Consider the following 57,671-nt stretch of genomic DNA (forward strand, 5'->3'; position numbering starts at 1 on the left):
GAAAAACTGCTATGAGTTATCCAGAGAGTTATTTAAAAGTGTCATTGCTAAGTTTGTGACTGAGTTCGCACCATCGATGGAATCGCTACTACCAAAATTCATGCCATCCATCAATGCGTAAGTCCTATATAAATAAAAATAAGTTTACCATACCCTTTTAAGACAGCAAAAATAAATATTTCAATGTTGAATCACGAATTGAATCAAAGTAAACGGTTGCCATCAAGCAAAGCAATAAATACTGTAAAATGGCTTGCAGCTGGTATACAATGCTTGACAGTTTTTAACACCTCGCTTTGTCATGTATCAAAGCGATTAATTAGGCATAAATAAACTTAACATGCAGCTTTTACGATTTGCAGATTTACATAACAATAAAAATCAAACACCAAGTATTGTCACCATTGGGAACTTTGATGGCATGCACTTGGGGCATCAGTATATTATCAATCATGTGCAGCGATTGGCTAAAACCAACAGCGCCAAAGCGACAGTGGTGACATTTGAGCCGCAACCGAAAGAGTTTTTTTTAAAAGAAGCTGCGCCTTTACGCATCACGCCTTTTCGCGACAAGATCCAAGCATTTAAGGCACTCAATATTGATCAAGTACTCTGCCTGCAGTTTAATCAAAAGCTTGCAATGCTATCAGCAGAAACCTTTGTTAAAATGATTCTTGTTGGTGGTCTTAATGCTCAACATATCATTATCGGTGATGACTTTCGTTTTGGTTATCAGCGTCAAGGTGATTTTAAGCTACTTAAAGACTTAGGGCAAAAATATGGCTTTAGCGTAGAAAGCCTCCCTTCTTATACTTTAGATGATACACGCATTAGCAGCAGCCACATCCGCCAACTACTAAATAGCGGTCAGTTCAATGATGCCGCGCATTTTTTGGGACACAGCTACTCGCTCAGTGGTCGCGTGCATCATGGTGATCAAAATGGGCGCAAGATTGGTTTTCCAACCATTAACATCCCCATGCCAACAGCCGTTGTCGTTTCAGGGGTTTATGTTGTCAACGTGCATGTTCATGGTAAAACATATCACGGCATTGCCAATATCGGTATCCGCCCAACAGTCGGTGGCAGATTACGTTTATTAGAGACACATATTTTTGATTTCACACATGACTTATATGGGCAATATGTTACGATTGAGTTTTTGCATTTTGTGCGTAGCGAGAAAAAGTTTGCAAACTTTGACGCACTCAAAGCACAAATAAATGATGATAAATTAGCAGCACTTATGTGGCTTGAAAAACATACAACAAAGATATAAAACAAATAGGAAATCGGAGTTACGTACAATTAAATAGGTAACTTTAAAAAACACCCCGTCAGCCTACGGCTGCCACCCCTCTTGCAAAGAGGGGAATTTAAAATTGGCTTCTGCTTGATTCCCCTCTTTGCAAGAGGGGTGCTAAAGCTTGCGAGGCGGGGTGTTGAAATACAATTTAAAATAACGGGTTAAAGGGTAGAATATGGCAGATTATAAAAGCACGTTAAACTTGCCGAAAACATCATTTTCAATGAAGGCAAATCTCGCGCAAAAAGAACCGATGCGCTTAAAACAATGGTATAGCGATGAAGCTTATCAACAGATTCGCGAGCATTTCGCCGGTAGAGACAAGTTTATTTTGCACGATGGTCCTCCATATGCCAATGGCGATATTCACGTCGGTCACGCGGTCAATAAGATCTTAAAAGATATGGTGATCCGCTCAAAAACACTTTCAGGTTTTGACGCACCTTATGTCCCAGGTTGGGATTGCCATGGTTTACCGATTGAGCTGCAAGTTGAGAAAAAACATGGCAAAGCAGGAGCTAAAATTAGTGCCAATGCTTTTCGTAAAGAATGTCGTAAATATGCTGCCAAACAAGTACAGCGCCAAATTACAGACTTTAAACGTTTGGGAATTTTAGGCGATTGGGATAAGCCTTACTTAACCATGAACTTTGACTACGAAGCCAATATGGTGAGAACTCTAGGTAAGATTATTGAAAATGGTCACTTAACCAAAGGCTTCAAACCAGTCCACTGGTGTCCTGAGTGTGGCTCAGCACTTGCTGAAGCCGAAGTTGAATACAAAGATAAAATCTCACCTGCTATCGATGTTAAATTTGCCATCATTGAGCCAAACACTTGGGCAGAGCGCTTTGGTTTAGATGCTTTACCTGAAAACACTTCTGCAGTTATTTGGACGACAACACCGTGGACGTTACCCGCGAATCAGGCGATTGCCGTGCATAATGAAATAAGCTATGCCGTAGTTAACTTCAATCATGATCAACATATTATTGTTGCTACAGAGCTAGCTGAATCGATTATGAAACGCGCGAGTATTGAAGAATATCATATCCTTGCCAGTGTCTCAGGTGATCAGTTGACCGACTTAAAAGCACATCACCCTTTTTATAATCGTATCGTGCCCGTGCTTCATGGTGATCATGTTACCGTTGATTCCGGAACTGGTCTTGTGCATACCGCGCCAGCTCATGGGGTTGAGGATTTCGCATTAGGTAAACTGCATGACTTACCGGTTGACAACCCTGTTAACAACAATGGCTGCTATCACAGTAACACCGAGCTTTTTGCTAATGAATTTGTCTTTAAAGCCAACGATCATGTGATTGAAGTGTTAACACAAAACAACGCCCTTCTTAATTTAAATAAACTAGAGCACAGCTATCCACACTGCTGGCGCCACAAGACACCACTTATTTTCCGCGCCACACCACAATGGTTTATCAGCATGGAAAAAAATAAATTGCGTGCACGTGCTGAAGAAACCATCAAAGAAGTGAAATGGGTGCCAAGCTGGGGACAAAGCCGCATTGAAGCGATGATGCAAGACCGCCCTGATTGGTGTATCTCACGTCAACGCACTTGGGGTGTGCCTATTCCTTTATTTATTCACAAGGAAACCGAAGAGTTACACCCACGAACTCAAGACATTATTGAAAAAGTTGCCAACGCCATTGCCAAAGGTGGCGTCGAGGCTTGGTTTGATGCTGATGACAGTCAATTCATTACTGAAACCGAAAATTATCAACGCGTCACCGATACACTTGATGTCTGGTTTGACTCAGGCTGCTCAAACGCTTGTGTGCTTGAGTATAATGAAGATTTGCAATTCCCTGCTGATTTATATCTTGAGGGTTCTGACCAGCATCGTGGATGGTTTCAAACTTCACTCTTAACAAGCTTAGCGCGTCGCGATCAAGCACCCTTTAAGCAAGTACTAACCCACGGGTTTACCGTTGATGCCCACGGCAAGAAAATGTCCAAATCTCTTGGCAACGTTGTCTCACCACAGGATGTCGTTAACACATTAGGTGCTGATATCCTAAGACTATGGGTTGCAGCAACTGATTATCGCACTGAGATGACCGTATCTGATGAAATTCTCAAGCGTAATGCCGATACCTATCGCCGTTTGCGTAATACAGCACGCTTTTTATTATCGAACCTTGAGGGCTTTAATCCACAAACTGATTTAATCGACTTTGATCAGTTGGTTGCATTGGATCAATGGGCAATTGCCAAGGCAGATGAAGTGCAACAGAAAATTATAAAAGCGTATGATGAGTATAACTTCCATGTTGTGGCACAACAGATTCATCATTTTTGCTCAATTGATATGGGTAGCTTTTATCTTGATGTCATTAAAGATCGTCAATACACCGCAAAAGCTGATGGTTTGGCACGCAAGTCTGCACAAACGGCAATGTATCATATCATTCATGCTTTAGTGCGTTGGATGTCACCGATTTTATGCTTTACGGCTGATGAAATTTATGAAGCGATTCCTGGCGAGAAATCACCTTTTGTTAGCTGTGAATGGTATCAAGGCTTATCACAAATGCCACAATCAGCTAAGCTTGATCTGCCATTTTGGCAAACGATTCAAGAGGTGCGCACCGAATGCAACAAACTACTTGAAGCCAAACGTGCTGAGGGTGTGTTAGGCGCTTCCCTTGAGGCTAATATCACGCTTTATGCTAACGATGCCTTACTAGCGCAATTAGCTAAACTTAAAGATGAGCTACGCTTTGCGTTGATTGTTTCTGATGCGCATATCAAACCATTGTCTGAAAAACCTGAGTTTGCGCATGACTCAAGTATTAAAGGCTTAAGCATTGTCGTTGAGAAATCAGTGGCACAAAAATGTGAGCGTTGCTGGCATCGACGCGAAGATGTCGGCAGTCATAGCGAATATGCTGATATTTGCGGCAGATGTGTTGAAAACATCACTACTGAACAAGGAGAGCTACGTGAGTTTGCGTAACAATCAACTGCGTTGGGTTATTTTAAGTATTATTGTCATTATTATTGACCTTGGCACAAAATACCTTGCCTCACAAAATCTAACTTATGGACAACCAGTTGAAATCCTGCCCTTTTTTAACTTAACCTTATTGCATAATTATGGTGCGGCATTTAGTTTTCTAAGTAATGCTAATACCACATGGCAAGTGATTCTCCTCTCTGGTATTGCGCTTATTGTCGCTATTGTGATCTTGATATGGTTAGCGCGTTTGCCTAAAAACAAAAATCTAACTGCCTGTGCTTTAGCACTTATCTTAGGTGGCGCCTTGGGTAATGTTTACGATCGCATAATTCACGGTTATGTCGTTGATTTCCTTGATTTTCATATCAACAATTATCATTGGCCAGCTTTCAATATCGCAGACTCTGCCATTTGTATCGGTGCCGTGATTTTGATTTTGATGAGTTTTAAATCTAAAAAATAACATTTTCCTGCTGAATAAACGTTGGCTGAGCATTAGTCGAAGCCATTTTATATACTACTGCTCCCTTCGACTTTTCTCAGGGTACGATATTAAAAATTGCAAACTCAGTTTGCAATTTTTAATGCAAATTGCAAACTCAGTTTGCAGTTTGCATACTCAATCTGATACCATTCACCTATTCTCGTCAAATGTGATTCGTCATAATGTATAAAAGATTACTTAGCATTGATACCAAGATGAAAGCAAGTGTTTTCTTATTTGGACCTCGAGGTACAGGCAAAACGCATTGGTTAAAAGACACATTTCCTTCGGCTATTTATTTAGATTTGCTAGATGATGCAACTTACACAGAGCTGCTTGGCGACCCAAAAGCATTATCGCGTAAAATTCCTAAAGCCTATAACGATTGGGTTATTATCGATGAAGTTCAGAAAATTCCAAACCTACTTAATGAAGTACATCGCCTTATTGAACATCAAGGACAGCGCTTTATATTGACGGGCTCTAGTGCTCGCGCACTTCGCAAAAAAGGAGTTAATCTTCTCGCAGGGCGCGCATTAACTTATCACATGCATCCATTAACTGCTATCGAACTTTCCAATGATTTTGATTTGGCTTTTGCGATACAGTACGGGACACTTCCCATGACGTATAACGTTAATCAACCAGAGCACTTTCTTAAAAGTTATGTGCAGACTTATTTAAAAGAGGAAGTTCAGCAAGAAGCATTAACCAGAAGCTTATCTCTTTTCACAAAGTTTTTACAAACGGCGAGCTTTTCGCAAGGTGAAACAATTAACTATAGCAATATTGCACGTGAGATTGGCAGTAACCACCAAAGTGTGCGTAATTTCTTTGATATTCTTGAGGATTTGCTCATTGCTTATCGACTGCCAATCTTCACGCGACGTGCAAAACGTGATGTTATTACACAACCAAAGTTCTATTATTTTGATACTGGAGTGTATCGCGCCATTCGCCCCAAAGGAGTGCTTGACTCTGAAGAAGAACTCTCAGGTGCCGCTTTTGAAACATTATTTTTTCAACAAGCTAAAGCATTGAATGATTATTTTTTCTGGGGATATGAGTTTTATTATTGGCGAACACGCACGCAACAAGAAGTTGATTTTGTTTTATATGGCGAAAGAGGTTTATATGCCATTGAAATTAAACGCAAAGCCAAGCTCACAGCACAAGATTTTAAAGGATTGGATCTTTTTCAAAAGGATTACCCGATGGCAAAATGTATTATGTTATATGGTGGAGATCAAACCTATTATGACAATGAAGTAAATGTTATCCCCTTTGCCGTAGCAATTCGTTCATTAGATAAAATTCTAGCGGGAGATAGTTGAGAAACAGCTATTTTGCTGCTGGCTTTAATAAAGCAGGACCAAATGCATCGGGGTTGTCTTTCGGATTTTTACCTACAATCCTAGGGTCATCAGCTTTTAAATATATAAAATTCTTATACCCTGTTTTTATAACCTCACTGCCACTGCCCCACGTTCCTATATATGGAACAAAATCACCTTCCTGATTATATGCAGTATTAGTAAGTGGAACGGCATCAGTCGAATACCAGAATGAACCATCTGTTTTATAGGCATAAATCCACAAATTTTGATCTCTAATAAGCACTCCAAATGTTGAAAACTCTGTTGCAGGCACTCCGCCATTTTCTGCCCATGTGCCTAGCTGTAATCCTTGTATAGCATTTGGATTCCATCCAGAATTACCCCCTGTTGGTAGATTAATTTGCGGTCCAGTTGGTTTCCATTTCGTCTCTAGAACATCTATTTCTCGTCCTATACCGCCTTGAGCACCACCTGATCCGTCTAAATAGTTTTGCGGTCCAGGAATCATGTTTTTACGCTCTGCTAAATAAAAAGTTTCACAAAAATCACCTGCACCATTTGAACCTACTTTTACATCAATCTGCCAAAGACCATCTTTGGCTGCACCGATGCCGTTACCAATGGTGACACCATCTTGATTTATACCAATTGGATAGGCTCTACTACCTTGCGTCCCATATTGATTAGCTTCTGTTGTTTGATATACGGCATCATTGCTCACTTGCCAACGCCCCAAATCATTAGATCCATAGTCCTGTACCCAAAAACTATCTCCGGCGACTACTTTGTCTTCTTGATTACCCATACCATTTTGCCACCCCTTATTAGTAATAATCGGTGGAGTACTATTTATAGATATTTCAAAATAGCGACGATCTTGCCAACAATCCTGATCATAATGTGACTTACTAGCATCATATTTAAATGTTAAATATCCATTATTGTCAAATAAATATTGATTGCCAGAACCATCTGTTTTAACACTTATTGAAGCCGTACCTAGATAATCACCTTGCGCGGTTTTAATATCTAAAATTAGATAATTAAATAACATATAGTTATACACAAACTCTGGAGTGAATATTGTTCCAACAGGAGCACTCAGCTTTTGATCGCCCCATGCTCCACCTTTAGTTACAGTTAATGTAAATTGAGAATCATTCTCCCAGCTACTTATAAAGGGGCACTCTTCTCCTGAGGCATAAACCCAAGGTGAATAAACAACCACTAAGAAAATACAAATAAGTTTATATTTATTAATTTTCATAACGACTCCTTCGTCTTCTTGTTGTTAAAAAAACATTAATACCTTTAAATCCCTTGCAATTATATGCATGAGTAACTCAAATTAAATATAGTTCATATGACTAAAAATGACTGATTTTTTGGCAAATTCATCAAAGAGTTGTTGATATTGCTTCTTAAATGAAAATTTACTGACATTAAAATAAATACCAATTGTTACTCATTTGAAACAGACAAAAGAATATTAAATATATATAATTCGCATCTACTTCAAACACATTAAAAAGGTCGCCTCTATGAGAGCAATACTTCTTATCACTGTCAAAATGATAGCGATGATTACGCTAACAGAAAAGGCTTATGCCATATATAACAGTGGTTATCCTGCGTATAAAGTAGAAAACATTAAGCGTGAAGATACCAACATAGATCAGAAAACTACTTATCCAGCATATGCAAGTACAGAAGATATAAAAATCTAATGGATTAGGCGTTGATGTCTTTTTTAAGCTTAATCATATCCAATGCGGCTTTCAGCGCATATTTGCCTTTATGACCTTTTTCGCCACCGACACGCGCTAACGCTTGATCCTTGTTATGCGTTGTCAACACCCCAAAAATCACCGGCAGGTCATAACTCATCATCACATCTTGTGTGCCTTGTGATACTTGCATACAGACGTAATCATAGTGATCAGTTTGTCCACGAATAACACAACCCAACAAGACAATAGCATCATATTTCTTGGTTTTAGCTAGCTGCTTTGCCGCATAAGGTAACTCGACAGCTCCTGGCACTTTGTAAACTTTCGGCGTTTTTATCGCCTGATTTTGCGCCTCTTCAAGTGCGCCTTCCAATAACTTATCGGTAATTAACGCATTAAATTCACTCACAACAATCGCAATCTTTGGCATCTTCATACTCCTTTTATGCTATGGTTTAGCCGTTGTTTTTTAGTTTGTAAATATCCTTTATTATGCTCATGTACATCTGACTCTGATACGAGCACCTGCACTGCAATATTCGCCTTTTGCAGAGCCTGCACTTTTTCAGGGTTATTTGATAATAGCTGGCATGACTTTATATCATAATATTTAAGCACTTGCAGCGCATGATCATAGCGACGATTATCTATTGGCAAATTAAGTGCTTCATTGGCTTCAATCGTATCCATGTGCTTTGCTCGCTGCAACTCATAGGCTTTAAGCTTATTCACCAAGCCAATATCGCGCCCTTCTTGCTCAAGATAAATCAAAATCCCACCACGATCAGCAATCTCATGTAATGCGTGATGCAACTGTGATTGGCAATCACACTTTAATGAACCGAATAAATCGCCCGTAATACACGATGAATGAATACGCACGAGTGGATTATCTTTAATGTCTTTGCTTATGACTTTTATTTCACTTTGGGTCACCGGATCGACAAAAACACTCATCTCAAGCTCGCCATAATCACGAAAAGGAATAAGGCTACTTGCCGCTTTTGTAATAAGCTTTTCAGTTGCCAAGCGATATAAACGAAGCTCCTCAATACTTAATATCGGCAAATCATGAGTAAGAGCAAAGCGCTCAATCTCTTCGCCTTTCATCATGCTGCCATCTTTATTCATCAGCTCACACAAGACTGCTGCCGGATGAAAGCCTGCCATTTTCACTAAGTCAACACTTGCCTCTGTATGCCCTTGACGCCCTAACACCCCATAATCATTCGCAACTAATGGGAAAATATGCCCCGGACGACTAATATCACTAGGATCAACGTCAGGGTTTGATGCCACTTGAATCGTGTGCGCGCGATCTTTCGCCGATACACCTGTTGTTACCCCTTCTTTTGCTTCTATCGTGATAGTAAAAGGCGTTGTAAATTGACTGGTGTTTAAATCTGCCGGCACCATTGGGTTTAATTGCAAGCGTTTGGCATGCGCTTTTGACATTGCCAAACAGACAATACCACTGGCATGTTGTAGCATTAAATTGACATTCTCAATATTCGCAAGCTGCCCTGGGAAGATTAAATCACCCTCATTCTCACGATCTTCATCATCGGTTACGATAATACTTTTACCTTGTTTTAGGGCATTAACTGCGGCTTCAACGCGTGTTTTAATTCTTTGAAACATATTGTATTTTCTCCATATAATGATGAATGTGTTTACCAATAGGATCCGCTTCAAGGTTGACCTTGGTGCCCACTTGATAATTCTTAACAATAGTGGCATCAATAGTATGCGGAATAAAAGTGACCGTAAAATAGTCGCCTTTTACTTCAATCACGGTAATGCTCATACCATCAATGGTGATAAATCCTTTATTAACTAAATATCTTAATATCTCTAAAGGCGCAGAAATAGCCACAAGCCAAGCCTCTGCTTCATGGGTAATCGATTTCACTTCACCGACACCATCAACATGACCTTGCACCATGTGCCCACCGATAAAATCATTTAAGCGTAACGATAGCTCAAGATTAACATGCGATCCAGCAACGAGCTGTCCCAAGGTTGTTTTACGCAATGTTTCAGGTACCGCTTCAAAGCTCACTAAGCCCTTTACTTTATCCAAAGTAACGACCGTTAAGCACACACCATTAATGGCAATGCTATCACCTATTTTACAACTGGCTAACTGCTCTGAGCGAATCACCAATGTGATTAAATCAGACCCTAAAACCGAATCAACCGTTGCCACTTCCTGTACAATACCACTAAACATAACTACCTCTTACGATCTTTTATTTCCTGTTTTTCCTGCTTTTTCTATGCGACCCATACAATAATAGTCATCACTCAAAAACCCATTATCTTCGATATTAACGCGCTTCTTGTGCTTAAAATCGGCAATGATCATAGGTGCTACATAACTTTGCACTTCATCGACTAACTGCGCCGCAAAAAAAGCATTTAGTAATGTTCTACCACCCTCAACTAAGACACTAGTAACACCTCTTTGCGCCAATATTTCTAATACTTTTGTAAGGTCAATCTCGCCCTGATTTAATGATACTTTGATACACTCAATACCTTTATGCGTTAATGCATCAAGCGTATCTTGATCCGCCAAATCACTGGTAATCACAATACTCTCAATACCATCATTAAAAAGCCTAGCATCACATGGTAACTGGCAGGTTTTTGATAACACAATACGTAATGGATGCTTAATAAACTCAGCATCTGAAACTCTCACGGTAAGACTTGGATTATCTTCAATCAGCGTCTCGCGCCCAATCATAATCGCATCAACGCTATTACGTAGATTATGCACTTGCTGTTGTGATGTTTTATTAGTAATTTGTTTATTATCTTGTGGATGAGTAACCATCTGACCATCGAGTGACATGCCCCATTTGGCAATAACATATGGGCGTTTATACTTATGATAATGAAAAAATATTTTATTCATTACAGTCGCTTCATCATGCATAAGCCCTGTCTCAACAACAATACCCGCCTGTTGTAAACGCTTAATACCCTTACCTGCCACTTGTGGGTTAGGATCAACACTCGCGACAACGACTTTAGCAACTTGTGCCGTGATCAAGCGCTCGGTACAAGCCCCCGTTCTGCCAACATGGCAACACGGCTCAAGGGTAACATAAACAGTCGCGCCTTGCGCGCTATCCCCTGCTTGATCTAAGGCATGAATCTCGGCATGTTTATCTCCAGCAAAGCGATGCCAACCTTCACCAATAATTTGACCATTTTTAACAATCACGCAGCCAACCATTGGGTTAGGTGACACACTCAAAGCGCCACGCCTTGCCAACATCAGCGCTTGAGACATATAAAAATAATCCGCTTGAAACACTTGCAATAATCACCCTTTCATTAATTTATTTAACTTCAGGGACAAGCAAAAGAAATAAACATATGCAAAATGGGCAAGAGCAGCACATTGATAATGAGTTCAACATTCAACATTCAACATTCAACATTCAACATTCAACATTCAACATTCAACATTCAACATTCAACATTCAACATTCAACATTTTAAAATATAATGCACTTGCACTTTACACATATGTTAATCATATTACTTCTTCTTTCATCCGGACTATAACCGTCGGCTCTGGAATCTCACCAGATCTGCTGACCTTTGACCTTTAAATCAAAGCGCTCGTGGGCTTTTCTAAATGCTTATAGAATTACCACCGGTGGGGAGTTTCACCCCGCCCTGAAGAACTAGAGTTGAATTCTACGTTGTTTTGAATAAAAAATCCAGAAGTGATAAGCACTTCAGCTGATAACTTATAAGAACTACAAACACGCCTTAACAAAGCCTTCAAATAAGCGATGACCATCACGCGGGGTTGAGGTAAACTCTGGATGAAACTGGCAAGCCATAAACCATGGGTGTGTTGGAATCTCAACCATCTCAACCAGTTTTTGATCCTGTGATTTGCCACTGATAACAAGTCCTGCATTTTCCAATGCTTCAACATAATTATTATTAACTTCATAACGATGGCGATGACGCTCTTTAATGCTATCAGCAGCATAGACCTTGTGCGCTAAACTATCCTTTTTCAAGTGGCATAATTGCGCACCAAGTCGCATCGTACCCCCCATATCAGATTGCAATGTACGCTTTTCTTTATCACCCGTTGCTGTTTGCCACTCGGTGATTAAGCCAATTAAAATATCTTGGGCTCTGGGGTCAAACTCCGTACTATTGGCGCCCTTTAATCCCAATACATTACGCGCATACTCAATTACGGCAACCTGCATGCCTAAACAAATCCCTAAGAATGGAATTTTATGCTCACGCGCGTATTGCACTGCTTTGATCTTGCCCTCAACCCCTCGTGATCCAAAGCCACCAGGCACTAGAATACCATCAACTTTACCGATGACTTTTTTAACATCACCTTTTTCGATATCCTCTGAGTCAATAAACTTAATATTAACCTTGGCATGATTGTGAATGCCAGCATGAAACAGTGCCTCATTTAATGACTTATAGGCTTCCGTTAGACTAACGTACTTACCAACCATGGCAATGGTAATTTCTTTTTGTGGATGATTAATCTCATAGACCACCTTATCCCATTCGGATAAATCCGCTGAGCGCACATGAAGCCCAAGTTGACTCACCACACAAATATCTAAACCTTGATCGTGATATTTGCGTGGAATCTCATAAATACTTGAGACGTCTTCCGCACTAAAAACCGCAGATTCGGCAACGTTAGTGAACAAAGCAATTTTACGCTTTTCATCATCACTAAAGCTTTTCTCACAACGACAAACCAAGATATCAGGCTGAATACCAATAGAACGCAGCTCTTTGACTGAATGCTGTGTTGGTTTGGTTTTGAGCTCGCCTGCAGCTTTAATGTAAGGCAATAATGTCAAGTGCAAAAACAAACTGCGTGACTTACCCAACTCTTGCGCTAGTTGGCGAATCGCCTCAAGAAAAGGTAATGATTCAATATCACCGACCGTGCCGCCGACTTCAACAATCGCGACATCAATCTTATCATCAACACCTTGTAAGATTTTAAGTTTAATCTCATCAGTAATATGTGGGATCACCTGAATCGTACCACCAAGATAATCACCACGGCGCTCTTTTTTTATCACATCTTGATAAACACGCCCTGTCGTGAAGTTATTACGCTTGGTCATTTTAGTACGTATAAAGCGCTCATAATGCCCTAAATCAAGATCAGTTTCAGCACCATCTTCGGTGACAAACACCTCACCATGCTGCAATGGACTCATCGTACCAGGATCAATATTAATATATGGATCAAGCTTCATTAAGGTAACATTTAAACCGCGACATTCTAATAAAGTTGCCAAGGAAGCTGCTGTGATCCCTTTGCCAAGAGATGAGACAACACCTCCAGTAACAAAGACAAACTTGGTACGTTGATTTTCAATACGAGTTGACATAAAAGATAATACATTAAGCGCTGTTAATGTTGGCAAAGAATAGCAAAAAGCCCTTTGTGAAGCTAGTTAAATTTATGATAAAGCATCGATGAATTATCCACACTCCTAATTTATTGCCAAATTTAAGCTATTGGGATAATTATTGTTTTACATAATGTTGCTTATAAACTACAATCAGGACATGAAACAGATACGCATATACAAAACACCAGATGGGAAAGAACCATTTAATCTATGGCTTGATAACATCAAAGACAAAATTACCAAAGCTAGGATACGTAGGCGAATTGATCGCTTATATTTTGGCAATGAAGGTGATCATAAACATGTTGGCAATGGTGTGTTTGAACTACGACTAGCGTTTGGCTCTGGATATCGTGTTTACTATGCTAAAGAAGCTGAAATCACATATATTTTATTGCTTGGTGGTGATAAAAAAACACAGCCTAACGATATTAATCTAGCTCAAAAATATTGGCTTGAGCTAAAGTTAGGAGACCATTTATGAACAAAAATATTGAGCAAAATACAACAGATTATCATGCACACTTAATTCAAAGTTTACATGATAAAGAAGAAGCCGTAGCCTATCTAGAAGTTGCGCTTGAGGAATATGAAAATGACGGCGATAGTCAAGCTTTTATGCTTGCACTTAAAAATATCGTTGAAGCGCAAGGCGGGGTGGGTTCTTTATCAAAAAAGACTGGGTTAGATCGAGCACACTTATATAGAGTGTTATCCAGCAAAGGAAATCCAAGATTTATAACACTTGGCAATATATTGAAAGCGTTGGGTTTTAAATTATCAGTAAATTCCGTCTAAACCCATATAAACTTAAAAACAAAAAGTACGTATTTTGAGTCAGGTTATATAGCAGCTTGCATTATTTCTTCAATCGCAGAAATCGCTTTTGCAACATTAGCAACTGCTGTACCACCCATGGCTGTTTTGCTATTAACCGCTGACTCAATGCTCAACACTTGATAAACATCGTCATCAATCATCACTGAAAAATGCTGAAATTCAGAAAGTGTTAAATCAGTTAATGATTTATTTTCACTTAAAGCATAGGCAGTAATTTCTCCAACGATATGATGCGCTTTCCTAAAGGCAATACCTTTTTTAGAGAGATAATCAGCTAGCTCCGTTGCCACACAAAAGCTGCCATCATAGTTTTTATCTTTATTTACCACTAAGCTTTCAACGGTTATCGTTGTTACTTTCAACAAGTCACTCACGGTATCAACCGCAGCAAAAAGTGCCTCTTTATCCTCTTGCAGATCTTTGTTATATCCCGATGGTAAGGCTTTAACGGTTGTTAATAATGCAACTAAATAACCATTTAAACGTCCTGCTTTGCCACGAACCAACTCCATTGCATCTGGGTTTTTCTTCTGCGGCATAAGTGATGAACCCGTCGTGACTAAATCACTCATTTCAACCAAACCAAACTCGGTCGTTGAATAGATAATCATATCCTCAGCAAAACGACTTAAATGTGTCCCAATAAGGCTAATCGCAGCTAATAGTTCAATAATATAATCGCGATCACTGACTGCATCTAGACTATTTTGGGCAATTTCATTAAACCCCAACACATTGGCCATTTTCTGGCGATCCAAATGCCACGCATTGCCAGCAATCGCCCCCATGCCTAGTGGTGAGACATTGACGCGTTTTTTAATATCTAAAAGTCTCGCATAATCGCGTTTCAACATTTCATAAAAGGATAAGAAATAATGCCCCCAAGTGATCGGTTGTGCTTGTTGCAAATGCGTATAACCCATGACAAACACGTCAACATTGGCTTTAGCTTGCGCGACAAAAGCCGCTTGCAAGGCTTTAATCAAATCACATAAATGCTCAATATGCTCAAGTACCCATAACCTTGTTGCACAAGAGACTTGTTCATTGCGAGACCTCCCCGTATTGGCCTTGTAGGCAAGATCACCTATTTTATCCACCAGTGATTGCTCAACAAAGGTATGAATATCTTCAACACCATCATTGATTGCCTGCTGAATAAGATACGGATTATCATTAACCTCATGCTCGATCTCTGCTAAGGCTTGATGCAACGCCTGTAATTCGCTATCAGATAAAACGTTGATATCGCATAGTGCTTCCGTAAACGCTTTTGTTGCTTTGATATCATAAGGGAGCAGCCGATAATCAAAACTCAATGACTCATTAAAGCGTACAAATAAGGGATTATTATCCTCACTAAAACGCCCACCCCAAAGTTTTTGTTTTTCTTTTTTTTCTTTATTAATTACTTCTGCCATGGCTTATCCTTTAATTCATTAAAAAATGTGATAAAAAATTCAATGCCCTCGTTGATTTGCTCTACATAAATAAATTCATCGGCACTGTGTGAACGCTTTGAATCCCCTGGTGAGAACTTAACACTTGGGCAATTTACCATTGCCTGATCTGACGTTGTTGGCGAGCCATAGCTATTAATACCTTTTGCTAATAATGCCTGCATTAACGGATGCTCAATTGGTGTTTTACTAGGCTTAATACGTAGTGATCTAGGTGTAATTTCTGATGCCATATACTGGCGCATAATCTGCAGTACATCCTCATTGCCATAGGCATCAGTCGATCTAACATCAACGACAAAATGACATTTTTCAGGGACAACATTGTGCTTTACGCCAGCGTTGATCATCGTCACACTCATTTTCACATCACCCAATGTCTCTGAGGTTTGTACAAATTGATAACTGTTAATCCAATTAATATCATCAACAGCTTTTAATATTGCATTATCTCCTTCATTGCGTGCAGCATGTCCTGTCTTGCCATGTGCGACACAATCACAAACCATTAAACCCTTTTCGCTAATCGCAAGCTCCATGCTCGTTGGCTCACCAACGATCGCAAAGTCAATAGCATCAAAAAAGGTTAGCGCCAACTCAGCACCATTTTTGCCTGAGATCTCCTCTTCGGCAGCCGCGCAGAATAACAGATTAAAAGGTAAATCTGCCCTTTGATAAAAATAACTAAAAGTAGCTATCATACTTACCAACGCGCCACCGGCATCATTGGATCCCAAGCCATATAACTTACCATCAATGATTTCTGCACAATAAGGATCACGGGTATAGCTCTTACTCGGTGGCACGGTATCGTGATGTGAAATCAGTAAAACGGATGGTTTATGATCATCAAAATATTTATTCTTAGCGCACACATTATTACCAACTAAAGTACTAGTAATACCGCGTTCAAATAACCATTGTTGAATAAATGCCGCACTTTGTGCCTCGTCTTTTGAAATCGATGGGATTTCAATTAAACACTTTAGTAATGCTAAGGCTTCTGCTTGTTTATATGCTATATCTTCGATCAATACAGAATGCATACTTATATCATTTATCATCTAGCGCACCTCCTCTGCCAATCTAATTGCCGTGACTTTAGATTTCTCGCCTTGCAAACTACGAGCAATATTATCCGCATTACTAATCATCACTTGATAAACGTTAGAGGCTAATGCATCAAAGCAATTCTCAAGTTTAACCAACATGCCTTGCTGGATCTTGTCCTCTGCCTTTAAACGTTGATATACATTTAAATCTAAGGTTTCAATCAATGAGTGTGGATTAGCAATATCCTCATAAACCCCTGCCAAATCCATACAGTAATATAGATTGACCTGATATTGATGCGCCAAGGCTTTTGCAATTTCATATGCTACTGTGTCGGCATTGGTATTTAAAAGCTGCCCATTACCATCATGCGTAATCGGTGCAATAACAGGTAAAAAGTCATTATTGATCAAATCAATTAATACATTACGATTAACTGCTTTAACATCACCAACAAAACCAAAGTCATGCATTTCAGTTCCGCGCTTGTTACTCAGTAGCAAATTAGCATCAGCACCACTTAGCCCCAATGCATTAACACCATAAGCTTGCAACTTAGCCACTATCTGTTTATTGATGACCCCGGCTAACACCATCGTCACAAGATCTAATGACACTTGATCAGTCACACGCCGACCATTAACAAAGGTAGATTCAACACCTAGACGCTCGGCTAACTCGCTAACTTGATCGCCACCGCCATGCACAATAATGCATGGATTACTTTGCTGCGAAATAGCATGCAATAGCATATTGAGCTTACTTTCATCATCAATCACACGCCCACCTAATTTGATGATATTAAGCGTTTTATTCAACTTCATCGGCATAGACCTTTTCATTTAATAATGGTGCTTTTGACATTTGTAATTTCAACGTTTTGACAAGTTCGGATAGCACATATTGCGCGGCATAGAGTCGATTCTCGGCTTGCTCGATAACAATTGAGCATTCAGAATCAAGCACATCATCAGCAATCACAAGATTGCGTCTCACGGGCAAGCAATGCAGCACCTTGGCATTGGGGGTGTTTTTTAGATTCTCTTGAGTGATCATCCATTTGGCATCAGTATTGATCACCTTGCCGTATTCTTTAGTACTTGACCAATTTTTGACATAGATAAAATCGGCATCTTTAAACGCCTCATCTTGGTCATATATCACTTGAGCATCACCGATAAATTCTGAATCCAATTCATAGCCTTCAGGGTGTGTTACTACAAACTCATAATCCATCAACTGCATACCCTCAGCAAACGAATTTGCTACCGCATGTGGCAAGGGATTAACATGTGGCGCCCAACTTAACACAACTTTTGGTTTTTTTAGTTTTTTTGGTTTTTTATACTCTTCAATCGTTAGAATATCAGCAAGACTCTGTAAAGGATGACGCAAAGCTGATTCCAAATTCACTATTGGGCAATCCGTGTGTTTTTTAAATGCGCTAAAGATTTGCTCTTGATAATCTTGTTCTTTGTCATTGAGCTTGGCAAAGGAGCGAATCGCAACAATGTCACAATAGCTTGCAATCACTTGTGCTGCCTCTTTGATATGTTCAGGTTTATCGGTATTCATCACCACACCTTCGCTAAACTCCAGTGCCCAACCATTATTAACATCAATTGGTAATACATTCAAACCAATATTTTGTGCCGCTTTTATCGTTGAGATTTTAGTGCGTAAACTTGGGTTTAAAAAAATAACACCTAAAGTTTTATGCGCACCTAATTTATCATTCGCATATGGATTCTGCTTAATCTCAATACATGATTGAATCGCTTCTTGGATATTGTCAATATCCTTAATACTTAAATAGTGCTGCATGTTTTTTCACTCCTAGAAACTGTGTTTCTTTTATCTTATAAACTTTCTGTTGCTGAGCATTAGTCGAAGCCATTACATTTGCGTTGGCTGAGCGTCAGTCGAAGCCACTACAAATGTGACCCCTCACCCGCGCAGCCCAAGCTGCACGAGCAATCCCGCAAGGGGAGAGGTGATAGCTGGTGAACCTTATTTTTTACATTATTTCTACTCACCCCTCGACTTTGCTCAGGGTGCGGTTAACACTTTTAGATGAGTGTTCAGCTTCAATCACCTCTTTCAATGCCAAAATAAATGCATCAATATGCGACTGCTGAATCGTCAGTGCGGGCAATAAACGCATCACTTGTCCTCCTTGAGCAACACCTGTAAAGATATGCTTTTGCTTTAAAAGCGCATCACGAATTGCTTTGCAATCTAAGCTAAATTCAACACCTAGCATAAGCCCACGCCCACGTACAACGGTTACTTCAGGGATTTGCAATAATTGCGCTTTTAAATATGTCCCTTGTTGTTTGGCATTATCAACAAGTGCTTCATCGTCAATGACTTCAAGCACAGCTAACATCGCAGCACAGGCAAGATAACTACCACCAAAAGTTGTGCCTAACATGTTTTTGAATACCGGGATATCGTCTTTGATCAACACGCCACCAACAGGAAAGCCATTACCCGCCCCCTTAGCAAAAGTAATCAAATCCGGTTTAATACCTGATTGCTGAAAACTAAAAAACTTCCCTGTGCGCCCAAAGCCAGATTGAATCTCATCAACAATCAATTTTGCCCCGTGCGCTTGAGATAACTCACTTGCCGTCTGTAGAAAATGTATATCTGGTTCATAGATGCCGGCAATGCCTTGAACACCTTCAATAATTACCGCAGCCACGTCATTATCCATCGCTTCTTTCAATGCATCGATATCATTTAACTGCACACTAATGACTTGAAAACCGTTTGAAAATGGCGATTGGATGGCAGGATTATCAGTAACCGCCAAGGCAAGATTTGTGCGCCCATGAAAGCTATTACTAATGCTAATTATCTTGCTACGTTTGGTGACAACACCGGCAAGTTTAAGGGCATTTTCTACTGCCTCCGCTCCTGAGTTGACTAAAAACAGCTGGTAATTATGACAACCACTTAATTGTGCCAGTTTATCTGCCAGATGCTGCTGCATCGGCATCTCAATACTATTGGAATAAAAGCCGATATGTTGCAATTGATGAGTGATTCTTTCAATATAATGTGGATGACTATGCCCAATCGAGATCACTGCATGTCCACCATATAAATCAAGATATTGTTGATCATTGCTATCCCAAACATATAAATCTTGAGCTTTATTTAATGCAATCGGATAACGATCATATACTTCATATAAATTCATAAAATCCCCTTAAAAAACACTGGCTTTGAGTGATAAACCTAACTCACAAGGCAAACCAAACATGAGATTCATATTTTGTAGAGCTTGCCCTGAAGCCCCTTTAATCAAATTATCAATGACACTGACAACATGCAGATACTCACCATGTTTTTTCACGGATAATAAACAAGCATTGGTATTAACAACCATTTTTAAATCTGGCTCATGATCAAGTACTTTGACAAAGGCACTTTGCTCATAAAATGCTTGCAAAATTTGTTGTGCCTTTATTTCAGTAAGATCTGACTTAAAATAAATCGAGGCAAAAATACCACGACTAAAATTCCCTCGCATTGGCACAAATAATATTTGATTGTTTGCTGATAATTTCAACGCTTGTTTAATTTCAGCTAGATGCTGGTGCGAAAATGCTTTATAGACAGACATATTATTAGTGCGCCAACTAAAATGTGAAGTCTCACAAGGCATCACACCGGCACCTGTTGAGCCGGTAATGGCATTGATATGAACATCTCCATTAACATAATTGCCAAAAGGCATTAGCGCCAGAATAATAGCCGTTGCAAAGCAACCAGGATTAGCAATATTAGATGCAACTGCAATCTTACTTTGCTTAACATCCGCCAAACCATAGACAAACTCTGGATTTGCCTCAGTATCTCGATGATCCTGACTTAAATCAATTATCTTAGTCCCCTGCTTGAATTGATGGGATTTCAGTGCTTCTTTGGCTTGCCCGTGCCCCACACATAAAAACACAACATCGACATTATAATTTATCTCTTTATCGAATACGCGTTTATTATTGATCAAATAGAAATCATGATGTGTTTTGGCGATTAACTCATCGGCTTGTGAGGTACTATGTATAAATTGAATATCCACCTGTAGGTGGTTGCTAAGTAAACGCAAAAGCTCACCAGCGGTATAACCCGCACCGCCTAAAATACCAACCTTTATTTTGTTATTATGCTCAACCATAAAACCTCACCCTGTCACCGCTGCTTTGATTGAGCTTAGTGGCGTTGTCTTGGCTGATTTATCTTTATTTTGCAATTGATAATAAGCAGCAAGTTGTGTGCTCATCACTTTGGTAAACCCTTTGACATCATCACCGGTAAAACTTGCATTCTCCTCACCATATTTGGCATTTTGCGCCTGCATTAAATCATGCTCAGACTGTATACCCAACAGTACAAAATGAAGTGGATAAAGCTTCACAAACACATCCCCTGTGACCTTTGCCTGAGTCGATAATAGCAAAGCTTCAATATCACGCGCTGCCGGATCAAGAAACTGTCCTTCATGCACCATCTCAGCATAGGTATCACTTAGACTCGTTTTAATTTTAAGCTGCGCTTTGGTTAACACATGCTTTTCTAATAAGTGATGTGCCTTTATCAGGATCAAAGGAGCAGGCGCTTCAAAGCCGACACGCCCCTTGATGTTGATAATGGTGTCACCAACATGAATATCGCGACCAACACCATATTGACTGGCAATATCGTTAAGCTTCTGAATCACTTGAATTGAGTTTGATAGCTCGTCATTTAAGGCAATTGGCTCACCATTGATAAAGGTAATCTTTAGCGTTTCTTCTCTATCTTGCGTTTTAGCTATCTTAGTTGGCCAGGCCTCATCTTTTAAATATAAATGTGAACTTAAGGTCTCAACACCACCAACAGAGGTGCCCCATAAGCCTTTATTGATCGAATAATTTTTGCTACTTTCACTGCAACTTGCACCATGCTTGATCAGATATTCTTGAGTAGCAGCACGTGACAATTTCAAATCACGAATGGGTGTGATAATTTGAGCTTCTGGAGATAATATGTGAAACATCAGATCAAAGCGCACTTGATCATTGCCAGCTCCCGTGCAGCCATGTGCAATCTTAGTGATCCCCATCATATTTGCTACCTTGGCAATCGTCATTGCCTGAAAGGCACGCTCAGCACTGACAGATAAAGGATAACAGTTATTCTTAAGTGCATTAGCAAAGATCAGAAACTTAACACACTCCTGATAAAAGTCTTTGGTGACATCAATGCTTTGATGCGTTTTCGCACCCAACTGATAAGCCCTGCGTTCAATCTGTGCTAACTCAATTTGAGTGAAACCACCCGTATTGACAGTCACTGTATGCACTTCTAGATCATGCTCCTGCTGTAAATACTTAACACAAAAACTCGTATCCAAACCTCCACTGAACGCGACAATAACCTTCATTGATTGCTCCATTTTATTATTTTGTAATACACCTTGCTCTTTTTGCTCTATTTGCTCTTTCTGCTTTTGCTTTCTTTGCGGATCGTAAAGCATTCCCGTGCATAAACAGTTCTGATATCCTTTAGCTTGTAAAATAGTGAAGTTCACGCAACTCGCACATCCTTGCCAAAATGTCTTATCCGTTGTTAAGCCAGTAAAAGCCGCCGGCTCATAACCCAACTCATAATTAATACGCATCACCTGCGGGTTGGTTGTTAACCCAAAGATCTTAGCATTAGGATAATATTCACGCGCTAACATAAACGCTTTTGACTTTAGGGCTTTGGACAAACCTAAATTGCGATATTCTGGGAAAACGATTAAGCCTGAATTAGATACATAAGCTTTATCTTGCCATGACTCAATATAACAAAAGCCTACGATTTGATTAAGCAGGCGATCAATCGCAATAACTGCATGTTTTGAGCGTATTTTTCCCTGCAAATAGTTCACACTGCGCTTGGCAATACCGGTCTTTCTTTGCTTAGCACTTTCTTCAATCTGTACGGCAATGGCACTGGCAAAATGGCAATGCGTACTATTAGCAATAACGATATCGACATGACTTAGCTTCATCTAGGTGCTTTTTTTGTTAATCCAAACGAAGCTCAACGATAGCAAAGCCTTAATGATAGATAAAATTCATTTTTTATATATTTTAATGAATTAAATTCATCAAAACATGGTTTTCCATTAGTGAATTAATTAAAGGCTTCCATTGCTTTAGCGATTTTTGCAGCAATCACTTGATGCGTTTCTGCTGTTGGGTGTACAGTGTCTTCAAATAGATGTTTTTTATTATCAGCTTGCGGTGTGCACAATAATGCAGAATTCGTCAAAGCTGCTAATGGATTATCTTGGGTGACAGGTGCTTGCTTACATGCTGGTGTTGTTGTGTCATCAAACTGATAACTCTTACCAAGCGCTGATATTTCATAATTTGCAACCATATCATTCATTAAGTTAAAGACATCTATTGGCACAATTTTAATACTTGAATCCTGCTTTTGTAATGCCCCTAACATATTATTCAATGCGGTGTTATAGGCAATAGATGCTTTTTCAAGTGCGGATTGCTGGTTAGCCACGATAGCCGACGGTGTTAAACCAATATTTGGCAAGAGTAGCACAACAAACTTCTTAGCACCATGCGCTGCAAGATATTGCACATCATAGGCAATATCGCCTGCAGCTTGAGTCATGACCTGAGCAACCTCTGCCGCGGATGGTGTTGGCTTCTTTGCAACCTCAAGGAATAGGTTATTGGCACCGCCCCATAAGATATATACTTTACTTGCATCTGCCATACCATTATTTTGATTTAGGTAACTATCAATTTGATTATAATTTTCAAGTTGATCATACACAGGCTGCAAGCTTTCATTGGGGCTTTGCGCTTTAGGACAACTATAAGCTGGTTGTCCATTCACTTGTGGAATAGGACCAATTGGTGATGGCATATATAATGGTAAATTCCCAGGTGGCATCAAAGCTGGAAAAGCAGCAAACAATGATTTATTAAGTACTAATCCAATCCCTGCACACGTTGTCGTTGCGCCACCTTGGGCATAATTATTCCCTGTCAATTTTTTACTTTCTGTATCTAGCGAGATCTTAAAAAACTGCAACAGCGGGTTAACTTGGTCATACCATTTGGCATATGCCACTTTTATCGGTTGCATATAGTGATTATTGTTAGGTAAAGCCACCGAGTCTGATGCCCCAACCAACTTAGCCAGATCAGTGACCCAAACATTACCTCCTGGCGTGGTGTAGGTTGCTGACTTCTCATTTGATGTACCAGACACTGTTGGCCATGCAGGGAATGCGCCCTGAGATAAAGTACTGAGCCCATTAACCAAAGCAGCTAGCTGATCCTGCACACCTGCATCCGACAAACTATCACCAAATACAACAAAATCTTGCCCTTTGGCGCCTGTGATATTAATGGTTTGTGTTGTGCCACCAACACTGATAGTTAAAGTATCCTGTTGATTATATTGCGTATCCGTTGTTGGCGCATAGCTTAAACTAAACTGACAACTTTGACCATTACTAATAGCTTGCGCACACGTCCCTAAATCAACAGTGAATCCGGCATTTGGATTGGATTGTGTGACACTCACCTGATATGCATTTGATTGACCGACGGCACCAATGCTTTGATCGCCAACGTGCACAGTAAAATCTTTTTGATTATTTTGATTAATATCAGCATGGATTACATTATCCGTCGGTGAGCTGACATTAACAGCGACACCAGCGCTGTCACCCCCACCTCCGCCACCACAGGCAGATAAAAGCATTGCAGCTGTCAATAGACTGATTTTTTTCCATTCTTTTTTATATTGTGAAAAATTCATCTTCATCATCTTTACCCCATAATTAGAATTTATATCTCAGCGCCAAACCGAATATATCAGCGAATCCGCGATAATTAGCAGATACCTTGTTTTGCTCAATATTTGGAATATTTGCATTTGAACCAGTATACTCAGTGACATTGATACTTTGATTGAGCATAAAAATATGCTCATAAACCGCATCAATTGAAAAATGATCATTAACATGGTACGTGCCACCCAATGTTACCCAAATGCGATTAGTATCTGGCATTCTTGCATCTCTTGTTTCTGACACGGTTGGCGTTTGATCATATGCTACACCGGTTCTTACCGACCAATGTGGAGTGATCTTATAATTGGTACCTAATGAGAATAACCAGCTATTTTTCCAACCTAACTGCATCGTTGAAGAAGTTGAATAACCTCCTGGGGTATCAATGGTAAGCTTATCTAATGTGCTCCACATTGTATACTGCACAGTGCCTCTGACTTGCCATTTTGACGTAATATCTTGAGTAATACCAAAGTTAATCACACCTGGTGTTCTAAATGAAGTCGATGCATCAGAAATATAGCTATTATACGGTGCTCCTGGTGTTATTGGTGTACTACCTGTTGGCAATAACCATTGATTGCCTGTGCCTTCAATGTTCATCTTAACTGGTGTGCGATAACTCAAACCAAAATACGTCGCTTTTGTTGGATGAAACATCACACCAAAAATTCCACCAACACCCCAGCCATTACCATTAATATTAGTCGCTTGATTTGTAGGCGTTGCCAACTCACCATCATAGTTTGAAAACTCAGCACTGGCATACTGGATTTGCAAGCCCGCGGCAATCGAGATCTCTGGAATAATATTAAAGGCAATCTCAGGCGTTAGATTAATCACTTCAATCGATGTTTTCTGTGCGGCATAGCGCACGACTGAGTTATCATCATAATTTGTTGTCATTCCCCATGGTGCGGTTAACGCCACACCCGCCGCCAATCGATCATTAATACGCCATGCACCATATAGATTGGGCACTAGCGCGCCCTCAACCACACTATTTTGTAATGATGCGCCTGACACAGGGTTATCCGCGAAAGGGATGGCGCTGTAATGCACACCATGACTGGCTTGTGCATTAGTCATTTTCACACTAGGTAAGATATAGCTGCCGCCAAGGTAAACGCTGCTATCTTTAACAAAGCCCAAGTTAGCCGGGTTGTTAAAGATACTACTAACATCATCTGGACTTGCAGCACTTCCTGCCATTGCCATCCCTTGTAAATAAACACTATTTTCATTGACTTGAAAGCCCGCTGCTTCGGCATGACATGCCATAGCAAAAGCCACTGCCACAAATGACAACTTATGTAATTTTTTCATGTTTTCCCCTCTTTCAACAAAATACGCTCACACATGTATTTAATCTACACGTAAAACAGAGCGATTGTACTGAATCTAGCTGATCAGTCAAATTTACACAGGCATAATCAGAATGAAAAGGTCTCAGGAATACAATGCGCCCTCATTATTGGGTAACTTATCTACACAATAGATTAGGGATAATACAACACATGCTGCACATGCACATACACATCAACCTTCACCTTCAAACTGCTCATTTAATTCAAGCCAAACAAGCTCTTTTTCTTCAAGCTCGACTTGCACTTGCTGATGTGCTTTGAGTAGCTCATTTAATTGCACCTTATCCTGATAAATCGCTTCATCCTGAAGTTTAAGATCAAACGCTTCTTTTTGCGCTTGCAGCTTAGCCATTTCTTTTTCAACTTTTTTAATTTTGTCCATAAGTGGCTTTAGTTTTGCTTGTAATTGCGCGCGCAGTTGGCGTGATTCTTTCTTATTTTTTGGTGTTTCTTGCGTCTCTAATATCTCTGTTTTTTCTAAATCTTTATTATCGACAGCATTAGAAGCCACTTTTTGCTTATCTTTCTTCTTTTGTTCAAGCACATATTGATAATAATCGGTTAAATCACCATCAAAAGTAGACACCTGCCCTTGATCAACTAACCAATACTCGTCAACCGTGCTTTCTAGTAAATAACGATCATGCGATATCAATACCAAAGCACCATCAAAAGATTGCAAAGCAAATGCCAAGGCTTCGCGCACTTCAATATCTAAATGGTTGGTCGGCTCATCTAGAAGTAAAAAGTTAGGCTTTTGATAAACGATTAATGCCAGCGCCAAACGTGCCTTCTCACCACCTGAGAAACCACCGACTGCCGATAACGCCATTTCATTACTAAAGTTAAATCGCCCCAAAAACTTGCGTGCCTGCTCATCGGTAATTTTTGTATCCAAACGCTTCATATGCGTCAAAGCAGAGGCATTAAAATCAAGTGCATCCAATGAATGCTGGGCAAAGTAGCCAATCTTTAGATCAGGGTGTTTTTTGCTCTCCCCTTGAGATAATGCTAGATCTCCAACTAAACCTTTAACAAAGGTTGATTTCCCAGCTCCATTTTTACCCAAAAGCCCAATACGCATCTCTGGCAAAATCATGGTATTAAGATCGTTTAAAATAACCTTATCGCCATAGCCCAACATGCCGTTTTCAAGAGTTAACAAACTACCTGTTGGCATCTTAGCATTCTCAGCAAAGCTAAAACTAAAACTTTGCTTATCATGTACCGCTTCAATGCGCTGCATTTTTTCAAGCATTTTAACGCGCGATTGCGCTTGTTTTGCTTTGGATGCCTTGGCTTTAAAGCGATTAACAAAGCTTTCTAAATGAGCAATTTTCTGCTGTTGCTTAACATGTGCTTTTTGTTGTAACAAGCGTTTTTCATGATATTGCTTTTCAAAAGATGAATAATTACCGGTGTAACTATCAATGCCTTTATTTTCAATATATAACACACGCTCAACAACATTATCGAGAAAAATTCGATCGTGAGAAATAAGGACGATCGCACCTTGGTAATTCTGTAAATAACGCTCAAGCCACATCACCGCATCTAAATCCAAATGGTTTGTTGGCTCATCCAGTAGCAGAATTTCGGCTTGTTGTAATAAAGCTTGCGCTAGATTCAAGCGAATACGCCAACCGCCTGATAAGGATTTAACAGGTTCATGTAACTGCTTTGGTTCAAAGCCTAAACCATCTAACAATTGAGCGGCTTGCGACTCTAGTTGATAGCCACCTAATGCTTCAAAATCAGCATGAAGTTGCGCATGCTCTTCATAAGCCTCCTCAGTGAGCGCTTGCTCCATTGCCACCGTTAATCGATGTAATTCAGCATTGCCTTGCATAACATAGCGCACAACCGAAGCCTCTAAATCATCGACTTCTTGTTTGACCGTCACAATACGCGTGCCCTTGGCAATCTCAAGTTCACCTTGATCTGCCTGTAAGCCCTGAGCTAAAAGCATAAATAACGAGGTCTTGCCAGCACCATTCGCACCGACAAGACCGATTTTTTGCTTATCATAGATTGCGAAGCTCACATCATCAAACAATGTCTTTAAGCCGCGCTGTAATGAGATATTTTGTAATGTAATCAAGCACGAGTCTCCATAAACTCTCGCCACGATTTAACGTGAATGGGCGCGTCATGCAATTCAGCCAATGAACGTAGCGTCAATTCAGCAATCTGCAAATTAGTAATCAGTGGAATATGGTGATCAACCGCAAGACGGCGAATCTTAAAGCCATCGGATACATTATCATCACTAACATGTTGCTGGCGGCGTGGAATATTGATAATCAAATCAACACAATGATCCGCAATTACCGTTTCAACGTTTGGCGCTTCTGATTCACTGATTTTGTGGGTTAATTTCGTTTCAATGCCTAAATCACTTAAATATTGATGTGTACCGGTTGTGGTATAAATCTCCCAGCCTTGCTCATGCAAACGCTTGATCTCAGGCATGAGTTTCACTTTTTTATCACCACCGATGGATAAAAGTATTTTCTTGCGTTTAACAAACATTTCTGTCGCCTGCCATGACTTATAAAATGCGTCTAACAAATCATAACCAATGCACCCAACCTCACCAGTCGATGACATCTCAACGTGCGCAACAGGGTTCGCACCCTTTAAGCGGTTATACGAAAACTGCGATGTTTTAACACCAACATAGTCAAGATCCAGCGTGTTATAACGCTTTTTCTTATATTTGCCGATAATCACTTCCGTCGCAATTTCAATAAAATTGTGCCCTGTGACTTTCGAGACGAACGGGAAAGATCTTGAGGCACGTAGATTACACTCGATCACCTTAAGGTTATTATCTTTAGCGATAAATTGTATATTAAACGGTCCTGAGATATTTAATGCTTTGACAATCTTCTTGGTAATGCGCTTAGCACGACGAATCGTCTCTAAATAGAGATTTTGCGGTGGCAGTACAATTGTGGCATCACCTGAGTGAACACCTGCGTTCTCAACGTGCTCAGAAATCGCATAAATGACAATTTCACCATTCTCAGCCACGCCATCCATTTCAAGCTCTTTGGCATTATTGATAAAATCTGAAATAACCACAGGATGCTCAGGTGACACAGAGGTCGCTTCTGCTAGGTATTGTTCAAGCGCATCTTCTGAATAGATCACATTCATCGCCGCCCCTGATAGCACATACGATGGACGCACCAAAATTGGATAACCAACCTTATCTGAGAACTCTTTGGCTTTTTCCAGCGTTGTCACCGATTGCCATTCTGGTTGGTCAATGCCTAAATCATTTAACATCGTTGAGAAAATCGCACGATTCTCTGCTTTGTTAATATTCTGCGGTGAAGTGCCTAAAATCGGGTAACCTGCTCTTGCCAATGGAACAACCAAGTTATTGGCAATTTGCCCACCTACAGAAACAACGATGCCCTTTAGGTTTTCAAAATCAGCAATATCCTGCACGCGTTCAAAGGTTAATTGCTCAAAGTACAAACGATCAGACTCATCATAATCGGTTGATACCGTTTCAGGGTTTGAATTAATAATAATTGGCGATTCACCGAGTTTCTTTAAAGTATGAGCAGTCGTCACACCACACCAGTCAAACTCCACTGATGAACCGATACTATAAGGACCTGAGCCAATAATTAAGCTTGCCTCAATTTCAGACGGTTTCACATCATGCTCAATCCCATGATACGTCATGTATAAGTAATTCGTTTCTGCTTCAAACTCGCCTGCTAAAGTATCGATTTGTTTAACATACGGCACAATACCTTGTGAGATACGCCAAGCACGTAAAGCCTGTACATCCATCTCACGGAAACGTGCAATGGACTTATCAGAAAATCCGAGCTTTTTGGCTTCTTTTAATAGCTCTTTAGTTAATGGGTTGTTTAAATTCTTTAAGCGGTTTTCCATCTCGGCAATCGTATGCATATGGTTTAAGAACCACTTATCAATTTTTGATAACTGATAGGCTTTCTCAATATCACCACCTTGCACAAAAAAACGATGCAGCGCGAAGATCCTGCGATCAGTCGCGCGCTCAATCTCAAGCTCAAGATCTGGAATATCAAAAGGATAGTCCGATAAATCTGCCGCACCAATATTGAGCATGCCAACGGCCTTTTGTAAGCCTTCAGGGAATGATCGACCAATCGCCATCACCTCACCTACTGACTTCATCTCAGTACCGATAAAGCGCTCGGCTTTTTTAAGCTTATGCGTATCCCAACGCGGGATCTTAACCACGATATAATCAAGGGCTGGCTCAAAATAGGCACAGGTTTTCTTAGTTACCGCATTTTGTAATTCATGCAGGTTATAACCTAAAATCAATTTCGCTGCGATAAAAGCTAGTGGATAGCCTGTGGCTTTTGACGCTAAGGCTGATGAACGTGACAGACGTGGATTGATTTCAATCACACGATAATCTGAAGTCTCAAGATTAAATGCATATTGAATATTACACTCACCGATAATCTCAAAGTGATTAGCCACATCAATCGCAATCTTACGTAAGCGATGATACTCTTCATTGTTAAGGGATTGCGATGGTGAAACAACGATACTTTCACCGGTATGGATCCCCATTGGATCAAAGTTCTCCATGTTGCACACGGTGAGCACATTGCCTGCCATATCGCGCACAATCTCGTATTCAAACTCATTCCAGCCTAACAAACACTCTTCAATCAATACTTGTGAGGTGGCATTTAATACTTCAGTAACTCGATGCTTAAGCTCGCTTTCCGTTCTAACAATCCCCGAGCCCAAGCCACCTAATGAGAAACCTGAGCGCATCATTAATGGAAAGCCTATTTCCTTAGCCGCAATAATGGCATCTTTTAATGTTGTCGCGACAACGCTCTTGGCAGTTTTAACATTAATCTCATCTAACTTATCTTTAAAAAGCCCACGATCTTCAGCTTCTTTGATCGTTTGCACTGAACTGCCTAGCACTTTGACATTATGCAGTGCTAAAATACCCTTTTCTTCGAGTTTAAGACCCAAGTTTAATGCCGTTTGCCCACCAAAGCTTAGCATGATCGCATCAGGCTTTTCTTTCTCAATAATTTTGGTTACGTGTGCTAAGTCTAGAGGTTCAAAATAGACCTCATCCGCCATACCAGGATCGGTTTGAATGGTTGCAATATTGGGATTAACCAAGATGACTTTGATACCTTCTTCTTTTAATGCCTTGATGGCTTGCGATCCGGAATAATCAAACTCACCTGCTTGTGAGATGCGGATTCCGCCAGAACCTAATAGTAAAACTTTTTGAATATGCTTGAATTGCTCGCGATGATTAATCATTGAAATTTCACGTTGTCCGAGGTTACCTTATTCTAAAGAAATTTTTGTGAAAGGCAATTGGCGATTTTTATTTTAATGCTCATCATAAATTACTTTTACAAGCACATACCGCTTTAAAAACTAAAATTTGCTATGGCAATCTATCCGTGACATTTAGTTACTTAAAAAACAAAAAAGCCGCAAAATCTGCGGCTTAAGTGTAATAGTGGTTAGTGAATAATTAGGAATTATTCAGCAATAACAACCAATTTGATATCAGCATCAACATCTGAGTGTAAGTGAACTGATAGCTCGTACTCACCCAATGAACGGATGATACCTTCTGGCATGCGTACGTGACGTTTTTCAACTTCAACACCAGCAGCAGCAATAACATCAGCAACTTCTTTAGTCCCAACAGAACCAAATAGTTTACCACCATCACCAGCAGCTGCTTTGATTGTGAATACTTGACCTGAGATTTTCTCAGCTTTCGCTTTAGCCGTTGTTAAACGCTCAGCTTCTAATTTTTGTAATTCTGCTTTTTGCTTTTCAAAAGCAGCAATGTTTGCTTCAGTTGCTTGAACTGCTTTGCCATAAGGCACTAAGTAGTTACGCGCATAACCTGGCTTCACATTTACAACACTACCTAGCGTGCCTAGGTTTTCTACTTTTTCTTTTAAAATAACTTGCATTGTCAAAGACCTCTAAACTTAAAGATTAGTTAAAGTGACGATCACAGTAAGGGATCAACGCTAAAAATCTTGCTCTTTTGATTGCATTAGCAAGTTGACGTTGATACTTAGTCGATGTACCTGTGATTCGACTTGGAACGATTTTGCCAGTTTCAGTGACATAACCTTTCAATGTATTTAAATCTTTGTAGTCGATCTCTTTAACGCCTTCAACGGTAAAACGACATACTTTACGACGACGATTTGGACGCATCTTTTATCTCCTTACTCAGCAGCTTCGCTTGTTTCTTTAACTTCTTTTTTCTCATCTTTTGCCATCATGATTGACGGCTCAGTGATCGCTTCGTTTTGGTTAAGCACTAAACGACGTAGAATCGCATCATTGTATCTGAATGATTCATTTAACTCGTTCAACGCTTCGGTATCACACTCGATATTCATCAAAATGTAATGAGCCTTGTGAAGCTTAGCGATTGGATAAGCAAGTTGACGACGTCCCCAGTCTTCTAAACGGTGAATTTTACCGCCTCTAGACTCAACGATTTCACGGTATTTTTGCAACATGTTTGGTAACTGATCGCTTTGATCAGGGTGAACCATGAACACGATTTCATAATGTTTCATAATTTTACTCCTTTCGGTTTATCGTATCTACTCTCGATAAGCTATTGCACACCTTGAATATAAGGGCAACAGCAAAGAGCCGCGCTATTGTCACAGATAGCAGCTTAAAACTCAAGCACTATTATGTGACACAAACAAAAAAGGCTCCCATTTGGAAGCCTTTTAAATCTCTGGTGGGTGCTGAGGGGTTCGAACCCCCGACCCTCGCCTTGTAAGGGCGATGCTCTCCCAGCTGAGCTAAGCACCCGAGAACGAGATGAGATTATAGGGTTAAAAAAATCAAAGTCAACGCCTAAAATCAATATTTTTTGTTTTTGTTAATCTTTTTAATATTCCTGTTCAGCACGGATTTCTACTTTGTTTATTTTGCCATCAGCAATCTCACGCAAAGCAACAACCGTTGTCTTATCATTATCCCAGTCGACACGTGGCTCTTGACCACTTAGACTTAGGAAGCGTGCTCTTTTTGATGCTAAAACTATTAACTCAAAACGACTATCGATTTTCTCTAAACAATCTTCAACTGTTACACGTGCCATACATATTCTCCAAAGTTCAAAAGCCGGTCAATTCTATAGAAGTTTTATGATTTTGCCAAGTATTACAAAATTGAATAACGTTATCGAATTGACTCAGGTTAAAGTTACTGCTACCTACTTTGCAAATTGCTTAGCAACAAAGTCCCAATTAATGATATTCCAGAATTCTTCAACATATTTTGGACGCGCATTACGATAATCAATATAGTAAGCATGCTCCCATACATCGCAAGTTAAAAGTGGCGTGTGACCTTCAGTTAATGGGCATGCCGCATTACTGGTACTTACTAGCTCAAGCTCACCTTGTTTAGTTTTCACAAGCCACGCCCAGCCAGAACCAAAAGTAGTTACCGCTGTTTTGCTAAATGCTTCTTTGAAGGCATCAAAGCTGCCAAACTTTTTCTCAATCGCTTGCAATAAAGCGCCTTCTGGTTTTGCTTTAGCATTTGGCGTTAAGCAATTCCAATAAAACGTGTGATTCCAGATTTGTGCGGCATTATTAAACACACCACCTTTTGAGGTTAAAATCACATCTTCTAATGACTTACCGGCAAAAGATTTAAACTCATCTGTTTTTAATAAGTTATTTAAGTTAGTAACATACGCCTGATGATGCTTGCCATAATGATACTCGATTGTCTCCTCAGAGATCACGGGTGCCAAAGCATTTTTAGGGTATGGTAACGATGGTAATTCAAACATTTCTTGCTCCTTGTTGGTTGACCAAAATTTAGAAACTGATATATGATGTACGCGCAATATAATACTAATCCTGTATCTTTTCAAGTTTAGACAATAATAAGGAAACAATAATGCATACAAATCATAACTTTGATGAAGAAAAAGTAATCGAAACAATAAAATCACAAATTGCAGAAAACAGTATTCTACTTTACATGAAAGGCACACCTAAAATGCCACAATGCGGTTTCTCAGCGCACACTGTTGCCGCCCTTCAAGCCTGTGGCAAGCCATTTGCCTTTGTTAACATCCTAGAGAACCCTGAAATTCGGGCAACATTACCAAAATATGCTAACTGGCCAACATTCCCACAGCTTTATGTTAATGGTGAACTCATTGGCGGATGCGATATTGTTCTTGAATTACATGAAAACGGTGAGCTTCAAGAAATTATTGATCAAGCTAAATAGTTTGACAGCACATTTTGTTAGCGTTAGCATAACTAACTGTCATTACACTGTCGCTGATTTAAAAACAACTTGCGGGCGACATAAAACAACACCGCTAAAGCGTTTCTATAGATTTTTCCTCTAGAAGCCTTTTAGCTTGTACAAAACAAACATAAAAGGAAACCTCTCATGGCAAATAATTTTTTATTTACCTCTGAATCCGTATCTGAAGGGCATCCGGATAAAATTGCCGATCAAATCTCTGATGCAGTTTTAGATGCTATTTTAATTCAAGATAAAAACGCACGTGTTGCTTGCGAGACACTGGTTAAAACGGGCATGGCACTTGTTGCTGGTGAGATTACCACCTCAGCATGGGTTGATATCGAAGAAATCGTCAGAAACGTTGTTATTGATATTGGTTATGATAAAGATGATTTGGGTTTTGATGGTAACTGCTGCGCGGTTATTAATGCCATTGGTAAACAATCACCTGAGATTGCGCAAGGCGTTGATCGCTCTAATCCATTAGATCAAGGCGCTGGAGATCAAGGGTTAATGTTTGGCTTTGCCACCAATGAAACCCCAACACTGATGCCCGCTGCCATTTACTACTCACATAAACTCATGCAGCGCCAAGCATTCTTGCGCAAGAATAAAACGCTTTCATGGTTACGCCCTGACGCTAAATCTCAAGTAACACTGCGCTATGTCAATGGCAAGCCTGTTGCCGTTGATACCGTTGTTATCTCAACACAGCATGCTCCTGAGATTCGACAAAATGTAATCAAAGAGGCAGTCATTGAAGAAATTATTTTACCGGTATTGCCTAAAGAATGGATAACAGACAAAACTAAATACTTTGTTAACCCGACAGGTAAATTCGTTATTGGTGGTCCTGTTGGTGATTGCGGTTTAACGGGACGCAAGATTATCGTTGATACCTATGGCGGAGCAGCACATCACGGCGGTGGCGCATTCTCCGGCAAAGATCCATCCAAGGTTGATCGCTCAGCTGCCTATATGGGTCGCTATATTGCTAAAAATATCGTCGCTAGTGGCTTAGCGGACAAATGCGAAATTCAAGTGTCTTACGCCATTGGTGTCGCTAATCCCACATCGATTATGGTTAATACCTTTGGTACAGGCAAATTAGATGATCATATTATTGAGAAGCTTGTTCTTGAGCATTTTGATTTACGCCCTTATGCCATCACGCATCAGCTTGATTTACTACGCCCTATTTATCAAAAAACGGCTGCCTATGGTCATTTTGGTCGCGAAGATGCTGATTTTACTTGGGAGAAAACCGATAAAGCAGCCATTTTGGCGCAAGCTTTGAATTAAATCCAACTCATGCATGAGTTTCAATCACCGTTAGTGAATTTCTCTCTGCATTGAATTGCATCAAAGCAAACAATTACCAAGAGAAAAGTTATTTTTTGCAAATTTTTATAAATCACGGCACAATAGCCGCATTATTTTTTGATCATTTTAGAGCTTATGTCACAGAAAATTATTGTCGGTGTCTCCGGTGGCGTTGATTCATCCGTTGCCGCCTTATTACTCAAAGAGCAAGGCTTTGATGTCGCAGGCGTTTTTATGAAAAACTGGGAGGAGGATGACAATGACGAGTTTTGCTCAGCCGAAGAAGATATCAAAGATGCCCAAAGCATTTGTCAAAGTATTGGTATTGAATTTAACAAAATCAACTTTGCAGCAGAATACTGGGATCACGTCTTTGAATATTTCTTAGAGGAATACAAAGCTGGGCGCACACCAAACCCTGATATTCTATGCAATAAAGAAATTAAATTTAAAGCCTTCTTAGACTACGCCAAGCATCTAGGTGGCACACACATTGCTACAGGGCACTACGCCAGAAAAAGAACCTTACCAAATGGCGAACATCAATTATTAAAAGGCTTAGACCACAACAAGGATCAATCCTATTTTCTCTATACTTTGGGACAGCAACAATTACACTACGCCTTATTTCCAATTGGTGAGCTTGAAAAACCAAAGGTTCGCGCACTAGCTGAAGCACATAACCTTGTCACACATAATAAAAAAGACAGCACAGGCATTTGCTTTATTGGCGAGCGTAAATTCAAAGCTTTTTTAAATCAATATTTACCTGCACAACCCGGTGAAATTCATGATGAAAACGATATTGTTATCGGCAGACATGATGGCTTGATGTATTACACCATTGGACAGCGTCAAGGCTTGGGCATTGGCGGGGTTAAAAACCGCCCTGAAATTCCATGGTTTGCCGCACACAAAGATCTTGAAAACAATGTGTTAATTGCCGTTCAAGGTCATCATCACCCACTGCTGTTAAGACAAAGCTTAACTGCTATTAAATTGCACTGGGTCAAAGGGCAAGCACCAGCTGATAGCTTTAGATGTACTGCCAAGGCACGTTATCGTCAAGCGGATCAGGCTTGTCAAGTCACGCTAACAAAAGACAGAGTTGAAGTCATATTTGACCAACTGCAACGCGCGATCACACCAGGACAATCAGTGGTATTTTATGATGGTGAAATTTGTCTAGGTGGCGGCATTATTGAGTAATGACAAACGATCTTTTTTCTGATGTCTTACGCTTATTTCAATTTCGTAAGCTGTGCTTTGGCTTTGTCAGTCACATCCGCATGTGGATATTTGTCAACAACACGTTGTAAATAGGTTTTAGCAGTCTTCATATTACCTTTGCTTAATTCCAACAATGCCAAGGCATAAGTGGCGTCAGCGATTTTAATGCTTTTCGGATAACGAGTTACAATCGTTTTGAACTGTGTGTAAGCATCATTAATATCACCATTAATAAGATATATTTGACCAAGTAGATACAACGACTCTGAGTAGTGCTCACCATTATAATAGTCTTTAAGATACTGTTTAAACAAGCCTTCCGCATCTTTGTAATTTTTGGCTAACAATGCCTTGTTTGCCTTATCAAAAGCGGCATTATCTTGTTGCAACTTAAGCTCTTTAGGCGATGGTTTATTCACTTCAGCCCTTAGACTTTCAAGCTCTTTTTCAAACGCTGCAAGCTTCGTTGAAACCACATCATTTAGTTGGCTTATCTTATAACTATTGACTTCAATCTTACCGCGCAAATCATCTAACGTCTGACTAAAGTTTTGATTCGTTGCATTGGCTTGTTGATTAATCAAATATTGCACTTGATTATTCAATTTAGTTGTTTGCAATTGCAGTGCTTGCACGTCTGACTCAACACTCGCAAAATTGATACTAGGCAAGAGAATAATTGCCAATATGCCAATACCAAGAGCTTTGGTTTTCTTAAACGAAAGCAACATATGCATTAACCACAAGCTTGCCCAAAGTCAAGCTCCGCACGTCGATCCAAATAATAGGCATGCTGCTGTGCTTTGGCTTTTGTCATCTCACCATAGAACTGTGAAGGCGCTGCCACAGGTTGCGATTTGCCATAGCTTACCGTACATAACTGATTGCTATTAACCCCTTGTTGCAATAAATATTGACGCACACTATCCGCACGACGTTGACCAAGGTTTAAGTTATATTTCTCACTCCCTCTTGGGTCAGTATGTCCTGCCAAACGCAGTGGCTGATTATATTTCAACAAATAACTCGCTACTTGATTTAGACATGTTTTAGCATCATTGGTCAAGGTCGTGCTATCAAAGGCAAAGTAAACTGTTTTGCATGAGCTCATACTATTTAACGCGGCAATCATTGCTTGTTGTTGTGCTGGCGTATATTGTCCGATATTGGCAATTTGACTTTGTAAATCAGCAATACTTTGACTATCTAAACTACCTGCTTGTCCTAAAGCATTCGTCTCCACACTACTACCATGCGCTGACATGCCCGCACTTCCCTCAGGACCAATACCTTCAATCGGTGCTTGGCGTTGTGAAGCACATCCGGCGATCAATAATACTGACAAAATGCCTGCTGCTGCCAGTGAAGTGGACTTTTTAATTTTTAATTTCATTGTATTTCCTTAAGCTTTTCATTATTTCTTTATTTGATTTGTCTTTTATAAATCACACCTTTAAACAGCCGGTGACCATGCTGGTGATTGAATGGCGCCTTGTGTGTTAGATGGTAAGCTAATTTGAACCTTGCCGTCAATCGACACCATCGCAAGATTCGCACCTCCTGAAGGTTGACCTTGTGCATAGATAATCATATTGCCATCTGGTGATACACTCGGAGATGAATCCATTGAGCCATGCGTTAACACCGTAATTTTCTTATCTCTTAAATCGACTTTCGCAATCTGCGTACCTGAACTACTGTCTTTTTGATACATAAACACAATGCTTTGACCATTTGGCGTATACTGCGGATCAAATGCCTGCTTTGCACCATATGTTAAGCGCTCTGACGATGGATATTTGCTATCAATAGCCGTTGTATAAATCTGTGGATTACCGCCACGATTTGAGACAAAAGCAATCTCACTACCCGTTGGTGAGAAAGTTGGCGCGGTATTAATACCGTTTAACGTCAATTTGTTATACAACTTATCGTTATTTAAATTCATCAAGTAAATATTGGTATTCTCGGAATAACCTTGAGATAGCGCCATTGCCAAAGTTGTGCCACTAGGTGAGAATGCGGGCGAGCTATTGATCCCCTCATAATTAGCAACCTTCTTACGTTCACCGCTATACACACCAATCGTATAAATTGCCATGCCACCCTTGTGATAACTGACATAGGCAAGATATTTACCATCTTTCGACCATGTCGGTGACATAATCGGCTCTTTGGTTTGACGCAACAACACATGCGGATTAAAGCCATCATAATCAGAGACCACGAGCTGATAAACTGCCTTTTTTACGTTATAGGGATTCTCAACGTCAACATAAGCCAACTTTGAGGTAAAGTAACCTTTGCTGCCGGTAATCGCCTCATAAATATAATTACTAATGGTATGGGATAATAGTCGCAATTGACCTTCTTGAAGATTCGTAAATTTACGCGCACTTAATACCTTGCCACTAAGCTTACTGGCTAACTCATAGGTAATATTATAATGCCCATTGTTTTTATCAATCTGCCCAATAAGCACATAATCTGCCGACCATTTTGACCAGTTGATCTGCTGTACATTATCAATCTGTTGTGGGAAGCCTGATGTTTGTGATTCAATACGCCCAGAATTGCGAAGATCATCAGCAATAACCGCTGCAATGCCATCTGGCAGCTGACTATTTTTAATCATTTGCCCATTAAATGGCATCACTGCCACAGGAATTTGCGAAGACACACCCTGAGTAATATTAATGGTCAAACGCGCCTGCGCTGAGCAGGTTACTATCAATGTTAAAAAAAGCAGCCAATATATTCGTATCATGTTGCGCATATTTATCACCCTTGTTGTCCAAATTTAAAATCAATACCTTGTGCAATAAGCTCTCTTGCGCGCGCATCTTGCGGCAAGCTTGGCGCTTGTGCATTCTTAAATGCCAAGAGTAATGAGCGATCACATTGCGCACTACCGCTAGAAACTGAAATCGTGGGGTTACTCCCTGGGGTAACCATCACCGTTGGCAAATGATCCGCACTTATTTTGCGACAATCATCCATTATCCACACCGCTTCAATTCGCGCCTTATAGGCGCTAGCATAGGCTTGCAATGCTTTCTCTGTTGCACTTTGCGCATGAGCCTCCGCACTTTGCGCATTTAAATCATTTAAAGCAGATTGCCTTAAGGCATCTAACGCGGCTTTTCGCGCTGCAGCTGCTTTTGCTTCTCTTGCTACTTTTTCCTTTTCCTCAGCTTGCGCTTTCAATGCGGCTTTTTTTGCTTCTTTTGCCTCTTTCGCCTCTTTTTCTGCTTGAGCTTTCTTGGCTTCGGCTAATTTTTGAGCCTCTTGTTGCGCTTTTAACGCCTTTTCCTGTTTTTCTTTTTCCGCTTTCTCTGCTTTTGCTACTTTTTCTTTTTCTGCTTGTGCTAAAGCTTTTTGCTTTTGCATTTCTTTAGCACGCGCTTCTGCCTCTGCTTTTAACTTAGCTTCTGCTAATGCTTTTTGTTTGGCAGCATCTGCAGCTTTTAATTCCTCCTGACGCTTGATCTCAGCAGCATGTGCTGTTGCAATCTTTTCTTCAATGGCTTTGATCTTTTGCTGACGCAGTTGTTCTTTAGCAAGCTTTTCTTGTTTTAATTCTTTCTGTTTTTGATCAAATTGAGCCACTTGCTGATCGACACTTTCACTGGAAATTGCCGTTGCCTGGACAATCTCTTTACTATTTAAGGTGACAACTGTGCGCCCTCCTGCAAGATTAAGCGTGTTCTTTTTTGTCTGCAAAACACTGGCAATAATAATTAAACCAATCACTAATGCCACATGCAGCAAAATAGAATAACAAAAGCTTAAACGCTCAGGCGTTGCTGTTGCAGCCACATAAAGCCTCTTAATAAATCCTCGCAGTTGATTAAACTTGCTCGATTGCTTCGACTTATTGACCATAGATACGTCGCTTACTCTTTGGGATCATCAGTCACCAATCCAACACTCGCCACACCTGCTTTTTGTAGCAATACCATCGCTTCAACCACTTGACCATAGCTTGCATTTTTATCACCACGCACATAGATCTGTTTGTCTTTATCTTGCGCTAAAGTCGTCGCTACTAACTCACTTAACTGACTTGCCGTTAATGCATTTTGCTCATCATTACGATTTATAAAATATTGCCCCTGTTGATTGACTGTTACAATCAATGGTTTTTGATCAGAAGGCGGGATTTTCTTGGCTTGTGCTTGTGGTAAATCAACTTTAACACCTTGGGTTAACATCGGTGCCGTAATCATAAAGATGATTAACAACACCAACATGACATCGATATACGGAACGACGTTAATCTCAACCATGGCCTTACGTTTAGTGCGACGCGAGTTTCTTCGACGCATTATGCTTCCTCGCTTATCTCAGATTTATACGCTTCACGATAAAGCAAAGTGCATAGCTCATCTTGAAAGTTTTCATACTCAAGCAATACACCATCGACCAGGCGTGAATATCGGTTATAACCAACTACCGCAGGAATTGCCACAAATAACCCTAAGGCTGTGGCAATCAAGGCTTCAGCAATATGAGGAGCCACCATTGATAAAGTCGCTTGTTCAACACCACCTAAGGCAGTAAACGATGCCATAATACCCCATACGGTTCCTAACAAACCTACATAAGGCGCAATCGAACCAATCGTGCCTAACAATGAAATCTGATGCTCAAGCTTCTCACTTTCTTGCATCATTGCCACACGCATCGAGCGCTCAACACCTTCTAAAACAACATCACCATGCAACTCTCCTTGTTTACGTAAACGCATAAATTCACGAAAACCACAGCTAAAAAGATATGATAATCCTTGGTTTTTGTGTTTATTATGTTGTAACTCTTGATAGACTTTATTGATATTGCCACTTGACCAAAAGCGCTTAGCAAAGGCTCTTGCTTCAGTTTTGGCAGATTTTAATACCTGATAACGCTGAATCATAATCGCCCACGACCAGATAGAGCCAACGATTAAAATTAAAATAATTAACTGCACAACGATGTCAGCATTTAACACCAAATGCCAGAAAGACAAATTATTGGACACACAAGATCCTTTCAAACTTAAGTAAAACAGGTACTTTATTGTATTATGATTACATAAATTACCAAAGGAAATTACGGCGGATTTCTTTTAACGATTGGAATCAAGTTTGAATTCACCGATTGGCGTTACTGAAAGTCACTCAGATTGTTTTTGCAACTCCCACAACCTGTTTAGCTCATCAGCATCCGTATCAAGCATACTACGATCTTGCAATTTTAATGCAGCTTCCACTCCGCGAAAACGTCGGGCAAATTTCTGATTTGCTTGACGCATTAAAGCTTCAGGATCTGCTTTTAAATGCCTTGCAAGATTTACACAACTAAAAAGTAGATCACCCAACTCCTCTTGTGCTTTCTCTTGATCATGCAATAGCACCTCTTTAAGCTCACTCACCTCACTTTCAAGCTTGGTAAAAACGTCTTCTATGTTCTGCCAATCAAAACCAACACCTGAGGCTCTTGTTTGCATTTTCTTGGCAATGGTTAATGCTGGAAGATTCAAGGCAATACCATCAAGCTCACTGTTTAATTTGCCGCGCTCACGCCTTTTTATATCTAGCCATTGCCGCTCTAAGGCTTCAACATCTTTGATATTACCTTTAGCAAAAACATCTGGGTGACGCACAATTAACTTTTGTGTCAAGGCATCAACTATATCTTCAAAATCAAATAATGCTTGCTCTTTAGCAATTTGCGCATAAAAAACCACTTGGTTTAATAAATCTGCCAGCTCATATTTCACCGCATCTGTTGCGTGATTTTCTATTGCATCGACTAACTCATAGGCTTCTTCAATCGTATGCTCTGTTAGGCTTTGCCAGGTTTGCTCTAGACTCCACGCGCACCCCTTATCTTTATCACGCAGCGCTGACATGACACCCAATAGATCAGTTAATTGATATTTCTCCAAGGTTTTAGAAGACATCTTTACGCGCTCTTAACTCACAAAATGCTGTTTGTGCATCGATGATATTGGCATTTGTTTGGCGCAATATTGCTTGAAGTTCATTTTCATTCGCTCTAAAGAAAATATTCATTTGATTCTCATCAGCAAGCGTTGTAATCGGTTTATCCTCAGGTTTTATGTCCGTGACTTTGTTAAACCATTGGCGATAATAATCATCTTGCGGCTGAATGGATTGTGCAAAAGACAAATTATTTTCAAAATAATCATGCGCCGGATACAGCTTTGTTGTCTCAGGCAGTGATCGCAATTTCTCAATACTGTGATATAAGCGCACCACATCCGCCGTACTATCTTTGACATTACCAACGCCTGCGGTAAATATCGTATCACCGCAAAAAAGAAGCTCTTGTTGTGGCAAATAAAAACTGACATGCGAGGCAATATGCCCAGGACATGTAATCACCTGACAACTCGCTGTGTTGAAACTCAATTGCTCACCATCTTTGACGTAATGGTCAACCTGATGTCCACGATAATGCTCAAAATGCGCATACACTGGGATATTGTACTTTGCTTTTAGTGCTGCCACTGCTGCAATATGATCACCATGATCATGCGTAAGCAAAATCGCTTCTGCCTCGATATTTTGTTCATTTAAAAACTGTTCATAATGCTCCGCCATCGTCGGATCAACAATCAAAGCCTTATGATTAGTGTCATTAACAACAAGATAATTATAATTTCTAAGTGGATTGTTCAAATACCAACGTTTAACATATATCATAAATGCTCCAGTAATAGTTGCTCGCGCAGAGCACGGTACTTTTGCGCCTGATTTGGCATCGATTGCTTATAGGCTAATCGCTCTTTTGCTAATAGATATTTCAACTGCTCAGGGACTGTTAAAGCACTTTCATGCACTTTGGATAAGTTTGCAGCGACAAACTCATCATCTTGATAAATCAAAGCAAAACTGATGATCAAGATATTCAAGCTTTGATCATCTTGCTTTATCTGTTTAAGCCAGCATGATCGTACAAATTCATAGGCAGCATTATCCTTTGCCAGCTCTAAATATAAGCTAATAAGTGGCTTATCAAATGACACAAGTAAGCGTTTTTGCATACGCTCTTTAAATTCAGTCTGCGGCACCAAGCTATATAAACGATTAAAGTATGCATATTCTGCATCAAGTGTTAGACTATGTGTCCGTGGCACACTCTGCCAGATTTCATTTAAATCACGTAAGGAAATAGCATGACTAAATAATTGCTGAAACACATTATCAATTGTTGATGACGATAAAAAGCGCTGATGTTTTAATAGTGTGTTTTTCGCGTCAATAATTCTTCTTTCAGCCAATTGGCTATTGATTAACGCCTCAATAATTTCAATGCTATTTGGTGAGTCTTTGATTAATGTCAATAGCAACGGCATCGCTTCATCAAATGCCTCGACTTTATAAAAAATCATCGCCTGGTAATAGCGCCAAACAAATGTCTTTTTGTTGGCTTTGCTTGAAGTTTGCAAAATACTTTGCAGCTCCTGATATTTACCTTGCGCTAACAAACCTTGCCAATACAACATCACCAAGCCATCGCCAACTATAGGCATATTAAGCTTCGCTAAGGTGTATTTTTTTTCCAATAGATGATGGTCTCTCAATAAATACGCCCTTTGCATTTCAACTAACTTATACGTCAATCTATCACGCTTACGTATACGCAGACCTTGCCACCACTGCTTAGGACTCAACAATACAAGCCTTAATAGGTGATATAACAGTCCAAGCACACAAAAAAGTGCGACGATCAGTACCACAAAAAGCCATAATGGTAACTTAATTAAGGTATCTTTAACAAAAAATGCGACAACACCAGGGTTAGCAATTACCCATAAGCTAATCAATACGGCTAACGCACAAATCAATACCAACCAGATGATTTTTTTCATGGCTGATTACCTTTGGTTTGAGTTACAGGAATATCTTTGTTTGAAAGGTTACCCCCTTTTAATATTGCATTAGTTAATGCATCAATATCGCTATTAATCACATCGACATTAACCGCATTGATTGCTGCTAAAGCAGTCACCATTTTCTTGCTTGAATCATCCGCTTTAAAATACTGCTCAAGTGTTTGCTTAAACTGTGCTTTCACTTCAGCAAGCATCTGCGAGTTGTTATTAATCACCGCAAGTTTTAACTGCCAAATCAACTGATAAAGTCCAGCTAAAACAGTCATTTGCGCATGTTGGCTTAATAATAATTGGTCTTGCGGCTTGATTTTCTCAACTTGGATAAGTGACTTCATTTGTTGCCATGAGTGCGATAATGCATCCTGCCAATTATTTTTTTGATTCTGTTGATTCATTTCATTCAAATCATTATTGCCTGAGTAATTATTTTTAGCCAAAGTCAATGGTGATTGAATGTGCAAGCTTGATAGTAATTGTTGTAGATTGTTAATTTTAATCAAGCTTTCATCAATACTTGGTTCATTATTAATTTGCGTCATCAATGCATCTAAAGCCGGCATCCATTTCGCTGCACCATCAACATTCATCAATAGTGTTTTTGCTTGATTTAAGAAAAATAGACTTTGCGCTTTACTGCCTAAAACCTGCCATGCCTGTTTGGCAAATTGCAGATTAATAACAACGGCTTGCTTATGCATTTGCTGAATTTGTTGACTTAATTCTGAACTAGGAAGCAAATAGCTTTGTTTTAGTTGTGCGACATTTTGTGATAATTGCACTTGATTAAGCTGATTGGCTTTTAGTGCTTCAGTCACTTCATTTGCTTTATTTTGCTGACTTACTTGCTTTGCTGTAAGCTCATCAATCATCTTAGCTTGATTATCAAGCTTTACCGTCTGAGCGTCTAACTTGCTTTGTAGAAGTTTCGCTGCTGTGTCATCGGTCTTAACAGGTGTTATCACCACTGATTCAAGTTTTTGTAAAGTCTGGTTGTAATTTTGCTGCTTATATAATGCGAACATGCTTGCTGCCAAACCTAAAACCGCAAAAACAAATACCACAACAACAATAGCAATATAGCCTCGCCAGCAACTTATTTTATTTTCCTTGCTGCTTTTTTTTGCTGCTTTCGGCTCTTCTTTAGGATTATTGACGATTACATTCTCATCGTTCTTTTTTGCCGCAACTGTCGTTTTGGCTAAATCAGCATCGTTATCCTCTTGGTTTCTTTTTTCTGACATACTGTCACATCCTCTTATCGTAGCTTAATGATCTGTGCTACAAGCTGATCATGGGTTAAATTCTCTAACAGATATAATTTAACAAAACCTTGGCGTTTAGCCCAGTCCAACATTCGCCTATTTGTCACGGTAACCGTACATTTTTGCTGCCAATCACTAAAAATATCAAAAATAGGCATTGACGCTTTGAGCGCATCAAAGCTTGTATAAAGTAAAACTCTAGGATGTCTATTATACCAATCAATCTGCTGCAGCTTCCTTAGCAAATCCCTTTTATCACAAGGTTTGCGCTCATAGCAATTGATCAGCGACAAACTTGCCGCTTGCTGTTGCAGGACATTAGCTAATAACTCACGACCATCAGCACCTTTAATCAATAGGAAATGGCGATCACTTATCGACTGATCAGTATCTGATAAGATTACTAATAAATGTTCTGAATCGGCTTTATCAGGATAATGCGCTTTAACACCATGCTTATGTAAAGCTAAAGCTGTAGCACTACCAACTGCCCAAACAGTCGCATGAGCAATTATCGCCTGATCAGGATCGGCACTGAAAAATGATTCTACTGCATAGGTACTGGTAAAAATAATATCCGTATATGCAGCAGTTGGTATTTCAAAAGGAATATATTTAATCGTAAATGGCTCAACTGCCAACGCGTAAATTTCGTGAAAACAAAGTGTATCAACCAGCAAAGAAGCTTTAGGTTCAGGTCTAAAAACAATAATCTCAGGCGCTAACATCGACATATTTCTGTGCCGTACCATAGATATAATTAATCATTGCGTGCAGTCCATTGTTGCGCGTTGGACTTAGATGCTTTGCTAAGCCAATTTCACTCATAAAATCAGTATCTGATGCTACAATTTCTTTTGGCGTTGACCCGCTATAGACTTTAAGCAACAATCCAATTAATCCTGAAACGATTGCCGCATCACTAACCGCATAGAACGTAAGTTTGCCATCATACAGAATGGCATCAAACCATACTTGTGATTGACAGCCTTTAACCATATGCGCTTCATCTTTTTTGTCCTCTGGGAATGGCTCAAGACTTTTGCCTAACCCAATAAGATAGGCGTATTTATCACTCCAGTCATCAAAGAAATCAAAATCATCAACGATTGCCTGTTGGCGTTTTTTAATTGTCATCATCTATCCAGTATTTTTTCGTGACAAGCCTTGCACTCAAGCGCTTAACCACATACGTCTATTCTTTAATTTTTTTCTCTAGCAAGCCAACAAACACCAAAATAAGTGCCGAAACTAAAAACGTCAAATGCAGTACAACATACCACAGTAACTCACGATTTGATAATTGCGGGATATCTAGGAATTGTTTTAACAATGAAATCGATGAAATTGCTACAATTGAGCCTGCAATTTTAAGTTTCACCCCCGTATGGGATAAACGCTTAATCCAAATAGGCTCGCCAGATTTATGCTCAACATCAATTTTTGAGACAAAATTCTCATAACCACTGATAATGACAATAACAATCAGGTTTGCAACCAAAACAGTATCACAGAGTGTCAACCCCAGAACGATAAGCTCATGCGGCTTAAGTACATTGATACTGGTAAAAAGATGCAACACCTCATTCGCCATTTGATAAACAAATGCTAAAAGCACCAATATCAAAATAAGATAAATCGGTGCTTGAATCCAACGACTAGCAAAAACAATACGCTCCAGAAAGACTTCTAAGTAACTTAATCTGCCATCTTTTTTGTTATTTGACATTTAGAATATGCCTTCTGTTAACACTAAATTTTACTGCTGCTTTTGGTTGAGACTTTATCAGCAGTGAGCCATTTATTAATCGCATCAATATCTTTATAGCTAATCACACCCGCTGTATTCTTAAGTGTTAATAGATCATTGATATAATCATACTTAGCTTGCGCGTACTGTTGCTGCGCTTGGAAAAGCTGTTGCTGTTGTTGTAAAAGATCAACAATCGTATGTGTTCCCACTTCATAACCGGCTTTCATTGCTTTAACAGAAGCTTCCGCGGCAATAACTGCCTGTTTATAAGCTTCCACTTGAGCAATGTCAGACAACACCGTCAAATAAGCTGTCTTTAACTGGCTTTCAGTCGCACGCTCAGCTTCTAACAAAGTGTATTTTGACGCTTCTTTAGTATATTGCTGCTGTTTTAATGACGCGTAATCACTACCACCGTTTAATACATTCCAAGATACACCTACACCCACAGATGCACTGTTACTCCCTGATGTGTAATTAGTGTTTTGATAACTTAATCCTCTTGACGCTTTGGCTGTTAGTGTCGCTGCAGGCAAGAAATTACCCCATAAACCACTAACACCTGCTTTAGCTGCTTCTAAAAGAAACTGATTCTGGACGATGTTATAGTTTTGCTTCAAGGCAATGTCCATCCATTTATCCATATTATCAGGATCCGGCTTATCAAATGGAAACTTATCACTTAGATTCTCAACGGCAGTCACTGACTGACCAATAATTTGACTTAATGCAGCATATGATGTTGCTAGATCATTCTTTGCCTGAACTGTTGCCGCTACAGCCTGCTCATATTGCGCTTTAATTGCCTGAACATCGGTAATGGCTGATAATCCAACCTTGTATTTCTCTTGTGTTTGACTTAATAGCTCTTTGTTCCATGATTGGTTCGCTTCTGCATACGCTAGGTTGTCTTGCGCTTGCAATACCGCAAAATAAGCGCTGGCAACATTGGTAATTAAACTTGCTTGCGCCATGACAAAGGTAATCGCATCAGCTTTTGCTTGATAGCTTGCGTAATTATAACCACCCCAAGCACCCCAGTTAAACAGTGCTTGCGTTGCCGTTAAGCTTGGTGATTGTGTAAAGTATTTTGATTTCTGCCCTTCTGATGCGTTCGCACTCGAGCTGTAATTGCCTTGTGCATTATAGCCTAGTGTGATGTTTGGCAAGAGCTTACCTAATGCGGCAGGCACTGCCTCTTGAGTAGAGTTAAATGTTGCCTCAGCTGCAAGATACTGCGCATTTTGCTTTTGCGCTAACTGATAAATGCCTGACAGGTTTTGTGCTTGCGGAGCATCCGCTGCACTTGATTTTGCTGTAGTTGCTACTTGTGCTGGTACCGCTGCAGTTGAAGGCTCTGCTGATGCATATCCCAAGACAAGCAGTCCACTCATTATTAAGGTGATTTTTTTCATCTATTTACCTAACCTTTTACCATTATTACCTAAAATTGAAATGTCTTATCTTGTAACCTTTGCCCTACTGGCTTATAAACATCAAAAGTTGACATTTGCTGGTAAGATCCATCTGTATTCTTTTGTACCAAAACAGCCTTAGCATAGCTATCTTTTTCGAGAAAGTACAACATTCTACCATTGGCAGCGAGATATTTTAGATAATCGGTAGGCTCTGATTTTTCCATCTCTTTAACAATCACTAAATCAAACACATTATGTTGTTGGAGTAATTGATTTAGAGCATCAATTTTATTTTCTTTATTCACGTGATATTTAGCATTGTAAACACCAATCGTTTTTAATGCATTTTTGACGTGATTTAACATATCTTCATGCTGATCGACGACATCAACTAACTTGGTAAGCTTTGCCAAAAGCGCAGTTAAGTAACCACTACCACAGCCAATCTCAAGTACTCTTTCATGCTTTTTAGGTTGCAGCAATTGCAGCATTTTAGTCACTGTTTGCGGTGTCAGCTCATATTGATGATGATTAAGCGGAATCTCAACCTCTGAATATGCCACCTCTTTATAATTACTAGGGACAAAAACCTCACGTGGGGTGTCAATAATCACACTAAGCAAATCACCATAGGGCACACCTAATGTGCGTATCTGCTGTTTGATCATATTCTCTTTTGCAAGCTCTATATTCATGCACAAAACCTTTTTTCTTTTTTGCTTTCTTTATATTTTAAGTCTAAACCAATTTGGTCAGTGGCAACTTAGTCACTTCCACTTTTAAGTGAAGCGCACTATATCATAATTTAGTGCTGGTTATTCTAAATGCATTAGTTAAGATATTCAAATACTGTTAGCGCTTATTATACGAATCCGCCCTGCTGGATTAATTTGTAAATTTTACTAATTTTAGCTGGACAGATCACAGTCATGCATGTATCGTTACACTAATACAAAAATTTGGTCGGATGATCATGGAATCCAACTGGAAGAGCTTAGTTAAACTGTTACAACAAACAAATGATGAAACTGAAATGACAAAATTATTGGATTTTTTGTTCACACTTGAGGAAAAACATCAAATATCTAATCGCTATGCTTTAGCGGAGCTTATGATATTAGGTGAAAAGCCGCAACGTGAAATTGCTAAGAATCTCGGGGTCAGCATTAGCACCGTAACGCGTTGTTCTAACGCATTAAAAGTGTTACCTGACGAAATAAAACAAAAGTTCATACAACCACAAAGCCAAAAAAGCTAATATTTAAGGAGCGCTTTATGACGATTCAAGCACTAACAAAAGCACATCAATCACAAGTTCAACAACTTTTTGCTGATGTAAACTTTTTTAATGCTGAATGGTTTTTTAGCCCAAGACAGCTCTTTTTTGGCTTTTTTACCAAGAGCAACCAACTTGCCGGCGTTGCTCACATTGAAATCTATCACCATGCAATGATTGTTAAAGCATTAACAACACACAAAGCACACCGCAATCAAAAAATTGCAGCGAAATTACTAGCCCATATTGAACAGCTTGCTGATAAGCTTAATTGCGATGCGTTATATGCATTCACACAATTTGGTGCAAATTATCTTGAGTGCAGTGGTTTTGAGCAAACAATCAAGACCAAACTGTCACTACAAATGCGTGATTATATGTCTAATCACAACTTAAGCGACACAATCATTATGAAAAAGGTATTATCCAACGCAAAAAAGCATCTAATGCGGCAAGAATCATTAACAACTCAAGTTCAATTGAGTCATCTTGTCGCATAAACTGATTGCTTTATTTAAAGCCATCTCATTTACTTCAGTCAGACAGAAAGATATTTTTTAATCTCTGTTACAACTTTCTCCACAGCATCTAGTTTTGCAACACCCTTAGCATGATTAGACATTTTCTCAAGCTCGGCACGATTCATGTCCACTGCACGCACAAAAGCCATCAATTTCTGCGCATTAAAATTCTGCTCACGTATACAAATAGCCGCTTCTGCCTGAACTAGAAATTGCGCATTGTGATATTGATGATCATCTACTGCTTGCGCAAAAGGTACGAAAAAAGCAGGCACACCAGCGCAAGCAACCTCCGAGACGGTTAAAGCGCCCGCTCGACAAACAACGATATCCGCCCATTGATAAGCTGCTGCCATATCACTAATAAAAGGTTCAATTGTAAGCTCACATTTATAATCAGGAGATAACGAATTATAGGCTTCTTTGGTCTCTTCATAAGTCTTCTCACCTGTTTGGTGCCATAGATTAACGCAAGCATCCTTTGGTAAATCACGCACAAACTCTGGCATCGCGTCATTTAATATCTTAGCCCCTTGACTGCCTCCTAATACCAGAACATTTAACACATGCTTATAAAAATCATGCTTTTGCTCATGCAACACCTTGATCTCATCACGAATCGGATTACCAATCACCTCAATACTTGACTTTGTTTTAAAGGCACTGGTTGGGAAAGCGCACAACACTTTACGCGCAAATTTAGCCAATGTTTTATTGGTCATCCCTGGACGCGCGTTTTGCTCATGAATGATTAAAGGTACACGCATAAGGCGCGCTGCTAAACCACCGGGTCCTGCCGCATAACCGCCAAAACCAACAACCACTTTGACTTTTTGCTTACGAATAACACGCATCGCCTGTATGACTGCATAACTCAAACTAAAGGGTAAGCTTAGTTTTTTGAGCATGCCTTTTTTACGCACGCCACGAACAGATAGATAAAACAGCGGATAACGCTCACCAACTAGTTTAGTCTCAAGACCGTATTCAGTACCAAGCCAAGATACCTCAACATTCTGACGCTTAAGCTCATCTGCTACCGCTAATGCTGGGAATATATGCCCACCTGTTCCTCCTGCCATGATAAGCACACTGTGTTTTGAATTATGATTATGCTTCACGCCATCCCTTATCTATTTCATCTCACAAATTTTGCTAAATTGTACCGCACATCTTACCTGCAGCAAACGATTATGCGCTATTTTACAATCAAAAGGTAAGACAAGAATCATTGTAATATGGTTTATGGCAGGTATACTAACAAGCACTTAAAGTCTGTAAGTGAAATGCCGAAGGAATCCTGCATGAAAATATTAGTTATTGGTAATGGTGGTCGTGAACACGCACTGGCGTGGAAACTTGCTCAATCTGAGCATGCTACACATATCTATGTCGCGCCTGGCAATGCCGGCACTGAGCGCGAGGACAAGGTGAGCAATATTGACATTGCGGTGACTGATATTCCGCACTTAATAAACTTTGCCAAAGATAATGAAATTGAGTTAACTATCGTGGGGCCTGAATTACCCCTTAGTCTTGGGGTTGTCGATGAATTTGAAGCACACGGTTTAAACTGCTTGGGACCGAAAAAGCAATGTGCGCAACTGGAATCCTCTAAAGCCTTTAGCAAGGACTTTATGACCAGGTACAATATCCCAACAGCGCGCTATCAAAACTTCACTGAAGTTGATAAAGCAAAAATGTATCTCAAAGAAATGAGCTTACCCGTTGTTATCAAAGCCAGTGGCTTAGCTGCAGGCAAGGGCGTTGTTATTGCCCAAACCATGGATGAAGCCCAAAGCACGATCGAAGACATGCTTGAAGGAAATCGCTTTGGTGATGCCGGTTGCGAGATTGTTGTCGAAGAGTTCCTTAATGGCGAGGAAGCAAGCTTTATTGTGCTGTGTGATGGTGCACATGCGCTAGCAATGGCAAGCTCCCAAGATCACAAAGCACGTGATGATGGTGATAAAGGTCCAAATACTGGTGGCATGGGCGCTTACTCACCAGCGCCAATTGTTACCAATGAAGTTCATCAACAAGTCATGCAACAGATTATTCAACCTGTCCTTGATGGCATGAAAAATGAAGGGGAAGCTTATAAGGGCTTCTTATATGCTGGACTTATGATTATGCCAAATGGCGAGATTAAAACATTAGAGTTTAACTGCCGCTTTGGTGACCCTGAAACACAACCTATTATGATGCGCCTAGAGTCTGATTTAGTTGAACTTGCATTTGCCGCATTAAATGAAGAGCTTGACGAATATGAAGCTCACTGGAATCCAGGCACAGCCCTAGGCGTGGTCATGGCAGCTGGCGGTTACCCTGATCACTATAATACAGGGGATATTATTATTGGACTTGATCAAGCACATCAAACTAACAGTAAAGTCTTTCATGCTGGCACCAAGCGCGATGGGGCAAGTATTGTCACCAATGGCGGGCGTGTACTTTGCGCTACTGCGTTAGGCAATGATATTGAAGAAGCCTATGCTCATGCCTATAAATTAGTAGACAGCATTACTTGGCAGAATGAATATCACCGCACAGACATTGGTAAAAAAGCATTTTCGAAAATATCGATACATCACGAATAAGACTCACCGACTTTGGCAAGCTCCTGCCATCGCATAAAATCAACCACTTCTTTGTCGCCCTCTTTGGGCGCCCACTTGGCAAAATCATCTTCGGCAGTTGGCGTAAAAGGTCCTGGCTTTACTTCAAAAAATAAAGCATCTTCACTGATCGCATACAACGCATGCCATGTGTTGGGTTTCATCTCAAACCCCAAAGTATCTCCATCGGCACCAAGCACAAACTTGTCAACAGTAACACCCATATCATCATAAATAAGCACGCCCATTTGACCTTTAAGCGCTATGATCAACTCCCACTTATGCGACTCTGAATGTCTATGTGGGCGAATATAAGTGCCCTTTTTAAGGTGAATTGCTAATCGATTGACTAGGTCTGATAACTCAGCGTGGAAATTATGATGTGCACGTAAACGCGGTGATTCCTTGGCATTTTGCGCCATAGCAGTCATTAATGCATGATCGATTTTTTTCATACTAAATACAGATCCTCTTTCAAAAGTGTCTTACTTTAAATTTTTGATAAATGCTAACACTTCTTCAACATGCCCTGACACCTTGACTTTACGCCATTCTTTGATGAGTTTGCCTTCCATATCAATCACAAACGTGCTGCGCTCAATGCCCATATATTTTTTACCAAACATGCTTTTTTCTTTCAGCACAGCAAATGCCTCACAAAGCGCTTTTTCAGTATCCGCAATCAGCTCAAACGGCATCTGATATTTTGCCTTGAACTTCTCATGTGAATTTAAGGTGTCTTTTGACACACCGAAGATCGTGGCATTAACTTTAGCAAAATCATTATAATGATCGGTAAATCCAATACTTTCCGTCGTGCATCCTGGCGTACTATCTTTTGGATAAAAGTAAATCACCAAATAATTGCCACGGTAATCATCAAGTCTAAACATTTTGTTTGAGGTCATTGCCACCTGCGGCAAGCTTATTTTTTCACCTGGCTGCAAAGTCATCTTGCATACTCCTAAACTTTCATTATCATAAACACCTGTGTACTTTAACAAAGATAATCTTGAGATAAAGCATGTTACAACAAAAACCTTTTATTTTAGATCCCATCAAAGCTGCTAAAGAAGGCGTGGTGCTTAATCAAAGCTTTAGTTTTTCACACTTAGCTTCATTACATGAATGCATCGTTGACGGAACTTATGATTTTCAACTTAACCTTAAATTCCACTTTGAAAACAACAAACCATTACTTGATGGGCAACTTGCTGGTAAGGTAACACTCATTTGCCAAAGATCGCTTGAACCTTTTGAGTTTTGCTTTGATGACCCAGTTAAACTTGGTTTTGTGACAGATGATCGTTTTTTTAAAAACTTCCCAGACACCTATGATCCATACATTTATAAAGATAATCAAATCAATCTCGTTGAACTATTAGAAGAGGAAATCCTCCTCTCAATTCCAATGATCCCAAAAAAATCACTTAATGATTGTCAAGCTGAACAAAATACGTCATACTATGGCGTTTTTGAAACTAGCGACACCGAAAAGCAGGACAAACCGAACCCGTTTTCTGCTTTAAAAGAGCTAAAATTTACAAAGAAAGATTAATATTAAAGTAGTGAAATAGGAGAATTAATAATGGCTGTACAGCAAAACAAAAAGAGTCGTTCAAGAAGAGATATGCGTCGTTCACATGATGCGTTAACTGCTTCAGCACTTTCAACTGACAAAACAACTGGCGAAATGCACTTACGTCATCACGTGTCTGCAAACGGTTACTACAAAGGTAAGAAAGTAGTTGCTGTTGCTTCTGATGATGAATAGAATAACTGCACGATAAGGCAATTATTCTGTATTACTGTGACCAGTTCAATATCTTATAAAATATCTATTGATGCCATGGGTGGTGACCATGGATTAAAAACCACCGTTCCAGCTTGCTTATCTGCGCTGAAAAAATTCCCTGATTTACATATTTGTCTCGTTGGCATTGCCAAAGATATCGAGCAATTTTTAACCGCACATAAAACATCATATGATACGACACGTCTATCAATTGTTAATGCCAATGAAATTGTTGAGATGGACGAATCTCCTGCATTAGCACTTCGCAATAAAAAAGACTCATCAATGCGCGTTGCCATTAATCTTGTTAAAAGCGGCGATGTTGATGCTTGTGTGAGCGCAGGCAACACGGGTGCTTTGATGGCAACTTCAAAATTTGTGCTAAAAACACTTAATGAAATTGATCGCCCAGCAATCGTTTATGCAATTCCCTCGCTAGATCGCAAAACCAAGAAAATGAATCCTGTCTACATGCTTGATCTAGGTGCCAATGTCAACTGCTCATCGGAGCAGCTTTTCCAGTTTGGCATTATGGGCTCTGTGTTAGCAGCAAATCTTAAGGGCACTGAACGCCCACGAGTTGCCTTACTTAATATTGGTGAGGAAGAAATGAAAGGCTTAGACAGCATCAAACAAGCTGCCAAGATGCTACAAAATTGTGACCATATCAACTACATCGGTTATGTTGAAGGCAATGATATTTTTTCAGCCAAAGCTGACGTGATCGTTTGTGATGGCTTTGCCGGAAATATCGCCCTTAAAACAATGGAAGGCACAGCTAAACTTATTGCTGACATGTTAAAAGATAGCTTTAACAATAGCATTTTCTCTAAGCTTGCGATGTTGATCAGCGCGCCAGTACTAACAGGACTTAAACGCAAACTTGATACCAACCAATATAATGGTGCGTCTTTGCTTGGTTTAAGAGGTATTGTGATTAAAAGCCATGGTGGTGCTTCAGCTGAAGCTTTTGAAACTGCCATTTACGAAGCAATCAAAGAAATCAAATACAATATCCCACAAAAAACACAGGCGCAAATTGAGCGCATTATGCAATCTTAAGGCTAGAACAATGTTTGCAAAGATCACGGGCACAGGCAGTTACTTACCTGCCAAAGTACTACATAACACCGATATTGCCAAAATGGTTGACACCTCTGATGAGTGGATCACGCAACGTGTTGGTATCAAACAACGCCATATTGCCAATGAATCAGAAACTACAGCACACATGGCAATTGAAGCTGCCAAAAACGCCATGAGTATGGGCAATATTCAAGCTCAAGATATTGACCTTATCATTGTTGCCACAGGAACAGCCGATTACATCATGCCATCGACTGCAAGCATTGTGCAAACACAAATAGGTGCACCTTGTTGTCCCTCATTTGATATTAGTGCGGCATGCAGTGGTTTTGTTTATGCTGTTGATATTGCTAAACAATATATTGAAAACGGCAGTGCTAAAAATGCCTTAGTCATTGCTTCTGAACGCATATCACGCACATTGGATTGGCAAGATCGCTCAACCTGTGTTCTATTTGGTGATGGTGCCGGTGCGATTATCCTAAGCCAAAGTAACGAGGCAGGTATTATTGCCTCAACACTTTATTGTGATGGTGAAGGCAAAGATATGCTAAATATCCCGGGACTTTTAAGTAAAACACCATTTACCCAAACTCAATATCATGCAATGTTACATATGGAAGGCAATAAGGTCTTTAAAAAGGCTGTTTCTAAGCTTAGTGATCTGGTATCTGATTTACTAACTAAAGCCAATATGCAAGATTCAGATATTGACTGGCTAGTGCCTCATCAAGCCAACTACCGTATTCTTGAAGCCACTGCCAAGAAGCTTAACATGCCGATGTCACAGGTGATCCTTACCCTTGAAAACCATGGCAACACCTCAGCGGCTTCCATTCCTTTGGCACTTGATCATGCTGTACGCAACAACCAAATAAAGCCAGGACAAACCATCCTTACTGAAGCCTTTGGTGCTGGTCTAGTTTGGGGTGGGTTTATCGCCAAGTTTTAACCTGATTTCTTTGGTATTGATCGCAATTAACCATCAAATAACAATAAAGCATACTTGAAAAGACCTAAGGCATCATGCAGAATGCATCTAGTTTAAATTTATACTTTGATCGACATGGGTTTATTTAACCGCTTTAAACGTAGTAATGAACAAAAAATCAAACGTCCTGATGCGCATACTATTCAAGAAGAGCAAATACAACAAGATGTTGCAACAGAAGCAAAGCCTCAGCAAAAAACTGTAAATGAAGTAGAAACCTCAACTTTTTCAACACCCGTTGAAATTGAAGCAGAAGCTGAATCTAAAACAAACACTGATATTCA

At 39.8% G+C, this 57,671-nt stretch carries 58 protein-coding genes, 1 tRNA gene and 1 riboswitch (1 of these 60 running past the window's edge); of the genes, 18 read left to right on the plus strand and 41 right to left on the minus strand.

Annotation, left to right across the window (positions count from 1 at the left end):
* The first annotated feature begins 340 nt into the window (after positions 1-340).
* From ribF to DNJ75_RS05360, 4 genes are all read left to right on the plus strand, one after another.
* On the plus strand, positions 341-1,279 hold the full coding sequence (ribF, locus tag DNJ75_RS05345) for a bifunctional riboflavin kinase/FAD synthetase (RefSeq protein ID WP_117002163.1): 939 nt from the start codon (positions 341-343) through the stop codon (positions 1,277-1,279).
* A 202-nt stretch (positions 1,280-1,481) separates the two neighbouring features.
* Positions 1,482-4,289, plus strand: coding sequence for an isoleucine--tRNA ligase (gene ileS / locus DNJ75_RS05350; RefSeq protein ID WP_117002164.1), 2,808 nt, complete (start codon positions 1,482-1,484; stop codon positions 4,287-4,289).
* Entirely contained in the window at positions 4,276-4,755 is a 480-nt protein-coding gene (gene lspA / locus DNJ75_RS05355) for a signal peptidase II (RefSeq protein WP_117002165.1), read from the plus strand. The genes ileS and lspA overlap by 14 nt, the downstream gene beginning before the upstream one ends.
* A gap of 203 nt (positions 4,756-4,958) precedes the next feature.
* A complete protein-coding gene (locus DNJ75_RS05360; protein ID WP_117002166.1) occupies positions 4,959-6,110 on the plus strand; it encodes an ATP-binding protein in 1,152 nt (383 codons plus the stop codon).
* A 7-nt stretch (positions 6,111-6,117) separates the two neighbouring features.
* Here the strand turns inward: DNJ75_RS05360 and DNJ75_RS05365 are convergent, their stop codons facing one another.
* Positions 6,118-7,380, minus strand: a complete 1,263-nt coding sequence (locus tag DNJ75_RS05365) for a hypothetical protein (protein ID WP_117002167.1) — start codon at positions 7,378-7,380, stop codon at positions 6,118-6,120.
* 274 nt (positions 7,381-7,654) lie between these two features.
* Here DNJ75_RS05365 and DNJ75_RS05370 point away from each other — a divergent pair, with 274 nt between their 5' ends.
* A complete protein-coding gene (locus DNJ75_RS05370) occupies positions 7,655-7,840 on the plus strand; it encodes a hypothetical protein (RefSeq protein ID WP_117002168.1) in 186 nt (61 codons plus the stop codon).
* A 4-nt stretch (positions 7,841-7,844) separates the two neighbouring features.
* On the opposite strand, the gene ribH is transcribed toward DNJ75_RS05370, so the two are convergent.
* The 5 genes from ribH to DNJ75_RS05400 all read right to left on the minus strand — a co-directional run bounded on the left by ribH (position 7,845) and on the right by DNJ75_RS05400 (position 13,263).
* Positions 7,845-8,273 carry a 6,7-dimethyl-8-ribityllumazine synthase gene (gene ribH, locus DNJ75_RS05375; RefSeq protein ID WP_117002169.1) on the minus strand — a complete coding sequence of 143 codons (429 nt, stop codon included), beginning with the start codon at positions 8,271-8,273 and terminating at the stop codon, positions 7,845-7,847.
* 2 nt (positions 8,274-8,275) lie between these two features.
* The gene (gene ribB, locus DNJ75_RS05380) at positions 8,276-9,484 is read right to left on the minus strand and encodes a 3,4-dihydroxy-2-butanone-4-phosphate synthase (protein ID WP_117002170.1); all 1,209 of its coding nucleotides are present in this window, start codon (positions 9,482-9,484) and stop codon (positions 8,276-8,278) included.
* Positions 9,468-10,076 carry a riboflavin synthase gene (locus DNJ75_RS05385; RefSeq protein WP_117002171.1) on the minus strand — a complete coding sequence of 203 codons (609 nt, stop codon included), beginning with the start codon at positions 10,074-10,076 and terminating at the stop codon, positions 9,468-9,470. Before DNJ75_RS05385 ends, ribB begins: the two co-directional genes overlap by 17 nt.
* A gap of 9 nt (positions 10,077-10,085) precedes the next feature.
* The gene (gene ribD, locus DNJ75_RS05390) at positions 10,086-11,171 is read right to left on the minus strand and encodes a bifunctional diaminohydroxyphosphoribosylaminopyrimidine deaminase/5-amino-6-(5-phosphoribosylamino)uracil reductase RibD (RefSeq protein ID WP_224742301.1); all 1,086 of its coding nucleotides are present in this window, start codon (positions 11,169-11,171) and stop codon (positions 10,086-10,088) included.
* A 227-nt stretch (positions 11,172-11,398) separates the two neighbouring features.
* A riboswitch (FMN riboswitch) is annotated at positions 11,399-11,551 on the minus strand.
* Between the two features lie 71 nt (positions 11,552-11,622).
* Positions 11,623-13,263 carry a CTP synthase gene (locus DNJ75_RS05400; protein ID WP_117002173.1) on the minus strand — a complete coding sequence of 547 codons (1,641 nt, stop codon included), beginning with the start codon at positions 13,261-13,263 and terminating at the stop codon, positions 11,623-11,625.
* Positions 13,264-13,444: 181 nt separating this feature from the next.
* On the opposite strand from DNJ75_RS05400, the gene DNJ75_RS05405 reads away from it, so the two are divergent.
* Complete coding sequence (locus DNJ75_RS05405) at positions 13,445-13,771, plus strand: type II toxin-antitoxin system RelE/ParE family toxin (RefSeq protein WP_117002243.1); 327 nt, start codon at positions 13,445-13,447, stop codon at positions 13,769-13,771.
* Complete coding sequence (locus DNJ75_RS05410; protein ID WP_117002174.1) at positions 13,768-14,085, plus strand: addiction module antidote protein; 318 nt, start codon at positions 13,768-13,770, stop codon at positions 14,083-14,085. The genes DNJ75_RS05405 and DNJ75_RS05410 overlap by 4 nt, the downstream gene beginning before the upstream one ends.
* A 44-nt stretch (positions 14,086-14,129) precedes the next feature.
* Here the strand turns inward: DNJ75_RS05410 and argH are convergent, their stop codons facing one another.
* The 17 genes from argH to DNJ75_RS05495 all read right to left on the minus strand — a co-directional run bounded on the left by argH (position 14,130) and on the right by DNJ75_RS05495 (position 33,735).
* Positions 14,130-15,548: an argininosuccinate lyase gene (gene argH, locus DNJ75_RS05415; protein ID WP_117002175.1), complete on the minus strand. Its 1,419-nt coding sequence runs from the start codon at positions 15,546-15,548 to the stop codon at positions 14,130-14,132.
* On the minus strand, positions 15,536-16,651 hold the full coding sequence (locus DNJ75_RS05420) for a M20/M25/M40 family metallo-hydrolase (protein ID WP_224742299.1): 1,116 nt from the start codon (positions 16,649-16,651) through the stop codon (positions 15,536-15,538). Before DNJ75_RS05420 ends, argH begins: the two co-directional genes overlap by 13 nt.
* Positions 16,652-17,464 (minus strand): acetylglutamate kinase, encoded by an 813-nt coding sequence (gene argB, locus DNJ75_RS05425; RefSeq protein WP_157968220.1) that lies wholly within the window; start codon positions 17,462-17,464, stop codon positions 16,652-16,654.
* The gene (locus DNJ75_RS05430) at positions 17,451-18,464 is read right to left on the minus strand and encodes a Rossmann-fold NAD(P)-binding domain-containing protein (RefSeq protein WP_117002177.1); all 1,014 of its coding nucleotides are present in this window, start codon (positions 18,462-18,464) and stop codon (positions 17,451-17,453) included. The genes argB and DNJ75_RS05430 overlap by 14 nt, the downstream gene beginning before the upstream one ends.
* Positions 18,465-18,672: 208 nt before the next feature.
* A complete protein-coding gene (locus DNJ75_RS05435) occupies positions 18,673-19,848 on the minus strand; it encodes an aspartate aminotransferase family protein (protein WP_117002178.1) in 1,176 nt (391 codons plus the stop codon).
* A gap of 9 nt (positions 19,849-19,857) precedes the next feature.
* Positions 19,858-20,829 (minus strand): N-acetyl-gamma-glutamyl-phosphate reductase, encoded by a 972-nt coding sequence (gene argC, locus DNJ75_RS05440; protein WP_117002179.1) that lies wholly within the window; start codon positions 20,827-20,829, stop codon positions 19,858-19,860.
* Positions 20,830-20,835: 6 nt separating this feature from the next.
* Complete coding sequence (gene argG, locus DNJ75_RS05445; RefSeq protein WP_117002180.1) at positions 20,836-22,692, minus strand: argininosuccinate synthase; 1,857 nt, start codon at positions 22,690-22,692, stop codon at positions 20,836-20,838.
* A 125-nt stretch (positions 22,693-22,817) separates the two neighbouring features.
* On the minus strand, positions 22,818-24,488 hold the full coding sequence (locus tag DNJ75_RS05450; RefSeq protein WP_117002181.1) for an SGNH/GDSL hydrolase family protein: 1,671 nt from the start codon (positions 24,486-24,488) through the stop codon (positions 22,818-22,820).
* A 13-nt stretch (positions 24,489-24,501) separates the two neighbouring features.
* Positions 24,502-25,839, minus strand: a complete 1,338-nt coding sequence (locus tag DNJ75_RS05455) for an OmpP1/FadL family transporter (protein WP_117002182.1) — start codon at positions 25,837-25,839, stop codon at positions 24,502-24,504.
* Between the two features lie 213 nt (positions 25,840-26,052).
* Positions 26,053-27,981, minus strand: a complete 1,929-nt coding sequence (locus DNJ75_RS05460) for an ABC-F family ATP-binding cassette domain-containing protein (RefSeq protein ID WP_117002183.1) — start codon at positions 27,979-27,981, stop codon at positions 26,053-26,055.
* Complete coding sequence (carB, locus tag DNJ75_RS05465; RefSeq protein ID WP_117002184.1) at positions 27,978-31,196, minus strand: carbamoyl-phosphate synthase (glutamine-hydrolyzing) large subunit; 3,219 nt, start codon at positions 31,194-31,196, stop codon at positions 27,978-27,980. Before carB ends, DNJ75_RS05460 begins: the two co-directional genes overlap by 4 nt.
* 227 nt (positions 31,197-31,423) lie before the next feature.
* Positions 31,424-31,870: a 50S ribosomal protein L9 gene (gene rplI / locus DNJ75_RS05470; protein ID WP_117002185.1), complete on the minus strand. Its 447-nt coding sequence runs from the start codon at positions 31,868-31,870 to the stop codon at positions 31,424-31,426.
* A 25-nt stretch (positions 31,871-31,895) separates the two neighbouring features.
* Complete coding sequence (rpsR, locus tag DNJ75_RS05475; RefSeq protein WP_117002186.1) at positions 31,896-32,123, minus strand: 30S ribosomal protein S18; 228 nt, start codon at positions 32,121-32,123, stop codon at positions 31,896-31,898.
* Between the two features lie 11 nt (positions 32,124-32,134).
* Complete coding sequence (gene rpsF, locus DNJ75_RS05480) at positions 32,135-32,494, minus strand: 30S ribosomal protein S6 (RefSeq protein ID WP_117002187.1); 360 nt, start codon at positions 32,492-32,494, stop codon at positions 32,135-32,137.
* A 171-nt stretch (positions 32,495-32,665) separates the two neighbouring features.
* Positions 32,666-32,741, minus strand: a tRNA-Val gene (locus DNJ75_RS05485).
* Positions 32,742-32,820: 79 nt separating this feature from the next.
* A complete protein-coding gene (gene rpoZ, locus DNJ75_RS05490) occupies positions 32,821-33,033 on the minus strand; it encodes a DNA-directed RNA polymerase subunit omega (protein WP_117002188.1) in 213 nt (70 codons plus the stop codon).
* 114 nt (positions 33,034-33,147) lie between these two features.
* A complete protein-coding gene (locus DNJ75_RS05495) occupies positions 33,148-33,735 on the minus strand; it encodes a superoxide dismutase (protein WP_117002189.1) in 588 nt (195 codons plus the stop codon).
* A 110-nt stretch (positions 33,736-33,845) separates the two neighbouring features.
* Here DNJ75_RS05495 and grxD point away from each other — a divergent pair, with 110 nt between their 5' ends.
* From grxD to mnmA, 3 genes are all read left to right on the plus strand, one after another.
* Positions 33,846-34,184 carry a Grx4 family monothiol glutaredoxin gene (grxD, locus tag DNJ75_RS05500; RefSeq protein ID WP_117002190.1) on the plus strand — a complete coding sequence of 113 codons (339 nt, stop codon included), beginning with the start codon at positions 33,846-33,848 and terminating at the stop codon, positions 34,182-34,184.
* A 168-nt stretch (positions 34,185-34,352) separates the two neighbouring features.
* Entirely contained in the window at positions 34,353-35,510 is a 1,158-nt protein-coding gene (metK, locus tag DNJ75_RS05505) for a methionine adenosyltransferase (protein ID WP_117002191.1), read from the plus strand.
* Positions 35,511-35,666: 156 nt separating this feature from the next.
* Positions 35,667-36,740 carry a tRNA 2-thiouridine(34) synthase MnmA gene (gene mnmA / locus DNJ75_RS05510; RefSeq protein WP_117002245.1) on the plus strand — a complete coding sequence of 358 codons (1,074 nt, stop codon included), beginning with the start codon at positions 35,667-35,669 and terminating at the stop codon, positions 36,738-36,740.
* 32 nt (positions 36,741-36,772) lie between these two features.
* Here the strand turns inward: mnmA and ybgF are convergent, their stop codons facing one another.
* The 15 genes from ybgF to DNJ75_RS05585 form a co-directional block, all read right to left on the minus strand.
* Positions 36,773-37,492, minus strand: a complete 720-nt coding sequence (gene ybgF / locus DNJ75_RS05515) for a tol-pal system protein YbgF (RefSeq protein ID WP_157968221.1) — start codon at positions 37,490-37,492, stop codon at positions 36,773-36,775.
* A gap of 5 nt (positions 37,493-37,497) precedes the next feature.
* Positions 37,498-38,154, minus strand: a complete 657-nt coding sequence (locus DNJ75_RS05520) for an OmpA family protein (protein ID WP_117002193.1) — start codon at positions 38,152-38,154, stop codon at positions 37,498-37,500.
* A gap of 60 nt (positions 38,155-38,214) precedes the next feature.
* Complete coding sequence (tolB, locus tag DNJ75_RS05525; protein ID WP_117002194.1) at positions 38,215-39,537, minus strand: Tol-Pal system beta propeller repeat protein TolB; 1,323 nt, start codon at positions 39,535-39,537, stop codon at positions 38,215-38,217.
* A 5-nt stretch (positions 39,538-39,542) separates the two neighbouring features.
* Entirely contained in the window at positions 39,543-40,580 is a 1,038-nt protein-coding gene (tolA, locus tag DNJ75_RS05530) for a cell envelope integrity protein TolA (protein WP_157968222.1), read from the minus strand.
* A gap of 77 nt (positions 40,581-40,657) precedes the next feature.
* A complete protein-coding gene (gene tolR / locus DNJ75_RS05535; RefSeq protein WP_170137195.1) occupies positions 40,658-41,089 on the minus strand; it encodes a protein TolR in 432 nt (143 codons plus the stop codon).
* Positions 41,089-41,784, minus strand: coding sequence for a protein TolQ (gene tolQ / locus DNJ75_RS05540; RefSeq protein ID WP_117002196.1), 696 nt, complete (start codon positions 41,782-41,784; stop codon positions 41,089-41,091). Before tolQ ends, tolR begins: the two co-directional genes overlap by 1 nt.
* A 135-nt stretch (positions 41,785-41,919) precedes the next feature.
* Positions 41,920-42,708 (minus strand): nucleoside triphosphate pyrophosphohydrolase, encoded by a 789-nt coding sequence (gene mazG / locus DNJ75_RS05545; protein WP_117002197.1) that lies wholly within the window; start codon positions 42,706-42,708, stop codon positions 41,920-41,922.
* Entirely contained in the window at positions 42,698-43,474 is a 777-nt protein-coding gene (gene gloB / locus DNJ75_RS05550) for a hydroxyacylglutathione hydrolase (RefSeq protein WP_117002198.1), read from the minus strand. The genes mazG and gloB overlap by 11 nt, the downstream gene beginning before the upstream one ends.
* Positions 43,471-44,643, minus strand: a complete 1,173-nt coding sequence (locus DNJ75_RS05555) for a hypothetical protein (RefSeq protein WP_117002199.1) — start codon at positions 44,641-44,643, stop codon at positions 43,471-43,473. Before DNJ75_RS05555 ends, gloB begins: the two co-directional genes overlap by 4 nt.
* Positions 44,640-45,908, minus strand: coding sequence for a hypothetical protein (locus tag DNJ75_RS05560; RefSeq protein ID WP_117002200.1), 1,269 nt, complete (start codon positions 45,906-45,908; stop codon positions 44,640-44,642). Before DNJ75_RS05560 ends, DNJ75_RS05555 begins: the two co-directional genes overlap by 4 nt.
* A 14-nt stretch (positions 45,909-45,922) precedes the next feature.
* Positions 45,923-46,663, minus strand: coding sequence for a uroporphyrinogen-III synthase (locus DNJ75_RS05565; protein ID WP_157968223.1), 741 nt, complete (start codon positions 46,661-46,663; stop codon positions 45,923-45,925).
* Entirely contained in the window at positions 46,644-47,066 is a 423-nt protein-coding gene (locus DNJ75_RS05570; protein WP_117002202.1) for a SufE family protein, read from the minus strand. Before DNJ75_RS05570 ends, DNJ75_RS05565 begins: the two co-directional genes overlap by 20 nt.
* Positions 47,067-47,124: 58 nt before the next feature.
* Positions 47,125-47,658 (minus strand): TIGR00645 family protein, encoded by a 534-nt coding sequence (locus DNJ75_RS05575; RefSeq protein ID WP_117002203.1) that lies wholly within the window; start codon positions 47,656-47,658, stop codon positions 47,125-47,127.
* Between the two features lie 23 nt (positions 47,659-47,681).
* Positions 47,682-49,097, minus strand: coding sequence for a TolC family outer membrane protein (locus tag DNJ75_RS05580; RefSeq protein WP_117002204.1), 1,416 nt, complete (start codon positions 49,095-49,097; stop codon positions 47,682-47,684).
* A gap of 29 nt (positions 49,098-49,126) precedes the next feature.
* Positions 49,127-49,795 (minus strand): protein-L-isoaspartate O-methyltransferase family protein, encoded by a 669-nt coding sequence (locus tag DNJ75_RS05585; RefSeq protein WP_117002205.1) that lies wholly within the window; start codon positions 49,793-49,795, stop codon positions 49,127-49,129.
* A gap of 278 nt (positions 49,796-50,073) precedes the next feature.
* Between DNJ75_RS05585 and trpR the strand changes: the two genes are divergently transcribed.
* Both trpR and DNJ75_RS05595 read left to right on the plus strand, forming a co-directional pair.
* Entirely contained in the window at positions 50,074-50,358 is a 285-nt protein-coding gene (gene trpR / locus DNJ75_RS05590; protein ID WP_117002206.1) for a trp operon repressor, read from the plus strand.
* Between the two features lie 17 nt (positions 50,359-50,375).
* Positions 50,376-50,876 carry a GNAT family N-acetyltransferase gene (locus DNJ75_RS05595; protein ID WP_117002207.1) on the plus strand — a complete coding sequence of 167 codons (501 nt, stop codon included), beginning with the start codon at positions 50,376-50,378 and terminating at the stop codon, positions 50,874-50,876.
* 38 nt (positions 50,877-50,914) lie between these two features.
* Here DNJ75_RS05595 and murG read toward each other — a convergent pair whose 3' ends face one another.
* Positions 50,915-52,018, minus strand: a complete 1,104-nt coding sequence (gene murG, locus DNJ75_RS05600) for an undecaprenyldiphospho-muramoylpentapeptide beta-N-acetylglucosaminyltransferase (protein ID WP_117002208.1) — start codon at positions 52,016-52,018, stop codon at positions 50,915-50,917.
* A 183-nt stretch (positions 52,019-52,201) separates the two neighbouring features.
* Here murG and purD point away from each other — a divergent pair, with 183 nt between their 5' ends.
* Positions 52,202-53,497 carry a phosphoribosylamine--glycine ligase gene (gene purD / locus DNJ75_RS05605; RefSeq protein ID WP_117002209.1) on the plus strand — a complete coding sequence of 432 codons (1,296 nt, stop codon included), beginning with the start codon at positions 52,202-52,204 and terminating at the stop codon, positions 53,495-53,497.
* Here the strand turns inward: purD and DNJ75_RS05610 are convergent.
* Complete coding sequence (locus DNJ75_RS05610; RefSeq protein ID WP_117002210.1) at positions 53,488-53,970, minus strand: WbuC family cupin fold metalloprotein; 483 nt, start codon at positions 53,968-53,970, stop codon at positions 53,488-53,490. The two genes, purD and DNJ75_RS05610, sit on opposite strands and share 10 nt — an antisense overlap.
* Before the next feature lie 30 nt (positions 53,971-54,000).
* On the minus strand, positions 54,001-54,468 hold the full coding sequence (locus tag DNJ75_RS05615; protein WP_206609093.1) for a peroxiredoxin: 468 nt from the start codon (positions 54,466-54,468) through the stop codon (positions 54,001-54,003).
* A 71-nt stretch (positions 54,469-54,539) separates the two neighbouring features.
* Between DNJ75_RS05615 and DNJ75_RS05620 the strand changes: the two genes are divergently transcribed.
* The 5 genes from DNJ75_RS05620 to ftsY all read left to right on the plus strand — a co-directional run.
* Positions 54,540-55,073 (plus strand): YceD family protein, encoded by a 534-nt coding sequence (locus DNJ75_RS05620; RefSeq protein ID WP_117002211.1) that lies wholly within the window; start codon positions 54,540-54,542, stop codon positions 55,071-55,073.
* A 30-nt stretch (positions 55,074-55,103) separates the two neighbouring features.
* The gene (gene rpmF / locus DNJ75_RS05625; RefSeq protein ID WP_117002212.1) at positions 55,104-55,289 is read left to right on the plus strand and encodes a 50S ribosomal protein L32; all 186 of its coding nucleotides are present in this window, start codon (positions 55,104-55,106) and stop codon (positions 55,287-55,289) included.
* A 48-nt stretch (positions 55,290-55,337) separates the two neighbouring features.
* A complete protein-coding gene (gene plsX, locus DNJ75_RS05630) occupies positions 55,338-56,372 on the plus strand; it encodes a phosphate acyltransferase PlsX (protein ID WP_117002248.1) in 1,035 nt (344 codons plus the stop codon).
* A 10-nt stretch (positions 56,373-56,382) separates the two neighbouring features.
* A complete protein-coding gene (locus DNJ75_RS05635; RefSeq protein WP_117002213.1) occupies positions 56,383-57,348 on the plus strand; it encodes a beta-ketoacyl-ACP synthase III in 966 nt (321 codons plus the stop codon).
* Between the two features lie 318 nt (positions 57,349-57,666).
* Positions 57,667-57,671, plus strand: partial view of a signal recognition particle-docking protein FtsY gene (ftsY, locus tag DNJ75_RS05640; RefSeq protein WP_373282846.1) — the start only. It continues 1,015 nt past the right edge of the window; only the first 5 of its 1,020 coding nucleotides appear in the window; it begins with the start codon at positions 57,667-57,669; the stop codon falls past the right edge of the window.

Origin of the sequence: Cysteiniphilum litorale (genome assembly GCF_003428165.1) — a bacterium.
Classification (GTDB): domain Bacteria; phylum Pseudomonadota; class Gammaproteobacteria; order Francisellales; family Francisellaceae; genus Caedibacter; species Caedibacter litoralis.

What these genes read in the sequence shown, in the direction of transcription:
- ribF (WP_117002163.1), top strand. Translation starts at nt 341, where the DNA reads ATGCAGCTTTTACGATTTGCAGATTTACATAACAATAAAAATCAAACA.
- ileS (WP_117002164.1), top strand. Translation starts at nt 1,482, where the DNA reads ATGGCAGATTATAAAAGCACGTTAAACTTGCCGAAAACATCATTTTCA.
- DNJ75_RS05360 (WP_117002166.1), top strand. Translation starts at nt 4,959, where the DNA reads ATGTATAAAAGATTACTTAGCATTGATACCAAGATGAAAGCAAGTGTT.
- DNJ75_RS05365 (WP_117002167.1), bottom strand. Translation starts at nt 7,380, where the DNA reads ATGAAAATTAATAAATATAAACTTATTTGTATTTTCTTAGTGGTTGTT.
- DNJ75_RS05370 (WP_117002168.1), top strand. Translation starts at nt 7,655, where the DNA reads ATGAGAGCAATACTTCTTATCACTGTCAAAATGATAGCGATGATTACG.
- ribH (WP_117002169.1), bottom strand. Translation starts at nt 8,273, where the DNA reads ATGCCAAAGATTGCGATTGTTGTGAGTGAATTTAATGCGTTAATTACC.
- ribB (WP_117002170.1), bottom strand. Translation starts at nt 9,484, where the DNA reads ATGTTTCAAAGAATTAAAACACGCGTTGAAGCCGCAGTTAATGCCCTA.
- DNJ75_RS05385 (WP_117002171.1), bottom strand. Translation starts at nt 10,076, where the DNA reads ATGTTTAGTGGTATTGTACAGGAAGTGGCAACGGTTGATTCGGTTTTA.
- DNJ75_RS05400 (WP_117002173.1), bottom strand. Translation starts at nt 13,263, where the DNA reads ATGTCAACTCGTATTGAAAATCAACGTACCAAGTTTGTCTTTGTTACT.
- DNJ75_RS05405 (WP_117002243.1), top strand. Translation starts at nt 13,445, where the DNA reads ATGAAACAGATACGCATATACAAAACACCAGATGGGAAAGAACCATTT.
- DNJ75_RS05410 (WP_117002174.1), top strand. Translation starts at nt 13,768, where the DNA reads ATGAACAAAAATATTGAGCAAAATACAACAGATTATCATGCACACTTA.
- argH (WP_117002175.1), bottom strand. Translation starts at nt 15,548, where the DNA reads ATGGCAGAAGTAATTAATAAAGAAAAAAAAGAAAAACAAAAACTTTGG.
- DNJ75_RS05420 (WP_224742299.1), bottom strand. Translation starts at nt 16,651, where the DNA reads ATGATAAATGATATAAGTATGCATTCTGTATTGATCGAAGATATAGCA.
- argB (WP_157968220.1), bottom strand. Translation starts at nt 17,464, where the DNA reads ATGAAGTTGAATAAAACGCTTAATATCATCAAATTAGGTGGGCGTGTG.
- DNJ75_RS05430 (WP_117002177.1), bottom strand. Translation starts at nt 18,464, where the DNA reads ATGCAGCACTATTTAAGTATTAAGGATATTGACAATATCCAAGAAGCG.
- DNJ75_RS05435 (WP_117002178.1), bottom strand. Translation starts at nt 19,848, where the DNA reads ATGAATTTATATGAAGTATATGATCGTTATCCGATTGCATTAAATAAA.
- argC (WP_117002179.1), bottom strand. Translation starts at nt 20,829, where the DNA reads ATGGTTGAGCATAATAACAAAATAAAGGTTGGTATTTTAGGCGGTGCG.
- argG (WP_117002180.1), bottom strand. Translation starts at nt 22,692, where the DNA reads ATGAAGCTAAGTCATGTCGATATCGTTATTGCTAATAGTACGCATTGC.
- DNJ75_RS05450 (WP_117002181.1), bottom strand. Translation starts at nt 24,488, where the DNA reads ATGATGAAGATGAATTTTTCACAATATAAAAAAGAATGGAAAAAAATC.
- DNJ75_RS05455 (WP_117002182.1), bottom strand. Translation starts at nt 25,839, where the DNA reads ATGAAAAAATTACATAAGTTGTCATTTGTGGCAGTGGCTTTTGCTATG.
- carB (WP_117002184.1), bottom strand. Translation starts at nt 31,196, where the DNA reads ATGATTAATCATCGCGAGCAATTCAAGCATATTCAAAAAGTTTTACTA.
- rplI (WP_117002185.1), bottom strand. Translation starts at nt 31,870, where the DNA reads ATGCAAGTTATTTTAAAAGAAAAAGTAGAAAACCTAGGCACGCTAGGT.
- rpsR (WP_117002186.1), bottom strand. Translation starts at nt 32,123, where the DNA reads ATGCGTCCAAATCGTCGTCGTAAAGTATGTCGTTTTACCGTTGAAGGC.
- rpsF (WP_117002187.1), bottom strand. Translation starts at nt 32,494, where the DNA reads ATGAAACATTATGAAATCGTGTTCATGGTTCACCCTGATCAAAGCGAT.
- rpoZ (WP_117002188.1), bottom strand. Translation starts at nt 33,033, where the DNA reads ATGGCACGTGTAACAGTTGAAGATTGTTTAGAGAAAATCGATAGTCGT.
- DNJ75_RS05495 (WP_117002189.1), bottom strand. Translation starts at nt 33,735, where the DNA reads ATGTTTGAATTACCATCGTTACCATACCCTAAAAATGCTTTGGCACCC.
- grxD (WP_117002190.1), top strand. Translation starts at nt 33,846, where the DNA reads ATGCATACAAATCATAACTTTGATGAAGAAAAAGTAATCGAAACAATA.
- metK (WP_117002191.1), top strand. Translation starts at nt 34,353, where the DNA reads ATGGCAAATAATTTTTTATTTACCTCTGAATCCGTATCTGAAGGGCAT.
- mnmA (WP_117002245.1), top strand. Translation starts at nt 35,667, where the DNA reads ATGTCACAGAAAATTATTGTCGGTGTCTCCGGTGGCGTTGATTCATCC.
- ybgF (WP_157968221.1), bottom strand. Translation starts at nt 37,492, where the DNA reads ATGTTGCTTTCGTTTAAGAAAACCAAAGCTCTTGGTATTGGCATATTG.
- DNJ75_RS05520 (WP_117002193.1), bottom strand. Translation starts at nt 38,154, where the DNA reads ATGAAATTAAAAATTAAAAAGTCCACTTCACTGGCAGCAGCAGGCATT.
- tolB (WP_117002194.1), bottom strand. Translation starts at nt 39,537, where the DNA reads ATGCGCAACATGATACGAATATATTGGCTGCTTTTTTTAACATTGATA.
- tolR (WP_170137195.1), bottom strand. Translation starts at nt 41,089, where the DNA reads ATGCGTCGAAGAAACTCGCGTCGCACTAAACGTAAGGCCATGGTTGAG.
- mazG (WP_117002197.1), bottom strand. Translation starts at nt 42,708, where the DNA reads ATGTCTTCTAAAACCTTGGAGAAATATCAATTAACTGATCTATTGGGT.
- gloB (WP_117002198.1), bottom strand. Translation starts at nt 43,474, where the DNA reads ATGATATATGTTAAACGTTGGTATTTGAACAATCCACTTAGAAATTAT.
- DNJ75_RS05555 (WP_117002199.1), bottom strand. Translation starts at nt 44,643, where the DNA reads ATGAAAAAAATCATCTGGTTGGTATTGATTTGTGCGTTAGCCGTATTG.
- DNJ75_RS05560 (WP_117002200.1), bottom strand. Translation starts at nt 45,908, where the DNA reads ATGTCAGAAAAAAGAAACCAAGAGGATAACGATGCTGATTTAGCCAAA.
- DNJ75_RS05565 (WP_157968223.1), bottom strand. Translation starts at nt 46,663, where the DNA reads ATGTCGATGTTAGCGCCTGAGATTATTGTTTTTAGACCTGAACCTAAA.
- DNJ75_RS05570 (WP_117002202.1), bottom strand. Translation starts at nt 47,066, where the DNA reads ATGACAATTAAAAAACGCCAACAGGCAATCGTTGATGATTTTGATTTC.
- DNJ75_RS05575 (WP_117002203.1), bottom strand. Translation starts at nt 47,658, where the DNA reads ATGTCAAATAACAAAAAAGATGGCAGATTAAGTTACTTAGAAGTCTTT.
- DNJ75_RS05580 (WP_117002204.1), bottom strand. Translation starts at nt 49,097, where the DNA reads ATGAAAAAAATCACCTTAATAATGAGTGGACTGCTTGTCTTGGGATAT.
- DNJ75_RS05585 (WP_117002205.1), bottom strand. Translation starts at nt 49,795, where the DNA reads ATGAATATAGAGCTTGCAAAAGAGAATATGATCAAACAGCAGATACGC.
- trpR (WP_117002206.1), top strand. Translation starts at nt 50,074, where the DNA reads ATGGAATCCAACTGGAAGAGCTTAGTTAAACTGTTACAACAAACAAAT.
- DNJ75_RS05595 (WP_117002207.1), top strand. Translation starts at nt 50,376, where the DNA reads ATGACGATTCAAGCACTAACAAAAGCACATCAATCACAAGTTCAACAA.
- purD (WP_117002209.1), top strand. Translation starts at nt 52,202, where the DNA reads ATGAAAATATTAGTTATTGGTAATGGTGGTCGTGAACACGCACTGGCG.
- DNJ75_RS05610 (WP_117002210.1), bottom strand. Translation starts at nt 53,970, where the DNA reads ATGAAAAAAATCGATCATGCATTAATGACTGCTATGGCGCAAAATGCC.
- DNJ75_RS05615 (WP_206609093.1), bottom strand. Translation starts at nt 54,468, where the DNA reads ATGACTTTGCAGCCAGGTGAAAAAATAAGCTTGCCGCAGGTGGCAATG.
- DNJ75_RS05620 (WP_117002211.1), top strand. Translation starts at nt 54,540, where the DNA reads ATGTTACAACAAAAACCTTTTATTTTAGATCCCATCAAAGCTGCTAAA.
- rpmF (WP_117002212.1), top strand. Translation starts at nt 55,104, where the DNA reads ATGGCTGTACAGCAAAACAAAAAGAGTCGTTCAAGAAGAGATATGCGT.
- DNJ75_RS05635 (WP_117002213.1), top strand. Translation starts at nt 56,383, where the DNA reads ATGTTTGCAAAGATCACGGGCACAGGCAGTTACTTACCTGCCAAAGTA.